Here is a 57,671-nt window from a genome sequence, read left to right as displayed (position 1 = left end):
TCTTCGTGGAGTATAATCGACCAAATAACGCCCTTTCTCAAACATAGTAAAATCCACACAGAGTCTCGCCGCCTCTTTTATGACCTTCTCAGGCACGTTTTGCTTATCGGTGGTTATGATAACATGGGCTGATGGGCGTTCTTTCATGTGAAGCCAGATATCTTTTGCTTTTGCATTTTGAAGCAGTTCGATGTTGCCCTTTTCATTTTTCCCGAGGCTCACTTTGTACCCCTCTATCCAAAAAGTCTCAACTAAATCACTTGCTTTTACTTTTTTTGTTTGGATATTTTTTGGAAAAAGAAGCTGGATTTTCGCAACATCTTTCGCCTCCCCTACGGTATGGATAAAGAGTTTTATATGCTCTATCTTAGCCAAAAGCGACTCTCTCTCGATATGCAGATATGAGGCTCTCTGCTTGGCTTTTTTGCTTCTTGTAAAGAGTGAATTTGCCATCATTGCAACAGAGGAAAACTCTTTGTGAAGCTCTATTTTGACCTTTGTTCCATCATAGTCATCCACCTCAACCACCCTCTGATATGGCTTGACATGGTGCATATTCGCCAAAAACAGATTTCCAAAATGGTTATATTGAGCCGCTTGTGTTTCTAGCTCCTCTTCATCATCCAGTGCAGCATAAAGATTTTGGAGTTTTTTTAGTTTTTTCTCAAGAAGCGCGATTTTCTGCTTTTTTAGCGAAGAGAGTTTTTCTTGCATCTCCTCTTCATACTCATCATACAAAAACGCTTCAACATCCTCAAGCGGGTACTCTTTTGCCTCATACGGAGCTACGGGAGCGCTCAGAAGTTTTTGCCCTACTCTGACTTCACGAAAAGATGAAAACAAGTCCACATGACGGAGTGCTTCAAGCACTATTTCGTTTTCATCCAGGATAATCACATTTGTATATTTTCCCGTAAATTCGAACTGCAAAAAGCTTTTTTCCTCTTTATAAGCCGATGCGACAGATGTTTCAAAGCGCAAAATCTTATCGCCGCCCACAAGAGAGATATCTAAAATATTTGCGCGGTTAAACCGTTTTGCCAAAAGCACATCAAATGGAGCATTATAAACTTTAGAGCGAGAAAAAGAGGCACATTTGAAGATTTTGGAGTTTGAACGCTGCATCTCAAAGTAGAGTTCATCTTCCCTCTCAAATACAATTTTTACGGTCGTATCGCTCACTCTATAGATAGCAGATATCTTTGTAAATTTTTGAAGATAATTAACGATTTGTTTTAAGTGTGATAGTTTCATAAGTGGATTTTAGCACAATCCAACCCTCTTTAAAAAATATTTTTCAATAGACTTCTTAATCTTATGCCCGTTCATGGTGAGCTTGTCGAACCATGTTGCTTCAATCACCCTTCGACAAGCTCAGGGCGAACGGAGAAAGTACTTATTTTAGGGTTATAAAAGAAGTCTAATATAAATTTTTCACGGCCTAGCTTTTTATCATCGCTTTTTTGGTAAAATCGTTTAAAAACAAAGACTGACTATGAACCTACTATCAAAAACAGCTCCGCTGGAAGAGTCCATCGCAAAGATGCAAAAAGTGCTTGAGGATGTGGGGTGTAAAACCATTTTTTCACAAACAAAGCATCCTCTACAAAACTGTTACTCCCTAAATCTTGCCTCTGAGCAAGCACCGCAGCATATCTACTCCAACGGCAAAGGGATTTCAAGTGAAGCCTCCATAGCTAGTGCGCTTGGTGAATTTATAGAGCGGTTGCAGACAAATAACTTTTTTAGCGATTTTTATCTTCCATCACGTAAACACTACCCTGATGAAGTTGCTTTTAAGTTCGGCGGGAATTTTTTGGATGACGAACTGCTTAGTATTTACGACCCAGAGGGCGAACTTAGCGATGAAGACTTGGTTGATTTCAACAGTGACTATGAGGATAAAATCGCTGCTCTGCCCTTTGAGCGGCTAGAGGATGGCGAAAAAATCTATTTCCCTGTCAATATCTTAAATAACCTATATGTAAGCAATGGTCTAGCGGCAGGAAACACTCCAAAAGAGGCGCAGATTCAAGCACTTAGCGAAATTTACGAACGCTATGCAAAAATCAAAATCATAAAAAACGGTTACGCACTTCCGCATTTTCCGCATGAAGTTCTTGCATCATTTGAGAAAGTTTATGCCGATGTTGAGGCACTAAGAGAGAGGGGTTACATCGTTGATGTGCTTGATGCTTCGCTGGGCGGAGTGTTTCCCGTTACCGCCATCTCACTTATAAACCCAAAAAACGCAACGCTTTTTGTCTCTTTCGGAGCGCATCCTATACTGGAGGTCTCTTTGGAGAGAACCATGACCGAACTTATGCAGGGGCGGGATTTGGATAGTTTGGACGGCTTTGAGACACCGACATTTGATATGAGCATCGTTGCAGATAGTTTCAACTTAGAGTCCCATTTCGTGGACTCCAACGGGAAGCTTGGATTTGGATTTTTAAGCGCAAAAAAGAGTTTTGAATTTGCACCTTGGCAGTATGAGGGAGACTCAAGAGAAAAGGAGTTTGTTTTTTTGGTGAGTATTGCAAAAAAGCTAGAAAAGCAGATATATATAAGAGAGTATGACTATCTCGGGTTTTATGCATGCCAAATCCTCATCCCAAGCCTCTCGGAAGTGTACCCAATGGAAGACCTCATCTATAACAACAAAAACAGCGCCAAAGCTATCCGCGATATGGTTTTAAACTTTAGCGACTATAATGCAGATGAGATTTTAGATGCCATAGAGTCTCTTGATGCCTCACTTGATGTAGGAAAATATATAGGAGTTATTTTCAAAGAGCCTTTTACCATGGCGGAGTTCAAAGCACAGATATATCTTCTTTTAGATGAGCGAGAACTTGCAACAGAGCTTCTCGAACTTGGAACAAACAAGCTTGGACGCGTAATTGCAGAGCTTGTGCGCATGGAAGATGAGGAGCTTGATTTTCTTGAATACAAAGAGGGACTTTATGCCATTTTCACACAAAGCACCGTTACAAAAGCGGTCGCTGTTTTGGCAGGCGAGGAGTTTTTAGTAGATATAACACTCCATAACAACTACACTAACATGTTAGCGATGTACGACCGACTTGGTACTAAAAAAGAGAAGATAGTGCGATGAGCTATGAAGAGTGGTTTGAACAACACGCCCAAAAACATCTAAAGATAGTAGAAAAACTTGTAGCAAAGGGTTTTACGCAAGAGCAGATTATCGACTACTTTACGTATGAAAACATGGCAAAAGAGGAGATTGATTTTTGTCCGCTCTACAAAGAGGGCAAAAAATGCCACAATATGCAAGAGCTAAACTGCTATCTTTGCGGATGCCCAAACTTCAGATTTGACGACAACGGACTTGGCATATACAACGGCATGAAGATACTAAGCCGTTGCGACATCCATAACGGTTCAACTATCGGATACGGCGGCGCAGTACATCAAGACTGCTCCAAATGCACTGTCCCGCATCACAAAGCATATATAAACAAAAATTTCAACCTTGATTGGAAAAAAATGATGAAAGGGTGTAAAATACCTTCTTAACGCAAAAAAGGAGTATGTAATGTTTGAAGAGTTTAAAAAGTTTCTTATCAAGGGAAACATGGTCGATATGGCTGTTGGTTTTATCTTTGGTGCGGCGTTTGCTACGCTTGTACAGTCGCTTGTAAAAAACATCATTATGCCGCCGGTAGGTATGCTTCTTGGAAGGGTTGATTTTTCAAACCTCTTTTTGGCACTTGACGGTAACAGCTACAACACACTTGCCGACCTTGAAAAAGCAGGAGCGCCGGCAATCAAAATCGGGGTTTTTGTCAACGACATTATCTCTTTTTTAATTTTGGGAACAGTTATGTTCATGCTTGTCAAAAGCTATAATACACTTAGAGCAAAAGAAGAAGTTCCGCCCCCGCCGCCGGCAGATAAAATCTGTAGTGAATGTGCCATGAGCATCCCAATAGCCGCAAAGAAATGTCCTTACTGTGGAAACACGCAACTATAACTGCCTTTTTAGGCGGTTATGAAAAAACTTCACCAATGGATGAAGTCTCACTATTAAAAAAACTTAAATAAAACACATGCTTTAAAAGTTCTATAATACCTAAAAGTAAAATCGGATAAAATTTCTCCGATTTAAAAAGTTACCTTCTCTTGAAAATAAGAAAAGGTATGTTGCCAAAATGGCTTATCAAAACTAGAGGGTAACGCTCTCTTAACAAAAAAGGATACGCAATGAAAACATTGATTTTACTAATCACATTAGCTTTAGGTGCACTTGCTGCTGATGAAATCGTAACATACGATACAAACAACGGCACTGTTGAAACAAACAAACCTAACCACCCAAGCCAAGAAATCTACTAAATTTGGCTTTTTTAACACGCTCCTTTTTCGGAGCGGGTTTCCTTTCTGCTTCCACCCATTACTCCTAAACAGATGAAATTATTGCCTTTGGCATAAAATGCCAAAAGTTAAACGCGTGCCTCTTCGCGGCGCTGTAAGTATGCCCACTTAGCATCTACACGCTCTTGCCACTCTTTGATTAGGTATTTATACTCATCTTTAAATAGATGCTTGAAACGTCCTTGTGCTGCTAGATATTCCTCTACAGGAAGTACATTTTTTGGTCTATATGTGATGTTAAACTCTCTTCCGTCAATAATCTCATAGAGAGGGAAAACGAGTGTATCTGTCGCCAAATCTGCTAAATGCATAGTATCTTTAGGGTCAAATTTCCACTCTGTTGTACATGGAGAAACAGCATTAATAAATACAGGACCCTCAACAGCTAAACCGTGCTGAATTTTCTTTACCATATCTTTCCACTTGTTTGGAGAAACTTGTGCAGCATAAGGAATCCCATGCGCTGCCATAATACCCATCATATCTTTTTTGTTTCTCTTCTCACCGTAGCTTTTTTTACCGGCAGGTGAAGTGGTTGCAGAAGAGCCTATAGGAGTAGATGACGATCTCTGACCGCCTGTGTTAGCATATACCTCATTGTCAAGAACAACGTGCATTATGTTGTGTCCGCGCTCCATACATCCAGATATCCACTGGAACCCGATGTCATAAGATGCGCCGTCTCCTGCAAAAGAGACAAACTTAGGGTTACGATCCGGCTGTTTTAGACGCCCTTTTCTTTTTAACACTTTATGCATTGTCTCAGCACCTGCAACCGCTGTTGAGCTGTTTTCAAATCCGATGTGAATCCAAGAAGCATCCCATGAAGTATATGGATAAACCGCTGTACAAACTTCAAGACAACCTGTTGAAGCAGAGAGAATCATATCATCATTTGTTGCATTTAAAATTTCACGAACAATGATAGAGTGTGCACACCCCGGACATAAAAGATTCGCACCCTCAAAACGGTCGGCCGATGTTGAAAACTCTTTTAAATTTTTTATATTTTTCATTTCACTCATGCTCGTCTCCTTATAAATACGCTAGTTTCGGTCCACGAACACCGATAAATTGTTGTAGCGGAGTAGTTACTTTACCAGCATCAACGTTTGCTTGCAGCTCTTTAAAGAGTGCTGTTAAATGGGCTTTTGTCAAGTCACGTCCGCCAAGTCCATAAATATACCCAGAGAGAAGCGCCTTTGTATCTGTGTTGAAAAGTGCTCCGGCAACTTCATTGAAGAGTGCTCCGGCTGCACCGTTTGGAGATGAGCGGTCAAGTGTTGCTATAGCTTTAACATCTTTGAGTGCATCCGCAATCTGCATAAACGGGAAAGGACGGAATACTCTAAGACCTACAACACCGGCTTTAATCCCCCCGGCTCTTGCTTCACGGGCAACCTCGCGTGCAGTCTCAACAGAACTTCCAAGACAAACAACACATACATCCGCATCATCCATGTCGTATTTCTCAACTAGGTTATACTTGCGACCTGTTAGTTTTTCAAACTCTGCAAATGTTGCTTCTATCTTAGGAAACACCTTTGTCATAAGGTCGTTATGCTGACGTGCTTTATGCTCAAAGTGCCAATCTTCTTCAGTCTGTACACCGTGAGTTACAGGATGTTCAAAATCAAGCATATCGTTCATAGGTTTAAACTCACCCACAAAACCATATGCTGCATCATCGCTTAGCGTATGCACACCTTGAGCCGTGTGAGAAGTCATAAAACCATCTTGGTTGACAACCGCCGGAAGTCTAATGTCGTGATCCTCACTTACTTTAAAAGCAATAAGGTTGAGATCATACGCCTCTTGCGGGCAGTAAGCATCAAACTGTATCCAACCGCTGTCACGAACCATATACATATCAGAGTGGTCACCGTTTACATTAAGCGGTGAAGCGAGTGCACGATTTACAAGGTTAAGAACTATAGGAAGTCTCATACCGGACGCTTGATAGAGCGTCTCGGACATAAGTGCAAGACCTTGAGAAGAGGTAGCAGTTGCAACACGCCCGCCTGCAGCAGCCGCACCGATACATGCACTCATTGCTGCATGCTCAGACTCAACCATAACAAACTCACCCTCTACGTAACCATCGGCAGTAAACTGTGCGTAACCCTCAACAATAGGTGTTGATGGTGTAATCGGGTACGCTGCAACAACATCTACCTGCGCTTGTCTAAGCGCTTGAGCAGCCGCGCGGTTTCCATCCCATACTTCAATATCTTTTAATTCCATTTTTTCAAATGCCATTACGCTTCCCCTTCATCTTTTTTAGGCCAATTAGCAATTTCTGTCTCTCCATCTGCTTGTTCCGGGAACATTAGAAGTGATTTTGGGTTCGTTGGACAAACTTCCACACAAATTCCGCACCCTTTGCAGTGATCCATATCAATACCAATCAATTTTTTATCTCTTGAAACTATTGATACATCCGGACAATAGACCCAGCAAAACTGACAATCAATACAGTAGTCTTTGTTAAATACCGGCTTAATCAATCTCCAATCAGCTACACTTGCAGTATAAGAACTGTTTTGTGAGTATGCGCGATCCTCTTGTCTTGTTCCGGCAATATCATCTATCTTTCCATTGAATGTGCGAAGCATAGCCCCAATTTCAAACTCATCCCAACCTTTTTTTGTCATCATCAGCTCCTTACTTCACTTCATCGTATGCACGCTGAATAGCAAGCATATTGGCATCGATAATTTTTTGCGGCAGTTTTCCAAGAACTCTTTTCATACTCTCTTTGAAAAACTCGATATCATACATTCCGGAAATTTTCATAAATGCGCCAAGCATAGGAGTGTTTGGTATCGCACGACCGATAGTTTCATTTGCAATTGTGATACAATCAACAGTATAAACCTCCTTCCCTTCAAGTTTTGGCTGTGCTTTTTTTAGCTCCTCCGTACTCATGTGGGTTGTGATGATATACTTTGTACTCTCTTTGTGGTTGATGGTCACATCTGTTGTTATCGCTAATGCAGGGTCAATAACAAAGACATAGTCAGGTCTCATATATTTTTCGTGATTCATAATCACTTGATCATCTACACGGTTATAAGCCGTCATCGCAGCCCCTCGTTTTGCAGATCCGTAAAATGCAAACGCTTGAACATGCTTACCTGTTGTAGAAATAACATCAGCCAAACCTTTAGCACCCGTAACAGCGCCTTGTCCAGCACGACTATGCCATCTAATCTCTAGCATAAACTCTCCTTTTCTCTTATTAGCCTCTTATTTTAGACTAGTTGCTCTTAAAGATAGCTTGATATGTGTTACTTTTTTACCAACCTATAAGAATGTGTTATTTTTTCTCTTTTGAAGATACTTCATTGCTTCAAATGCATCATTAAATATCATATCCGTAAACTCTTTCAATGACTCATGTGTGCCATAGCCGCTCAAAACTCCGATGGGATTTATCTCTGCATTTTTTGCGGCAATCAAATCAAGTTTCGTATCTCCAATCATCCAAATCTCTTTGCCGACACTCTCTAATTTTTCTAAAGCCCTAAAAATAGGCTCTGCATGAGGTTTTGGATTTTGAACATCCTCTCTTCCTATCAAAACATCAAAATGTTGCATTAACCCAAAATGTTCCATAAGCACTCTTGAATAGTAGCCTGTTTTTGTCGTTACAATCCCTAAAGTAGCAAACTCTTTTGCCAACAAAACTGCCTCTTTTGCGTTTTGCAAAAGCTCGGTTTTTTCTCTTGAAATATCTCTGTAATGCTCTTTATAAGTCGCTATCAAAGCATCTATATGCATGGCATCAATCCCCAAATTTCCATACATGATATCAAGCGGATATCCTATGAGTGCCTTTATATTCGTATCCTTTTGAGAAGGAAGATTGTGTACCGCCAAAGAGTGATGGAACGACTCTAAAATCGCCTCAGTCGAATCAATAAGCGTACCATCTAAATCAAACAAAATTATCAAATCATTTCTCCCATTTTATGTAGTTGTGCCAGATACCGCTTGGGGTCGGTTCAATATTTTTTATACTTTTGTTTACCGCTGTGATAGAGTTTGGGATAAATAAAAAAAGATATGGATTTGCATTCGCTATCATGGCAAACATCTCCCTCCACAGAGTAGAAAGTTCTTTGCTATCAACCATGCTTTGGGACTCTTCTATCATAGCATCCATCTTGGCATCGTGATAGCCGACAAGATTAAATCCACCTTTTTTATCACTTTTGCTATGCCAAAACATATATGGGTCGGGCGTAGGTGAAAGTCCCCATCCAAGAAGTACGCTATCGAACTTATGAGGAAAAACCACCATGTTTAAAAATGCCTGCCACTCCATCACACGAAGCGTTACAACCACTCCTGCTTCTTTGAGCTGATGCTGCAAAATCTGTGCGGCATAGGGTCTAATATCACTTGAATTTGAAGTTGCAATCTCAAAAATCAATGGATTTTTTGCATCATACCCCGCCTCTGAAAGAAGCTCTTTTGCTCTTTGTATGTTTTGCTTTGGCGCTTTGACATTTTCATTAAACGCCGGTGTATTTGGCAAAAATGGACCCGTACATACCTTTGCATGGCTAAAAAAAAGAATGTTAGTTAGCTCTTCTCTGTTGATAGCCAAAGAGAGCGCCTCTCTTACTTTGGGATTTTGAAATTTTTCATTACGCAGGTTAAAACCGAGATACGTGTAGGATTGTGAGATATTTTCGTAAATATTAAATTTTTCAAAAAAACCGCTATTTAGCTGTCTCTCGTACTGCATCGGCTCAATACTTCCAACGTCAAGTACACCGGATTTAAGCATCAAAAAGCGTGTCATAGGGTCTGCAATAACATGGAATGAGATAGTATCAATCTTAGCACGCCCTTCAAAATAGCCATCAAATGCTTCAAGTAAAATATTTTTTGAGTGCTCCAACTGTGCTAGTTTATATGCACCCGTGCCGATAGGTTTTGTGTTGAAAGATGAGTTCATAAGGTTTTGTTCGTTTTTTAGCAGATGTTCCGGCAAAATTCCCATCATCCAAATCTCAAGTGCTTTAAAATAAGGCTCTTTATATCTTACCCTAACCGTGAGTGCATCAACTGCTTCTACACTGCTCACAAACCTAAAATTTGCACTGTAAGGTGAGCTTATCTTTGGTGAAATAAGCACGTTGTAGGTAAAAATAACATCATTGGCACTCAATTTTTCGCCATCATGCCACTTGACATTTTCATGCAGTTTAAAAATAAGTGTTTTATCATCTTCAAAGTAAAAACTCTTTGCCAAATCACCGACAATTGCCGACAAATCCTTGTCATACTTTACAAGCCCATTAAACAAAAAGCCCGATATCTCTGCCGAACTTGAATCGGTTGCCAGAATGGGATTTAATCTTGATGGGTTAGTTGAAGTTGCAAGATGAAGCGTTGAGGCTACAAGGTGCAGTGATAAAAACAGAAATAGGAAATAGCGCAAAATTACTCTTTTTTTGAGCAGATTATAACAAAGTTATGACAAGGAAAATTTTAAAGGAGAAGTTGCCGGCGCAAAAAAGCACCAGCAAAGAAGTTCTTGAAACGATTAACGCTTAGAGAACTGGCGAGAACGACGAGCTTTACGCTTACCTGGCTTCTTACGCTCAACAACACGTGAATCACGAGTCATCATACCTTCAGGTTTTAGTATAGCTTTTAACTCCGGGTTAAATCTAACTAATGCACGAGAAATACCGTGGCGAAGAGCGTCAGCTTGACCGCCAAAACCACCGCCTAGTACAGTAGCTACGATATTTACGGAAGTATCTTGTTTAGTTAGAGCAAGAGGCTGTTTTACACGAAGTTTTTTTGCTTCAAGTCCGCCGAGCCATGCATCTAACGAAAGACCGTTGATACTCATGCTGCCATTGCCTGGAGTTAACCATACTTTTGCTATTGACGACTTACGGCGTCCAGTTGCATATACTTTTTTCATATAGTTCGTCCTTACTTAGCTAATTGTGCAGTGTGAGGATGCTCAGCACCTGCATAAATTTTTAATTTTTTAATCATTTTAGCGCCAAGCTTTGTTTTAGGAAGCATACCGCGAGTAGCTAGTTTGTAAAGCTTCTCAGGATTTTTTTCTAAAAGCTCAGTCATCTTAGTGCTTTTTGTACTACCAAAATAACCGGAATAAGAGAAATACTCTTTGTTTGCTATTTTGCCAAGACCGTTGAACTTTGCTTTAGAAGCGTTAACAACTACTACATAGTCACCACAGTCGATATTTGGAGTAAAACATGGTTTGTTTTTACCGCGAAGTATTGTTGCCACTTCAGTGATAATACGACCGAAAGTTTTACCTTCAGCATCAATCAAAACCCATTTTTGATTGATTTGTTCAGGAGTAGCAATTTTCGTAAATTTCATTCTTGAACCTTTCAAGTAATTTTCTTAACATTACATCCCGAGCAAGGGAATGTTTGTTTAATTGTTGGAAGTATATCTTTTTATGCTTATAAAAAACTTAATTTATGGTTTTTTTAAGGTTTGGAGCGGGATTTAGTTCTGTCTTGTGTCGGATGGGATATCATTAAAAACAATGCGTTTAGCATACAAAAAGCGCTGCTTATAATATTTTTTGTCAAAAGCATCATACTGGACACGTTTTGCTCTGTATGATGCGTGGATTATCTGTCCGTTTCCGGCATAGATAGCCACATGCGAAGGTCCTTTTTTATAGGTGCGATAGAAAAGCAAATCCCCCGCCTGCAAGTCTTTAACATCTATCTTTTCTCCGTAACGAGCCTGTTCTTTTGCAGAGTGGGGAAGAACTATGCCAAACTCTCCAAAAACCTGCTGCGTAAACCCTGAACAATCCGTGCGGGCATCGCTAGCGCTGCCAATTCTATAAGAAGTTCCCAAATACTCCTCTGCTTTTGCAAGTAGCTCATAAACAGACGGGGAATACGCTTTTTCACCGATAACATAAGGAACTTCGATTTTCTGTGAAGTACTCACAGATGCAGCAAGATGAGATGTAAGCAGAAGGAAAAAAACTATAAATAAACCCTTCACGCCCCACCCCCTTTATAAATTTATTTTTGTATAAGCTTATTATAGAGTTCAAAAACTTTATTTTAACTTAGAAATTTCTTCTGCTTTGACAATTTTTATACAATTTTGTAGTAAATAGACGATATAACCCTCTGCATTTTCATTTGTTATCTCTCTTATAGCGTTTACATAAAAGCTTACTTGCCGTAGATGTTCATCGGCAAAAGAGAGCGAACTTTTATAGTCGATAACTCTATATCCCTTTTCACTTTTGACCAAAAGGTCGATGTAACGAAGAGTATTTTTGTAGCGAAGGGCTTTTTCTCTGTAGCACTCGCCTTGAGTCAGCTCAAGAAATACGCTGTTTTCAAGAAGCATCGCAACTCTTTTTTGAATCTCTTCAATTTCCGCTTCCTGTAAAAAAGCACCGTATTTGTTGTTTGTCATATCTTTTGCAATGTCAATATTTTTTGTCTCAAATGTCGGGAGCATCTCAAGCATATAGTGCATCGCTATGCCAAAGTTGATGGACTCAAAATCCTCTTCATGCGCCGTCTCAATCGCCAAAATATCGCTTTGTGTCCCATAGTAAAGTTCTTTGTATGCAAGAGGGCGGAAGAGTTTCGGCGTTTTTGGGGCTTGAGTCTTGCATGTAAGCACGCCATGCTTTTGTGCTTCAAGCTCAAGTATGCCAAACATCGAATCTTTTGTTTTAGCAACAATGATAAGATTTTCTTTTGCTCTTGTAAATGCAACATAAAGCGCATTAAGGCTGTCTTCGTACGCAAGAGTTTTCTCTTTTTGCAGCGCGGCAGCGTACTGTGCATCTACCGTATCTCTGCCTTTAATGCGAAGATAGATGTTTTTGAGAGTTATGCCCTCATACTCATAGATGATTGCATCACGTACACTTGGAGCTTTTGTAAGCCTGTCCATGACTATAACATGTTCATACTCTAGCCCTTTGGATTTGTGGACAGTAAGCACACGCACGCCCTCCAACTCCGATGCGGCCGCGCTTGTGTCCATACGTTCATACTCAAAAAGAAGTGCCTCTATGTCGCCGTATCTCGCCGCCTCGTTTAAAAATCTCATAAGATTAAAATTGCCCTCAAAAAGCTTGAACTCATCTATAGCTTCTTTTATGATATCCAAGAGTGTATTTTTGTTTAAATCTACTCTTTTAATTGAGCGTTTTTGCCGTGAGATAAGTGCAAAAAAGTTCTCTTTGTATATCTCCTCGCCAAAATATTGGTACTTAAGATACTCTATAACGGCTTTGACGCCCTTTTGGTTGATAAGCTTAGTCGTTGTTTCCGTAACAACTTCAATATTTTGCGCATGAAGTGCCTCTTGCACGGCTATCCCATCACCGTTTGTAGCGCATAAGACGGCTATTTCATTGACATCTGCACCGCTTTGGAGCAGCCTTTTCACCTGAGAGACAACCTCCTGCAACACCTCATCGTTTTGCACAACTTCAACAAATCCGCCGTTCATGCCCTCTTTTACAAGCTGCGGCGTGTAGTTTTTTATCTTGTGCTCAAAGACACTGTTTACAAAAGCAACAACCTCTTTTTGCGAACGGTAGTTGGTCAAAAGCTTCTTTACCTCTGTGCCGTTTTCCTCTCTCACCACATCAAAAAGTGCGCTCACTCCGCCACGAAATCTGTATATAGACTGCTTCACATCCCCCACAAAAAAGAAGCTGCCGTTGTCAAAAATCCCCTTGCCTGAGGTTATCTCGTTTATGAGCGGTTTGAGTATCTCATACTGCAATATGCTTGTGTCTTGAAATTCATCAAGCAACATATGCTCTATCTGCGCATCAAGTCTAAAATAGAGAAAATCACTATCGTTAATGCGGTTTAAAATCTCATAGACAAGGTAGGTAACATCACTAAATCCAAGCTCGCTGTCATCTTTGTAGAGTGCTTTTTTACTCTTGATATAGATGGTGACAAGCTCTTTTAAAGCATAAAAAAAGTTCTGCTCTTTGGCTCTGTTTTGAGCTTTGATGGCATCTTTTATCTTTAGTAGCAGTACGTCCATCTCCGGAGTATAGCATTTTGCAAATGTAGTATAATTCAGACTCTCCCTCTCAAGCCATTTTTTACTTACAATATCCTCAAAACTCTCAGCCTCGACTGACCTGATAGCCGTGGAAGATGCTGCGCTGTTTGCCAAAACTATCTTTTTCAGCTCCGCCGTCAAAGAGAGTGCCTCTTGTTCATAGCGCTCGCTGTTTTGCTTTGCAAACTCAATCCCACCAATCTCTGCAAACTTGATATAAAGCTCATCTAAAAGTTCAAAAATATCGGTTATACGCTTTTGTGAGAAGAGCGAAAGGCTAAGGAGTGTCTCTTTCTTTTGTGCAACACGCACCTCTTTTAAAAAGCGAGAGAGAAGCTTGAGTTCATGCTGAGAAGCAAAGGTTGAGAAGTCGGGCATCAACGAGGCATAGAGCGAAAATTTGCGTAAAATTTGCGTAAAAAAACTGTCAATCGTCATGATTTTTGTATGTGCATTTAAAAACTCGCCTAAAACTCTTTGACGATTTGCAAGCAGAAATTCACGGGAAAGTTCGGTAACCTTAACTATCTCATCCAACTCTCCTCTCTCTTGCAGCTCCTCAAGAGTAGTGACAATCCTCTCTTGCATCTCGTTTGCGGCTTTGTTGGTAAATGTAAGAGCAAGTATCTTCGAGGGTTGCGCACCTTTAAAAAGCAGACTAAGATAACGCACGACAAGCATAAAAGTCTTCCCGCTTCCTGCACTTGCTTCATAAGCTAGGTTATTTATGAACATAAAAAAGTTCTCCGATGTAAGTAAGAGATAGTATAACTTTCTCACTATGCTATTTTTATAAGATATAATACAACAAAAACGGCACTCTATGGAACCTGAATTAATCGTCAAATCTATTATGGGATTGATTGCGCTGTTGGCGCTTTTAATCTTTCTTCTTTTTTACAATCCAAATAAAAGCAAAAAAAAGGCTGTTACTCCTGTGCAGCCCACAGAAGAGACAAAAAGCTCAAAAGAGGTTGAAGAGACCAGCTTTAAAGTTCTTGTAGCGATGATAAAAAACAAAAAATCAGATGCAAAAAAGCTTGAGTATGCGCTTGGTATGATTTTAAAACATCACGGCAAAGTGCATAAAAAGATGGGTTTAAGAGCGCATCCTGAGTTTGCAATTTATGAAAATATTATTTTTACTTTATGCAGACATCCGCATACAAACAAAGACTTGATTGTCAATTTTGACAGAGAACTTTTAAAGCTAAACCCAGACTATAAACAAGAGATTAACGACGCCATCACAAAAGGGCTAAACTCCAGAGGCATCTAAAACTCCAATGTCTCCGTTACTTTGCCTTGTACCGTGTGAATATCCCTTGCTTTGAGCTCTTCCAATGTTTCCATCTCCATAACACCTACGGCTATAACGGCAATACCGACCGTGTCTGTTATGAGTCGCAATGCGGAGAGTGATTGGGTGTTTTGTGTCAGGAAGTAGCTGCTCTCGCCCTTGATGTATGCAGGACGCAAATCTTGCAGATATTGATAATCTCTACTCTCTCCGATAAACTCAAATACGCCGATATCGATACCAAATTTTCTAAAGAGTGCGATGTAGTCTCGTATGAGTTTTGAGTCTTGATGCACCAATCTATCGGGTAGTTCAATGATAATTTTGAACGGGAGCGTTGAGACATTGGCACGTAAAAGCTCACTTAACTCATCATAGGTTTTTGGGTCTTCAAGGTACTCATGCGGCAGCCTTAGGGCGTAGGTAGAAGCGCTAAGCACTGTGTTTGAGCGTTTAAAGAGCATGGAGATGACTTTTTGGTAGATACTTACACTCAATCCCGCTTGAATCGCAGGAGCCATAAACTGGGCATAGCTGTAAGAGGTGTTTTTGTCCAAATCAAGATGAATGCTTAGTACACGATGGGAGAGTTTTTTCATCTTTGTATCTATAACACTCCATGAGACAAAATGAAATCTGTTTTTCTCTAAAGCATTGTTGATAATTAGCTTCCAAGCCTCTTTGCCCATCACTTCTACCGCACTGTCTGCTTTTTCCATATGGATATTTTTGCGGTTGAATTTCGCTTGCGCAAGAGCGTTGTCGGAGCGGGCAAAGAGTTCTGGGATACTGTTTGTATATTTGTATTCATAAAGTCCTATAGAGGTAAAAGTCTCTTGCGTGTCGAGTTCTGAAGCTTCGATGGCAACTTTGCAGGCTTGCTGTATGTGATTTGCCAATTCTATGGCGTTATCACTGGAGCACTCAGGCAGAAGGAGCGAGAACTCTGTTCCGTTGAGCCTCGCAACAATCGCATCTTTACTCTCTTTTACCTGCTCCGTAAAAATGGTTGCAATAGCACTAAAAAGTTTGTTCACTCTGTGTCTGCCGATTTTTTCGTTTGCCTCCACAACACCGCTGAGTGCGACAATCATATTTACACCGCCCTCATAAGAGGAGTCCACTTTGAGGTAAGACGGGAGTTTGTCGAGGAGATATTTTCTGTTTTTCAGTTGTGTATCTTTGTCGATGTACTCAAGCTCTTTGAGTACTTTTAACTCTTCATTTCCTTTATCAAACATCGCTTTTACTTTAGAAACCATGTTGTTCATACCAAGAACGACATCTTTAAACTCCTTCGTATAAGGGAGATTGTCTTGAATGATAAACTCATTTCTTATAATAGCGGCCGCCTGTTTTTGTACCTCTTTGAGCGGTTTTAGGATGGCATGGAGCAAAAGATGTAAAATACCCAGAGCGGCGGTAGCGATAAGTGCAAAAGAGGCAAGCAAGTCGATTAATATGGCGTAAAGCTGCTTGTAAGCATAAGTCGCATCGCTTTGAACGTTAAGGATGCCGACTTGACGCCATCCCGCCGAAACATTTGCATGCGCAACGGGAGCTTCCAGGTTGGTTAGAAAGACAAACCACTTTGGAACTCCACTCAAATCACTCTCCGTTTTTCTATCGTAAATGATTTTGTCATCAATATCAACAAGAGCAATATGGCGATAATTTCCGCTGTCAAAATTTGCGTTTATCATCGTGGACATCATAGAGATATCGCCATTAGCACTTCCAAGCGAGAGACTTAGCGAGGTTGCCGTGTTTTTGGCATCATCGTAGAGGCGCTCCTGCACCCCTTTGTTTGCGCTTTGGAAGTTCAATACAAGAACGGTTGTTAATATAATAAGTAAAAAGAGTGATAGCATCAAAGCAATCTGTTTAAAGAGTGTCATATTTTTTTCCTTTGCATGTTGAGCTTTAGCTCATCCCATTTTTTATGTGATTTCTCATTCTTTTTTCCAACTTCATCAAGTATATCGCCGTTGAAGTTGTAAATCGGCGTTAGGTCTGTTCTTTGTGAGGCAGGAAATATTTTGCGGTTATTGTTATCTAAAATAAGCGGTTCGCTCTTTGGTGTCTCAAAGTATGTTAGAACCATGTGCGGTTCTTTAAACTGGGTAGAGCGTACATAAGTAAAAAAGAGTTTTTTATAGTCAACGTTGAGGTACTTGAGTGCAAAATATTTGCTGATGACATAATCCTCACAATCGCCCATATCGTTGCCTAAAAATTCCCACGGCGTAGCCCAGTAATCTTTTTGTCCATATACTTTCATATCTGAACCGTAGCGTACTTCATTGAAAAAGTTGTTGACCGCCTCAAGCTTCTCTAAATCGCTTTTGTCTTTGACGCCATCGAGTGTCTCTTGGAGAAAAAAAAACCTTTTTTTTGCAAAGACCTTATGTTTCTCGGCTATTGCATCAAGCAACTCTCTATTGGTATAAGGCTCATCCGATGAGGTTGCGCTTGCAAAAAACAGTGCTGAGAATATAAGTACTTTTAATGGAACCATGGAGTGATTATAACAAAAAAAACATCCTGTTTTATTGCTGTCGTATCTGTTTTAAAAGATACGCCGCCTATAAACAAAACCCCTTTCATACTTTTCTCCTAAATGCTCTTAAAAGATAGAAAATAATAAGTGCCTCAAGAACAAAAAAGAGATAGTAGATAAGATAAACCTGCTCCTCTTTTGTGTGTATCTCAAAATAGACATCTAAAATCTTGTAGAAAATATAGGAGATAAACATACCCACAAGATACCCCTTTTGTTTTGCCAAATCCAGCAGCGAGAGGAGCGCTCTGCGAGATATAAAAATAGTTTCCGCACGGATAAGGTATGTTCCGAATGTAAAGACGAGCTGATAACCAAAATAGACAATTATCGCAGTTGTATAGCTGTATGAAAAGAGCAAAAAATAGCAAATCATGCCAAGTGCTAAAAGCTCCACAAAGAGTGAAATTTTGTAAAACCACTCTAGGGTCATTATTTTGCCGTAAAGCTTTGCTAGGTAAATTGTACCAAGAGCCAGTGCGATACCGCCTAGACTATAAACTGAAGGCTCTAAGGGGGTATAGACGGTAAAGACAACCCCCATCGACAACCCAAACAGCAGTGAGTTTATCAGTTTATAGTATATAAAACTGCGAAGATCTATTTTTAGCATTTTTAAAATCTCGCCTTTAGTCCTGCCATAATGGTTGTTGTAAAGTTTAGAGGATAAATAGCATCATCTTCTATCCAAAGAGCATTTTTACGGTTGAAAAGATTGTTTATTTTAGCAAAAAACTCCATTTTCTCTACACTATAAGCTGCAGATACGTCAGTGCTTATAAACTCCTCTTGTTTTTGCGAAAAGTTGTTTGCAAAATCATTAAACGCATACGCCTCAGAACGATATGTTTGTGTTAGTCCAAGCGTAATGTTTGAAGTCGGCATATAGTTAAGCGTGGCTTTTATAGTGTGTTCTGATACCCCAGGGAGGTCATTACCACTGTAATCTTCACCGTTTTCTACTTCTTTGTCTATCTTTGCTTTTACAAAGTTGTAGTTTATAACGGCACTGACATCTTGAGTTATAAGCCACTTATCATAAACATCTATGCCCCATTTATGAGAATCATCAATGTTCGTGTTTTTTGAACTTACGCTGTAGTAGTAAATCTCATCTTTTAAGTCGGCATAAAAGAGTGAGATTTTTAGCTTGTTGTTTTTGTCAAACCTGTTATACCCAATCGTTAGAGTGTCGCTTTTTGTCGGGTTTATAAAACCGTTAAATGTAACTACTCCAAACCAATCTTTGTTGAAAAAGCGGTCAATATCGGGCGCTTCGTAGCCATGAGCATAGTTTGCAAAAAGGGAGTTTTTCTTATCTAGCACCCTATTGTACCCAAGCTCTGCACCAAAGAGTGAGTTATCTTGCTTTAGTGACTGCAAAATATCACTATAGCGATATCCAACTCTCTCGCCTCGTACACCTGCTTTAAAAGAGTTGCTCCCCTTCACATAACCTGTCATTAAAAACAGTGCGGTATTTTCTTTATCGGTTTTATTTTCTATAGACCAAGTTGTCGGATAGGACTCTCTCGTACCGTCAAACAAATCAGCGCCGGCAGTTAGACTAAAGCCGCCATTTGCTACTTCAAGCGCTATTTTTGCCGAGTTGTAAATATAGTCGCTAACAGAGCCATATGTCACAAAATTTGACTTTTTTAGCTCTTGTGCGTAGTCGGCGACTAGCTCAGTGGAGCTGCTTAGAGAGTATCTTACCCCTAGATTAAATGCGTCCGTGTCATACTTTTGTCTGCTTGCAGTGCCTGAGCCCTGCTGTTTTGGATTTTGCTCATACTCGCTCTTTGTCAAGACTCCGCCATAGGTGATGTCGGCTCTTGCACTCAAAACTCCCGCTTTTAGCTCAAGCTCTTGGCTTGCAAAATATTTAACTTCCAAGCCGCCGGTTGCAAGCGAGTTCTCATCTTTGTTGCCGTCCGCATCTATGGTTCTTGCGCCGTCGCTGTCTTGAAGCTCCCCGTTTGCCGTTATCGCAAATTTCTCGGTTGTGTGCGATATAAAAGTATTTGCCCCTTTCATACCGTATGTTCCGCCGTAAAATGCCATCTCTTTATCGTTATTTGATTTGGTAGTGATATTTATAACACCTGCATTTGCTCCATCCCCGCCAAGAACTATTCCGCCGGATTTTATAATCTCTATTTTCTCGATGGAAGATGGCTGTATCGATGCTAAGAGTTGAGAAACTATGTCTATATTGTTGAGTTTTCTGCCATTGAGCGTTATAACGATATTTTGGTATCCGTTTTCCATACCATAGCCGTGAATGTCAAGCTTTTGTGAAAAGGAGTTGCCAAAAGACGGCATAGCAAAGAGCGAAGTCTGTTGGTTTAAAAACTCATAGAGATTTGAAACCTTTGCCCTTTGGATGTCCGATGCAGTGTAAATCTCAACGGCATCGCTGCTTTTTAGCTCATCCGTTTTTATGGCAGTAGATGTTATCAGTATTGGTTTTAGCTCAATCTCTTGAGCGACTAGAGTGGTGAAAAGCGTCGCTAAAAAAAGCGAAATGTTTATTTTTTTGTGCATAGATGCCCTTAGTAATATTTTATTATCTGATGTTACGCACCAAAACGAACTCGTCCGTTTTTGTGGCAGCTGCTTAAGTCCCTACAACCCCCTAAAGGGCACCTCTAAAGCTATTAAAAACAAGTTTTTCGAGAATTATGTGTTTACAAAAAATATTAATTAGACGGCGGAGAGTTGTTTTTTATGCGAAGCGGTTTGCCGCTAAGAGTGGAGACGCTTTGAGAGAGTGCGGAGATTTTGGTTTGCGAGACACAGGCTTGAATAGCGGCAAGTGTAAAATAGCCTTTTCCAAATCCTTTAGGTAGTCTCACATCGTCTCCATTTACAGTTTATGACATTATATCTTATTGCTGCCTTTTATTAAAACCTGATGTTCCTTTTTTGATTGGAGCGTGAGTGTCGTGGGTGTATGGTTTTAGGTAGGGCGGGACAACTCTTCCTTGAAGTTTCATCATATCTTGCAGCATTGTTTTTGCTACAAATTCCTGAGATAGCTTTTTTACTTCACAAAGGTATGCAAAGAGAAGCTCTCCCAATCTTTGAAGCGAAATCTGCCATGTTGCATCTGTTTGTGCATATATCCAAATACCAAAATCATAAAAATTTTCAAAGACGCTTCCATCTTGCCAGATAAGTTTAACGCTCTCTTTGAAGTTGCCGCTGTTGTAGGTTAAGTCCCAAAACCTTGAAAATCGCTTCATTACCCCAATCTCTTCAAACGAGAGCTTGGAAGTCTGCAAAACATCATAGGGCGGTATGTCACTATAGACCATGCCATGCTCTATGTCATGACGGTTGATATAAGTTCCTGAGAGCTTTTTGAGTATGCCGATTTGTATCTCGCAACTGCTTAGACTTACCAACTCATCAAGATTTTTGCCAAAACTCTCCAAAGTCTCACCCGGCAGCCCGACGATTAGGTCAAGATGGATATGCGCATGTGTCTCATTCTCTAAAAAGCGGATGTTCTCTTTGATTTTGTCAAGCTTAAGCGGTCTTGAGATATTGGCGGCAATCTCTGGATTGAGCGTCTGTATCCCTATCTCAAGCTGCAATGCACCCTCACCAAAGAGTTTCATTTTTGTTTTTAGCGACTCTGGAAAATGATCCGGTACAACCTCAAAATGGGCAAAATAGGGAGAGGGTTTTGCCAAAAAAAAGTCAAGCAGCCTGTTGGCGGTTTTTATGTTAAGGTTGAAAGTTCTATCTATAAACTTGAAGTTCCTAGCCCCTCGCTGCCAAAGAAGCTCAAACTCTTCCAAGAGTATATCAAGGTCAAACGCACGCACACGTTCGTCCATAGAAGAGAGACAAAACTCACACTCAAAAGGGCATCCGCGAGATGCTTCGACATAGATATAGCGGTTTTTGATATCATCGTCTGTGTAGTAGCGATAGGGAAGTGCTATATTTTTGAGCGATGGCATGCTCATTTTGATGATTCTCTCTTTTGGTGCATTATGAGAGAGGATTTTTTTGCAGAGTTTATAAAATACTTCGTCCCCCTCGCCTTGGATGATAAAATCAGCGGCATCGAGATTTACACGAAAAGGTTCATGTGAAACTTCAGGACCGCCCAAAACTATAACTGTTTGCGGTGATACTTTTTTGATGATGTGCAAAAGTTCATGGACTTGTGAGACGTTCCAGATATAGACCCCGATACCGATGATTTGGGGTTTGTGTTGCAGGAGTTTTTGCGCTATGCTTTGAATGGCATCATTGATGCTAAACTCCGCAATCATCGCATCTTGTTGCAACTCTCGCAAATTGGCGTAAAGATAGCGCAGGGCGATAGAAGTGTGTGTAAATCTTGAATTAAGCGTTGTAAGAATGATTTTTTTCATAAAGTGAAGTTTAACATATTATCCAAGCCAAAAGGGGGAAGGGCTGGATAATTAAAATAATTTATAGGTAATAAATCTCTCCTATGAAAGGGGTTGAACATAATCGAGATATGTAATGATAGTCACTCTGAGTTAATGCTCAGTAAATAGTTTTAAGATTTTGACTATTTTATGACAAAATCTACTTTTTAGCATACTCTTCTACCATTGCATCAAGTTGATGGAAGAGCGTATCGGAAGATTGCTCCATTGCACCAAAGTTTTTAGCAATGATTTTTGGATGGTCACCTTTTAGCACTGTGTTGTTTTTTACAAATTCAAGATTTTTTAGCACCATATCATGAACACTTGCATGTACACTGTCCATCTCTTTAAAACTCTTCATATGTCCAAACTTCTGTGCTCCTGCGCCTAGATACCATTTACCCATACGGCAGTTTTTATGATCTACAAACTCTTTGCTTGCGTGAGAGTTAAGTACCGCAGAGTAGGCATTTGATTTGAAGATGATGTGATCTACTTTGACTAGGGTTGTAAAGAGGCGGTTGTTTATAGCTATGGCAGCCTCTGATGATTTTTCCGCATAAGAGTTCAGTTCTGCAAAAGTCTGCTGAAACTCTCTGATAACATTGCTGGACTCTTGCGCAATATCGGAGATGCTATCAGAGCTTGTACGCATCTCACTTGCCTCTTGCTGTAGGGATTTGATATTGATTTCTATCTCATGGGTTGCCTTTTGGGTGCGCTCTGCAAGCTTGCGTACTTCATCGGCAACTACGGCAAATCCACGCCCATGCTCTCCTGCACGTGCCGCTTCAATAGCAGCATTGAGAGCAAGGAGATTGGTCTGGTCAGCGATATCTTTGATAAGATTTACAACATTTGAGATTTCACGTGAACGTTCTTCAAGATGGATGATAACTTCATGCGAATCGGAGATAGACTCCATAAGCGTGGAGAGTTTTTGGCTTATTGCATCAACATCTTCTATGCTTTGCGAGGAGAGATCGGCTGTTTTGTGTGAAGCTTGCGCTATCTCATCTGAACCTGCTTGCGAGAGAATAATATCTTTTTGCACAATCCCAAGTCCCCCGCCTACACCGCCGCCAAGTTGTGAAAGCTCATCAGAGAGAGTACCTTTGATTCGTGTTTCATACCCCATAGCTATAGAGGAGACAGCAAGCTTAAGTCTCTCGGACGTTACGCGAAAGATGCCATGGAGACCTTGCGGATTGGTGCTTCTGTATGTTTTACCGTTTGCTGCACTCTCTATGGATGTCTGCACGTCACGCATAAATGCTTCAAACTGGTCAAGCGCATCATTGATACTCCATGCAAATGCCGCCTCTTTTGAGTTGTCATTGGGTATGCCCGTTATACGCCCGCTTAACTTTCCATCCGCCGCGTCTTTGAGAACTTTAACAATCTCATCGTGTATCTGTTCATGGCGTTGTTTGTTTTTATTGATCTTGAAGAGAGATAATAAGCTCATCGTAAGAGACTCCTTTGTCATGTAAAATATCTGTTAAAACTTTAAATGATGCGTCAACTCCGCTGCTTTTCTCAACTGAGAGCATCTTTTGGTAGAGCGGGATAATGATTTGGAGTGCTTTTGGATTTGGTCGGCGTCTAACCGAGTAGTAGTCCACAATGTTGCCGCGTTCATCAAGCGTTGCCGTGATGTTGGCATAAACCCAGTAGTCATTGCCACCTTTAGTTTTGTTAAGTACATAGGCAAAAACTTCCTCTTTTTTGGGGATAGTCTCCCAAAGGTAGCGAAAAACCGCTTTTGGCATATCCGGATGCCTTATGATGCTATGCGCCTTGCCTAGCAGCTCCTCTTCGGAGTACTCCGCCATATCCATAAAAATTTGATTGCAGTAAGTGATGCGACCTCTTAGGTCTGTTTTTGAGACAATAAAATCTTCCTCTTTCATCTCTTTGAGCATAATAACAACCCCTTCACATAAGCTATTGTGATAAAAAAGTACATTATAGCGACTTTTTTCTGTTAAAGTAAAGGGTAGCTGAGTTATGATACCGTATGTCATTTCTTTTAGCAACTTTTTACTTTTTTTACTTTTCAGTCATCGGAGTTTATATCATTTTTCTGCCAAAAGTGCTCTCTATGGCGGGATATGTTCCAAGCGACATAGGTATCATCTTTGCGGCGGCTCCGCTTGTGCGTTTTTTAGTTCCTTTTGCTTTTATCAATGGACTTAAAATCAATGTAAAAAGCTTCAATGCCTCGCTTCTTATTATGTGTTTGAGTGCGCTCTCGTTTTACTTTTCGCTTGATAGTTTCTACAAACTGCTTCTCTCTAACATATCACTTGGCATCGGGCTTAGCATTGTACTTCCATACATCGAACTTATCTCACTGAACTATCTTGGCAAAGAGCGTTACGGGAAGATTCGGCTTTTTGGTTCGGTCGGATTTATCTTGGTTGCGCTTGTTTTAGTAAAGTTTCTTAGTTCACCCTCCGTTGCACTTCTTTATCTTTTGATTTTAGTGCTTATCACCGCATTTTTTGGCTTTGTGATTGCCAAAAAAGCAGATACTCTTTTGGAAAAGCAGAGCGAACATACTAACGACATTGACCTTTTGGCAGATTGGAAATTGTGGCTGGGGCTTACACTTATGCAGGTAAGTTTTGGTTCTTTTTATAACTTTTTTACCATCTATACAACCGACCACGGCGTAAGCTTGGATATGACGATTTATCTCTGGAGCTTTGGTGTCATAGTAGAGATTTTTATGCTCTATTTTCAGGGTGCGCTTTTGAGCAAAAATCTGCTTCTTATCCTTCAAATAACTACTTTTGTAACGGCGCTGCGCTGGTTTTTGGTTTTTGCATTTCCGGATGTCACAGCTCTTTTGTTCCTATCTCAAGCACTTCATGCGCTTAGTTTTGCACTTTTTCACTCAGCGGCAATCAGTTATCTTTTTTATCTGTACAAACACAAATCTTTAGCGCAACAACTTTTTTCCGGCATCACGTACGGTTTTGGAGCGTTTGCAGGGGCATTAATCGCAGGGTATGTTTACGAACTCTACCCAAGCTACCTTTTTTTAAGTTCGATGCTTATCGCACTTACGGCAACTTGGTTTTTAGCTCTTTGGGGGAGAGGAGTTAGTAATCCGCAATAAGATTAAATGTGAATTTTGTATCTGTTGAGGTTTTTCCCGTAAGTGCCGGTTTGTTTGTATAGTCAATATAGTACGCTACTCCGGCTGAAAATATATCAGACAGCCTTGTCGATAAACCGGTTTTTGAGTATGCGAAGTAGTTCTCTATATCTGAAAACTCTGATCTGTAGTTAAGAGTTTGATGGAACTTGAGATTTTCCAGCAGTTGCATATTGTAAACACCTTGAACTCTGTATGCGGCGTATGTTCTATCTGTGCTGCCAAAAATCTTATCTTTAGCATAGAGCAGATTTCCATCAAGCGTTAAGTCTTGAAAATCTGTTTTGATGGTTACATATTTTGCACCCGGACCCGTGTAGAACTGGTAGTCAAAACCTGAAAACTTATCATCTTTATATCCCATAAGATAATCCAGCGAGAGCCTTTGTGAGAGTTTATAGTCATAAACCAACTCACCTAAGAATCTGTTTGTGTTTTCTACATCATTATCTTCTCCATACTGCCAAAGCATAGAAATTTCAAGTGTGTGCAAATCCCATTTGCCGCTTAGTTTGGCATCGATATTGAACGCTTCGGTGTCGGAATTTCCTGAGTTAAGCATATAGCCCGCCTCTGCGCGAGCTTTATAAGTTAGCTCCTCTTTGGGCAGAGCGCTCTCAAGCTCTTTGAGATTTGCATTGAGACGTGCAATCTTTTGTTTGGTCTCTTTGATCTCAGCTTTGACATCTTGTATATATTGCTCCGCCATAAGCGAGAAGGCAACAAGTGAAAGTGCGACTATTTTTTTCATTATTTTTTAATCCTTTTTAAGATGTATATTCATTTGTGGGAACGGGATAGATATACCGTTGGCGTCAAATGCCAGTTTTGCTTTTTCAATCATGTCAAAATGAACATTCCAATACTCCTCAGTCTTTACCCAGACGCGAACTTCCAGATTGACGCTGTTATCTGCAAGGGCTGCAACTGCTACAAAAGGAGCAGGGTCTTGAAGCACCCTCTCATCCTCTTTGATGAGTTGCCAAAGTACCTCTTTTGCAAGCTTCAAATCATCGCCGTAGTCGATGCCAAAGGTAAGCGTAACTCTTCGTGTCGGCTTGTTGGAGTAGTTGATGATGTTGGAAGCGATAACCGAAGAGTTTGGAACCATAATAGTCTTGTTGTCAGGTGTCGCCATAATGGTGGAGAAAAGGTTAATCTCCTCAATAGTCCCAGAAACACCCGCCGTATCGACAAAATCCCCGACTTTAAACGGTCTAAAAATGATGATAAGCACCGCTGCACCGATATTTGAGAGTGAATCTTTGAGTGCAAGACCAATCGCCAAAGAAGCAGCCCCAAAAATCGCCAAAAAGGATGCTATGTTGATACCAAGCGTACTAAGAGATGCCAAAACGACAACAATGAGCAGTACAAAGTAGAGTACATTTGCAAGGAAATTGACAAGCGTGAGATCAACATGGGCTTTAATCATCAGATTTTTGATAAGCGCTGCACCTTTTTTGGCAACCGTTTTTCCTATAAAAAAGATAGCGAGTGCGAGAACAATTTTAACTCCATACTCACTCACATAAAGCATTGCCGGGTCTGTATATTTTGAAAAATCCATTATTTCTCCTATCGTCTTTGAGGCGTAATTATAGTCAAAGGGAGCTATAAAAGTGCTTTATCATACAGAAGCTTCGGTAGCGTAAAATAATTTCTGTAAATTCCAGAGTTTAGTGTATTTATGTATTTTATAAATTTGATATTTGGCAAACAAGACATTTATCTAAACTCACCCTCTAAATCATACTTTTTATCATAAAGCAATTCCTCTTTATTCATTTTCTCTCTATCCATATCGTGAATCACTAGAGAATCGAATATGGCTTTCATATCTTGTTTGAACTGTGTTTGCATAGCTTGAGGGGTAATGGAACTACTTTTTGTATCTCTGTCGTTCTTAGTTCCGCTGTGGGTATAGGTGTAGCTGTAAGCAAGATGAATATTTTTGGCTCCACCTTGATTATCAAAGTAAGTACAATTTGTTTGATAGCTTTTTGTACCTACACCAAGAGCAATATTTGAAGATTCAACTCTTGTACCGCATTTTAGTCCTCCGATAAAATCAACATATTGTTTCACATAATTCACGCCTCTTTCAGCGTTGTTCTTTTTCTCCCAATCAGACATTTTAAAGTTTTTAATTCGTTCCTCCATTTGATTACTTTTATTTTTGTATAGTAAATAATCACTTGCTATCTCGTCTTGTGGGATAATTCTTACCGTAATCCTCATATCCTCGCTCATCATGTTGGGGAGGTGACGCCATATACTCAACCAATCTCTTACTCCAATATCTGTAGGCAAGTCAAATGTTTTCCATGGAACAGAAGGTACCGAATTAGGTGTTTGTAATGAAATGTTTGGACTTGATAATTTCGTATAAGATTCTAACTTATAAACTTTTACACTTGAACACCCGATTAAAAATAATACACTTAGCATAAATATTATATTTCTCATTCTTTATACCCCGTCACATCTTTTAATTCTGGATAATCAGTAGGCTTATAACTACTGTGTGGTGAAGTTGGTGTTACTAATTTGAAAGTATTAAAGAGGTTGATTCTATCAACCAGTGAAGCCTCTCCATTAACTCCTCTATTTCCTCCCAATCCCTCACCCACAAAGTCATCAGGTTTAGTAAATGCTCCTTTATATGTATAGCCCAAACCTGGATTATTTTTAGTTCCTTCAATTGCCATTTTCAACTCATTCCCATTCACAGGCGAACCAAATGAAACATAGGTAGGCAGTTCGTAAATAGGCTTACCATTCGCATCAACCTTGCCTGTATAAAAATACTCCTGTGGCATAAACTTAGCTCCCGTATTATCACTACTATTGATATAGTTGATTCCGCTTTTTAGAAGCAGGTTGCTTTGAGAGTGGTTTGTAATATTTACTCCTGCTGTCCCTCTTGCGGTTGTTACATCTACATTAAATTCTCCATATTGTTTTGCTATACTTGTGGTACCGCCTACCGTATCTACTGCTGATTCTAGCAAGTCGGCTACTATTCCTCTACTTGGGTTGTAAAACACGGTTGCTTCTACAGGTTTTGTTTTATCGGTTTGATATTGTCCTATCATTCCTGTCTGTTCTAGTACATTTATTATTGCCAGTCCTTTATCATTCATGATTCCGTTTCCTCCGTTTTGGTAAGTGGCATTCTCTTTAGTTATTGTCACTGGTTCTTTTGAGATATAAAGACCTTGTACCTGCGATTGTTCCTCCTTGCTCATCTGCTTATATGCAGTACTTTGCTCTATTGGTATAAATTTATCTGAGTCTTGTTGATACAGCGGTGCATTTGAACTAACTACTTGCAATGCCTCTTGTACTGAATCTTTATTACCTGAGAGAATCGGTATCTCTCCCAACACTCCGCCATTGTTTCCATTTGATGGAAGTACGCCTAATGTAGCGTATGCAGCTATATTATCCCATAATGTACCGGCGACTGCTTCGACTTTATTATCACTAATAGCACTTGGTAAAGTATCTGCTATAGTTTTCATATTTTTATCCATATCTTTATAATCTTGCTTTATCTCTTCTCTCCCCTCTTGTGTAAGCAATCTATGGTCAAGCGTAGCATCTACTTTCACTCCGTAGTTTGTGTTTATCATGGTTTTAGAGATGTTGGAAGTATCTCTGTTTAGGCTTGTTGTATCATCTGAGTTTTCTTTGTCTGTTACGGTTACTTGACCTTCACCTAGAGTTGCTAGTGTTTTTGCTCTTTGGTAGCCCATAGAGTTTGCAAATGCCAAGCTGCTTGAGTTTACTTTAGTTGTAGAATCATCGTTTGGTTGTGGGTCTTTTGCATCAGGTGTGAATCCTATATTTGTTCCTACATTAAAGCTATTTCCTGATGTGTAGGTAGAATCTGTTGAGTTAGAGAATGTTAGGGTTTTTGTTTTTAGGTTTAGGTCTTCATTATCAATGAAGTTACCGTTTTTATCAAACTCTCCTGCTGCTAGAAGTGAGCCTTTTAGGTTTGTGTTGTTTTCTGTGGTTACGGTTACTTTATCTCCTGTTACGCTTGAAAGTACTGTTTGTTTTACTTTTACTCTTCCTGTGTTTGCTCCAACTGAAGCGTTGGCACTTGTTACACTTCCTTCACTGGTTCCGAATCCTGCACTTACATTAAACCCGTTTGAGTTTGAGTTAGTTACATTTCTCTTTGATTCTATGTTTAGGTTGTTTCCTACGGTTAGGTTTAGACTCAATTTTATTGCCTTTTACTATTCTTCACTTAATGGCTTATCTAAAATAGATTTCTTAATATATAAATCAATTTTCCAATAATTTGGATAAAGCTTACACCAACCATCAGAATAACACTCTTTTAAAGGATATTTAGCATCTTCTACTGTATGTTTATGTCCAAAATGGTCTATATGTTTAATATAATTATTTCCTTGTTTTTCATATATAAAAAGATTGTTATCATCTTGATAATTATATCTTTTACCATTATGTTTTACTGTCCAAATATCTTTTTTAGGAATTTCTATATCATCTCTTCCATTTTTTGTTTTTTCATAATATTTTTTATCATATTTGTACTCTACTTTATTAAATGAAGCTCCATAATCCTTGGGATTACCTCCAAGAGATTTACTATTTTTATACTCTGGTTTTAAAAACCATCTAACAGTCATATATGTTCCAGCACTAATTGACTGAGCTCCCAAGAGAGGAGTATCAAATAGTGGAGCACAAGCTGTTAAAAAAAATATTACTATAACTGATAATAAATACTTCATTGTTTTACTCCTTATTATTCTTGAGCTTTATAATTTTCTGTTCCATGCCCTAGTTTATTCCAAGTTGTAGGATTAAAAATATTTAGTGGATAAGATACATAATCACCGTCATTTTTTCTTATATCTTTTTCTTTATCTTTTATTATAAATATTTTACTAATTTCTTCATTACTCATTGGAGCACCATAACTTTTATATACATGCCCATTATCTTTAGAGCTTAAAGCTCCTTGTTTTGTTACAAGATTTCCTTGGGAGTGCATATATACATTTAAATCTGTATTATTATTTAGATACTCTTGTACTTGCTTACTAATTCCTGTTTGCATTCCTATACTATCTCCCCATTTATCAACTCCTGCTTCTATTAAATCTCCTAATATTCCTCTTGTCGGATTATAAGGGTTCACATATGTTTTATCTTCTCCTATTATATTTTTCCCACCTTGCATTGCATCGGCTTCAGAGTTAAGTATTCCATTTAGATATACATCTTTACTATTTTCATCTCCTTGTAATTTATGTAAATTATCATTTGTGCCAAACCAAATAGGTACATTTCCTAAAACACCACCACTATTTTCATTTGAAGGTAAGATATCTAATGTTCCGTGTGCTATCCAATCCCAAATTGTTCCTATTGTTGATTCTATTGGATTATCACTTTCTGCATTTGGTAATGTTTTTCCAACAATAGCCATATTTTTACCAATATCCTCATACTCCTGTTTAATCTCTTCTCTCCCATCTTCAGTAAGCAATCTATGATCAAGCGTAGCATCTACTTTCACTCCGTAGTTTGTGTTTATCATGGTTTTAGAGATGTTGGAAGTATCTCTGTTTAGGCTTGTTGTATCGTCTGAGTTTTCTTTATCTTGTATATCTATATTTCCTTTCCCTAATGTTGCTAAGGTTTTATTCCTTTGGTATCCTAGTGAGTTTGAGAATGCTAGGTTTGTTGAGTTTATTTTTGTAGTAGAATCATCTTTTGGTTGTGGGTCTTTTACATCTGATGAGAATCCTATATTTGTTCCTACATTAAAGCTATTTCCTGATGTGTAGGTAGAATCTGTTGAGTTAGAGAATGTTAGGGTTTTTGTTTTTAGGTTTAGGTCTTCATTATCTATGAAGTTACCGTTTTTATCAAACTCTCCTGCTGCTAGAAGTGAGCCTTTTAGGTTTGTGTTGTTTTCTGTGGTTACGGTTACTTTATCTCCTGTTACGCTTGAAAGTACTGTTTGTTTTACTTTTACTCTTCCTGTGTTTGCTCCAACTGAAGCGTTGGCACTTGTTACACTTCCTTCACTGGTTCCGAATCCTGCACTTACATTAAACCCGTTTGAGTTTGAGTTAGTTACATTTCTCTTTGATTCTATGTTTAGGTTGTTTCCTACGGTTAGGTTTAGAGTATCTTTTGCATTGACATTTGCGCCTTCAAATGCAGCATCGTTACTTGTGTTGATGTTTATGTTGTTTGCTTGGAGTTGCGAGTTGTTATAAGCTACGCTATGGGCATCGGAGTGTTGCTCACCGTATCCTAAACTAACGCTTGTTCCGCTTGCTGCTCCATACATTGTCATAGAGACTGAACCTGAGATCTCTTTGGTGTCTGAGGTTGAGTTTGTTGTATCTTCGCTTGCTTTTACACTCAGGTTTTTAGTCTCTATATTTATAGTATCTTGCGCTATAACATTTGAACCGCTTACTTTTACATTTGTATCTATTGATTTGTCAGTTTGGATGTTTATGTTGTTTGCAACAAGGTTTGAAGCTACACTTTGTGTTGCTTGATTGTTTGATGTAGTTTTAGAACCTTCTAGGTCTAAAGACAGCCCTGCTGAGAATCCAAAGGTTGCCGAACTCGCTGCGGCTGTTGCGGCTTGTTTGGCTATTGCCGCTGTTTTACTTGTCAAGTCTGCTGTTGCGGCCGCTATAGCCGCCAAGTAATATCTCTCATCATCTTTTGCATTATCGAGTATCTCTTGTATTTCTTCTATATCTTGGGCATCTACTCCTACTTCTTTATTACGCAAGTCTTGTTTTAACTGGCTCAGAGCTCCTTCAAGTTTTTTTACTTCTGTTTTATGGTTTGAGTAATCTTCTTTTACCTTTTTTAGCTGTTTGGCAGAGGCGGCGGCTGCTTTTACTGCGCTTGCAATCTCTACATATTCGTTTTGCACGGTTATGCTAACCTCTGCACCGGCATGTTTGTTTTTCTCATCAACATTTTTCGTATCTACTGCTTCTTCAATGCTCACATCACCTGTTTTTGCTACCAAAGCAATAGAGTCTTTTGCGTTTAAGTTTGAGCCTTTTACATGTATATCCTCGCTTGAATCGACTGAGATGCTTCCACTGTTTGATACAAGATTTGAAGAGATGTTTTTAACGGCGTTTGAGCTTACTTCATCTTTATCATAAGTTGCCGATGCAACATTTATTTTGAGTTTTGAACCTCCAGCAGAATCTTTGTCTGTTGAATTTTTAAGAACATCTACTTGCTGAGCTAGCGCACTCTTTGCCATATCAACTATGTTTGTCAGCTTTACTTCAACTTTTTGATTTAGTTTTGAGGCTTGGTTTTGTTCCTGTGCCGAGAGTATCTCTACGGAGTTTATATCACTTTTGATATTTATATCGTTTTGTGCCTCTATATTTGAGCCTATAACTTTTGTGCTACCTGTATCTGCTGTGAAGTTATTTCCTGCAACAATATTTGACTCTTTAATTTTTGTATCGTAGTTTTTATTTTTATTTATTTCACTTGTGTAAATAGCTCCTGCATCAATGCCTACCAAGTTCAATACTCCTAGTGGGTTAAAGCTTGTTTTTTTACTAAAACTCTCTTTTTGCCGTAGCTCTTCACCGGCTGCGATAAGCAGTTTATCAAAGGCTTCAAGTTGAACATCTGCTGCACTGCTTATATCTGATGCTATGATGTTTATATCTTTACCGGATTTTAGGATTACATTTAATGCCTCTGTTTGAAGTTGTGCTTCTTTTAGATTGAGATTATCAAGCCTATCCATTGAAACACTTTTTTTCAATCCGCCCCAAGATGATTTAGAAGTCTGGTGCAGTTCTCCTTCTTTATACTCTTTGGCTACAACATTGATATTACCTTTGGCATCGACTATGATGTTTTCATCAGCTTTTAGTTTTGCGGCTTCTAAGGTTACATCTTTATCGCTGTTTATTAAGATGCTTTTTGCATTTAAATTACTTTGAACAACACTCTCTTTATATGTCATATCTCTTTTAGATTTGGATGAGCCAAAGTTTCCTTTTTTATATGTTTGTACATCTTTATAGTCTATATTATTTGCTGCCAAGATATCTATCTCTCTGTTTGCATTTAGAACAATACTATCTTTGGCAGTTATACTTGATGCTTTTACTTGTATGTCAGAGCCACTTTGTAGGCTAATAGAATCTGCATTTAGTTGTGAAGCTATATGTTTGGTGTTGTCTGTTTTAGTAAAGCTTCTTCCCGCTGAGAAGTCTGCTTTATCAACAAGTTCTTTTGAGCTTAATTCTATGTCTCCATTCTCGGTTAGAAGGTTTATATTTCCGTTTGTTGCGCTGATGTTTGCAGCACTGTTTTTGATGTTATCTTTTGCTTTTATAAAAATGTCGCCATCGCTTGAGACTATCTTACTCTCACCACCGACTTTAGTTGATATAACTTCATACCTATTTCCATTAGCATCATTTTTTACTACGGTTGTCTCAGTGCTTGTCTCATTTATAACGCTTGCATCAGTGGATTCTATGTTAACTCTCTTGCCTGAGATAGTTGAGCCGTTTGAGTTGGTTATATCTTCTTTAGCTTTTATGTTTGTAGCCCCCGCAGCCGTTATGAGGCTTGCAATATTTTCAATAGATGTTTCAGAATTTACAGTCGTATCTTTATTTGAGGAGATGACCCCTTGTTCATTTTTTATACTTTTTGCAGAGATGTTTAAGTTACCCTCTGCTGTTAATTCTCCTGAGTTTACAATAGAATTTTTTACATTTAATTCAAATTCATTGCCAGCAGATATAACTGAACCACTGGAAGTTTTAGAGCTCTTGGCTAGATATACCACAGGCACAAGAACCTCCTCTCCGTTAACTATTTTAGTCTCCATCCATACTATATCTTTATCTATACTCGCCAACTGTTCATCAGTAGGCGCTTTACCTAGTTTTAAATCAACATTTTGTGATACTTCGACTGCATTATCCATCAACGATATATATGTTGTCTCTTTGTGTACCTTGCCGCCTAAGCGCTTGAGGCTATCTTTTACCAACTTAGTTTCATACATTGCATCACCAAGTCTTTTAGATATAGCGTCACCGTTATAGCCCATCTTGTTTAAAAAGTATTCACTGCCTATAAAATTAGATATATCGGTATATAAAGGGTTTGATTCTATCAAATACTCATGCTTAGTGCTTTTTACAAATAAGCCATAAGGGTTTGTCGGTGTAATATAGTCCTCTTTATCTATGTATCTGGTACTATTTTTGGCAGTGATTATATCTGTAAATATATCGTTTTGAGTCACAGCTGTATGAGCAGTCACATTTTCTAAGTTTGTGATATCACCAATGATATTATTTCCGGCCGATATGGTTGCATCCAAAGAACCTACCTCTCCGGTTACTACGGTTGTTGGCGATCCGTAATTCTCCCATCTGAAACTTGGATTAGAATGCTTGCTGCTATAACATGCGGAATAGCAGTTGTATATTTGAATCTCTGTCGTTTTCGTACTATATAGCTTTTCACTTTCATTTGAAATATTTGTTACTGCTAAACTCATGTCATTTTGTGCTGAAACATCACCTAGGTAGTTAAGCAAATGATTAGAATATATGCTTAAATTATTTGCAGAGGCAATAGAAGAAAATTTATCCGGAGCTATTGAAAATTTCTCATTTTTGTTTATGTATGTGTGTATTGATTCTCTCATGTATTCACTCAACGCTATCTTGTTATATGCTAACTCTATGCTTTGAATTTCCACTGTCTTTTCTGTTGTATCGGTAATATTTTTAAGAGTATCCGCAAATATAGCAATATTCCCTTTTTGGGTTTGGATAATACCTTTGTAGTTTTGTACCTCATTAATATTATGCAATGATTCATCTTTAGACAAAAGCATGTTCTCAACAGCATATAATCGAGCATTGTCTATGCCTGATACTTTAGTAGTATCTGTTTTGTTGAGTAGCAGGTTATCGACATGTATATTCATATTTTGTGAGCTATATATGGTGTTGTAGTTTAAAAGATCAGTGGCATAAACCTTCATATCGTTTAAAGATACAATTGCCGCCGTATTTACAATGTCTCCGTTTATATTTAGAGTTAAATTTTTTTGAGATTGTAAAAGTTTGTTGTTTACTAAATCACCATTTATGGTTTTTACACTCAAATCACCATTGGCTTGCAAATCAGTATTGTTGATTAAAGATTTTGTTTCTATATTCATTAAGTTATCAGAACTTAGCAAAACACCGCTTAGCTCCAAATTTTGATTATGCGCAAATATGCTTAGGTTATTTTTAGCAGTAAGCTTTGAGTCGCTTTTTATTTCTAAAAAATCATTTGCACTTATATACACATTGCCAGAACTGCTTAAATTTGTATTGCTTACAAGTATGTCCGATGCGTATATAGACAAATCTTTATATGATTCTGCCGTTGCGTTCACAGCATTGATGGTGTTTGATTTTATATTTATGTTGCCATTTGAGAGTACTCTTTTAAAAGTTAATTGACCATCCAAACTAATAATAATGTTATCTTTTGCCATTATCTCGGCAGGCAGATTTACACCGACACCCTCGCTCGTCCCGACAAGTCTTATTTTGTCCGCATATATGCCACCTAAAGCCGTAGAGTCTAAAGAAAAAATATCATTATTTGTCATAGTTATTGGAGTTATTGTGCCATCTGTAGATATATCATTGGTGCCTGTTATGATATTTACATCTTTTGCATATAGTTTAGAATTAAACTTTAGCGCTTTGGCATATAAATCAATTTTATCAACATTATCAATATTAAAATTCTCATCGCCTATTTCAATAATACCTTGGGTAATTTTGTAGCTTTTTAATTGATTCGCAGTAAATTGAGGTACACCTGTAGTAAGAGTAACTTTTGGAGTGTTTATAAATCCGCCGCCTTTTACAAAAATACCATTAGGATTCGCAACTATTACACTAGCCATACTCCCAGCTACTTCCGTATAGCCGGCCAATATGGATTTATTTAAACCGGTTACTTCATTTAAAATTCTATCGGCACTATTTGCATTTGCTAAGTTAGTATTGCCATAGATTACCCCTCCGAGCTGCGTTGTTACCTGTAGTTGATTAGAGTTGTTTAGTATAAGCCCTTGCTTTTCAACATTGTAATTTAAAAACTTATTGTGTGAAAGACCTGACGTATCCGGTTTTACAATGTTTATAATAGGCACACCGTTTCTTGCTGTTTCAAGATTTGCCTGATATTTTGCAGCTGATGCACTATCGACTACTACTGATTCCATTGCTGATAATTGCATAGGAAAAATCAATACAATTGAAATTTCAATAGACACAATTTGTTTAAATATATTTTTTGCTATTTTCATAAAAATATAATACAATAAAATTAATTAGAAATTATAAGAATAAGAAAATCCTATAAAATTATCGCTCTTTATTTTTGTTTCTGGCGTATTGTGTAACTTTTTGTTATAGTGTATTTCCGCTAAGTTGTTTAAATAAGCAATTTTAAGTCCGACAGAACTACCAATTATAGCTCCGCCTTCTACAACGCTAGTTGCTTTTATGTAACCATAATCAAGACCCAGATAAGGTGAAAATGATATATTTAAAATATTTTTTGTAACTTGAAAGTCATTCCTTATATAGCCACCCTTAAAGCCATTAATGCCGCCATCCTTAAACCCTCTAACACTATAGGGTCCCCCAATTGACAACTGTTCCGTGGCATACACGTCATAACCTGTGGATTGCGCATGTAGTGCCATATTTATCTTAGGTTGCAAGTCATGCTGAAAGTATTTTGTATAGCTAAAATCTAGCGTATATTTTGTAAAGTCTATGTTACTGCTTAAACTTTTATGCACCAACAACTCACTGCTAAAATAAGAGTCTTCCCCATAATAAATATAATAAAATCCAAAACTAAAAGTAGTTAAATTATAACTCTGCAACTCAATAAGAGTGTCACTTAGATAGTTTTTATTGTCTTTTCTGTTAAGTTTAGCTATAAAATTAAGCGAATATTTTTTAGAGTTATAAAGCATATACTCATCAGACAATGTAAAAATATCGCTTGAACCTTCACTAAGCAGAGTACTATCGAATTGGTCGTAAATTGTCTGTTTATATTTAAATGTTGACAAAGATATGGTAAAGTAGTTTTTAAAATAGGGCAGCGAATAAGATAGTGATGTCGCTAAAATATTGTCGCTAGTTTTAAAAACATTATCCGTTGTGTTGATGGATACACTGATAATATCGTTTATGCCAAACAGGTTTTCATAGCTCAGATAGACAGCAACTTGATTTTTGCCTGTTGCGCTACTGCCATAGTTATTTACACTTACATAACCATTATAATCACTATATCCGGTCTCTTTTGATATAAGTACATCGGTATAGCCGACTTCATCGCTTGGCTTTAAGTCCAATTTTACCACTTGAGAACGCAGTCTTTCAAGCTGTTTAATGCCAGTCTCTAAATCTTGCAAATTTAAAATATTTTCTTCCAAATCGTCATATATGTTTGAAATATACAAATCTCTGTTTTTTACTTTTTTTATTTTCCCCTCAAGCAGAGATATATCTATAATCCCATCCGATAAATCTTGTAATTTTAAATAGGCTCTGCTTGTAATGAAGCCTCTGGAGATGTATATATTGGAAATTTCTTTGGTAAAATTATTTAAATCTTCTATTGTATTGCATTTATTTACATAATGTTTTTTTATTTCTTCTAACTCTTTAGCCTCTAAAATATCAGATTTATCAATCATTATATCATTGATGAAAATACATTTTTTTTTATCTTCGGACTCTTTCATTTCAAGTTTATCTGGTTTAATTTTATCAATGTAATCTTTGGTTTTTTGTTGGTTTTTCTCAAAATGACGTTTTTGGTCATTTTCTAAAACTCTGTTTTGAAGAGAGTTTTGTTGATACAGGCTATTTATCTCATCTTGAGTAAGTGCGAGCAGAGTGTGGGTACAAAATAATAACAACAAGACAAGTTTCATATAATTTTACTTTAAATGATAAATTTTGTTAGAATACTTTGGAAATATTTAAAAATTACTTAAGGACACCTTAACTTTTATAAAATTTCGTTTTACCCTTAAGCCTCTCTGATACTCTGTATCTCTTGTATGATTAGATGGTATATCTCTTGATTGGGGGAGTTTATGCTGTTGATTAGTTCTTTGTATTTGAGATAAGTTTGCCACACTTTTTTTGCCTGCTCAATTTTGCCTTTTTTACGTAGCTCAAAACTTACAGAAGCGTTGATAAGTCCTTTTAACAGCTTCACCTCGTCGCTTTGCTCAAATCTTCTAGGAAACCAAATAGCTTCTAAATCTTCATGGGCTTCATAAAAATTTTCATTTTTGAGGTTTTTTAAAAATGAATCGAGATATTTTTTATACTCACTCATCAAAAACCGTCATATTTTCCCTCCAGTATCCTCTGCCGCCTCTAAGGGAGATGCAGTGGTGCAAAGGAAACCTTTTTTTGTACTCACCAAGTCTGTTAAGCGTTGTTTTACCTGTATCGCAGTAAAAAACAAAAACACTCCCCTCAGGCTCTTTTGCTAGTTCGTAAGGGTTGTAGAGTGTGGTGTTTGCGCCGTTGATGGGGGAGAGAATGGTGTCGATGAGCAACACTTTGATGCCCTTGGCTTCAAGGGCTTTTTTGTTCTCTAAAAACTCTCTTTGCGTCCACTCATTGCTAAACATCTCTATGCCCTCTTTGAACTAAAAAGTACGATAAGAGCCGTCAAAAATGCGCCTAAAAAGACGATGCTGTAGCCTGTGGGCAAATCATAAAAGTAGGAGATGACAATCGCAGAGATACTAAAAAACCATCCGAAAAAAAAGCTCCCAAGCAAAGGTTTTTTAAACTTTAGCGAGAGGGAGACAAACGGCGGAGCTATAAGAAGTACAAAAACCACAAAAACACCTGCAAGAGAAACGGAAGAGGTAACGGTAATGGCAAGAAGAGAGAAGAAGAGAAGTTCTTTGAAAAAACCGCTCAGTTTAGGATATAAAAAATACAAAGCAAGGGCAATAAATGAGTAAATAACCCCGCTTTTCATCACTTCGCTAGGAGGTGTGAAAAGTATATCGCTTGCCAAAAGTGATTTAAAATGTTCCATTCCCTCTGCCGAGTGGGAGAGTACCATCATAATCCCGCTTGCCCCCAAAACGTAAAGTATCCCGATAAACGCTTCAAGATGGAGTTTTCTTGTCGAAGCATATGCGATTAAAAGCGCGCTTAGCAGTGCAAAACCGAGTGTCAAAAGATAAAAATACTCTTCATGAAAATAGCCAAGGCTGATAGATGAACCAAGAGCTGCAAACTGTGCGATGGCAAGGTCTGTAAAGATAATGCCCCGCTTTAGTATCTCCATCCCAAAATAGGAGTGGAGCATCACGAGGATAACAACAAGAGCTATGGGAACAAGGAGAATATCTGTCATTTGATGGCGCTCGTGAGGTGGTCAAAGAGTGCACCGAGGTTGTCAATGTTCTCAAGCGCTTCTATGTCATGGGGCATTAAAATAATCTTTATACCCGTTTTTTGGCTGATAAAATCGGCTGTTTTTGTGGAGTGATAGACATCATGCAAAATGCAGCAAGGATTTTCCTTTTGTATCAACTCTATGGTGCTCACGGTGTGTTTGGATGATGGCGGAATGCCGGGGAGAGGCTCAATCGTGCCGATATTTACAACTCCGTACGCTTTGTTGAAGTAGGCAAGGTTGTCATGAAACTGAATCACTTTTCGTCCCTTTTTATCGCTCATCTTCTGCTCCCATATACGCATCTTCTCTTGCCACATTGTAGCAAAAGTAGCATAGTTTTTCTCATACACCTCTTTATCAACCGTATCTATGGAGATCAAAAACTCTTTTATAACTTTTGCAAGATGCAAGATATTTTGCGGGTCAAGATGAAAGTGCGGGTTGCCATCTGGGTGGATGTCTCCATCTTTTCTGTCAACACTGCTTGGTTTATTTATGAGCTCCACATGGTGCGAGAGGTTGAGAAAAGTTTTAGCCGAAGGTGCGATTTTCGGGTTTCCTGCACGACCCAGAAGCGGGGGCAGCCAGCCAATCTCCAGCTGTCCGCCGTTCATGATAAGCGCATCGGCATTTCTCACTTTTGTGATGAGCGAGGGGCGTGGGATAATAAAGTGCGGATCCCAGTTGCCCTGCGCCAAAACCGTTGTTGTTATATGCTCTCCGCCAATGGTTTTGGTAAGCGCCCCTATATAAGGGTAGCTAACCGCAATATCTAGGTGCGCAAGGAGCGTTATGGGCAAAAACGTTAAAAATGTAAGCAGTTTTTTCATGGTTAAAAACTATGTGCCGCATGCGCACCGATAGAGATATTTGCTTGAAGGATGACGGTGTCTAGCTTCTCTCTTTGCCCATCTTCATTAAACAATGACTCATCGTGGCTGTACTGAAGTCTAAATCTTGCAAATTCGCTTGTGTGGTACTCTACCATCGCCGTGTATTTGTTAAGACCGCTTGGCTGCTCTACACTCGCACCATTTTTTATAACATCATTTTTTAGTATAGTATCGTATCTCGCACCCATTCTCCAGTTTTTATCATGCGTGTAAATAAGCTGTGAGTAGAGACCGCTCTGTTTTTTTAGCATAGATGGAGATACAAAATTGCCTAAATCATCATTTGCATATTGCGTTCCCTCTAGCTCTCTTTGGAGATATTCGCTCTGCCACTTGATAGAGCTATATGAATCAAGCTGATGCAATACTACAAAATCAGCTCCATAAAGTTTAGCATCACCTGCAAATGCATGTGCCTCCTCTTCTTCCTCGCTATGGTCTATGCGAGAATCACCCTGTGCATAAGAGAAACCGCCCAAAATAGTTGTATTTCCTATATCGTGTGATGCTTTTATGTAACCCACAACCATAGAAGCACCATCACCTCCCTCAACATGTGCCGGATCTGCTGTAAGGTTTATGTTTGTCAGTTCTATCTCATCCTTTCCAAACATCTGCTCATTTTCTCCTTGAAGTATCTCTAAACCTGCCATCAAGTAAAACGGTGTCGGAGCTGTCCACTGAAGTTGAGCACCCACTTCGTTTAAGCCGTGCATTCCTAAAAATGCCTCATAGACAAGCGGCATATCTGCAAAATCCCAAGCGTGGTGGTGCTGTTCGTTAAGGTAGCCGAAGTTGGAGTTAAACTTTCCGCCCTTTACTCTTGTGCCGCGCCCTAGTGCATTTGAGGTAAAGAAAAGTTCCTCAATCTCAACACCGTTCTCTGAGAAGTGAAATACACCATCCATCGTAAAAAACGGGTCAACGCTGCTTGAGAGAACAAGTTCTGCATAGTTGAGGTTAAAGCCATTTTCTGCGTTATAAGTCGCATGGTTGTCACCATCATGTGAGTGAGAGCCTAGAAGTCCGTGAGCAACCCCGGGAACTTCCAAATGCCCTACTTCGCTATCTTTGATATTTCTATCCACATAAGAGGCATCCAAAATCAAAGAGATGTCAGGGATAAATTTTGACTGGTCAAATGTTCTTTTTTCAGCAGGAAGTACTTCTGCACCATAAACTAAAGCTGCGCAAACCACGCTTGATAATAATATTTTTTTCATAATTTTCTATCCTAAGGAATAATATTTTTTTGTTTTTATAATGATTGTTTTGTGGGTTTTAGGAGAGTGCGGGAGGGGCGCGGTTTTGGTTGGATTTTGTCTCGACATGAAAGTATGTAACGGGTGCGGTGTGTGCTATGGCTTCAAAATGAGAGAGTTCTACATTTTGAATAAACGAGACGGCGTCTGCACTTACAATGTTGCTGTTTACGGTACAGATTAGACATGTAGAGCCGTCGTTATGCTCTATATGCTTAACTTCATGGATAGCCGCAAAGCTTGTGACAATAGCAAAGAGAATAGAGAGCAATATATTAAATTTCATCAGTGGGATTTTACCATAATTTTATTTTATGTTATCATTAGAAACTATCCTTATCAAAGGCAGGAGTTGCCATGTTTCATACCAAAAGTGCGCAAGAGACGCTGCAGCATTTGGAGTGCAGCAGTGAGGGACTTAGCGCCGATGAGGTGCTAAAACGTACACAACGTTATGGGAAAAATGTCCTGCCGCAAGCAAAAAAGCGTGGCGTGGCTACCATATTTACAGAACAGTTTAAAGGTCCTATCGTCTATATTCTATTTATCGCATCAACTGTTTCGTTTTTGATTGGGGAGTATAGCGATGCAGGATTTATTTTGGCGGCACTTCTTTTAAATGCGGTGGTTGGAACGTATCAGGAGTATGTTGCAGAAGAGAAGGCGGATGCTTTAAAAAAGGCGATAAAGACATTTGTTTATGTCCTAAGAGACGGGCGCAGGGTGGAGATACCCAGTGAAGATGTAACAGTAGGGGATGTGGTTTTTTTTGAGTCCGGCGTAAAAGTTCCTTCCGATATACGTCTGCTTGAGGCAAATGAACTTCAAGTCAATGAGTCGCTTCTTACGGGAGAATCACTTGAAGTAGGCAAAAGATATGACTATATCTCTACAAATGCCAACGAGCCAATCGCAGAGAGAAAAAATATGCTCTACGGCGGTTCTTTGGTTACAAAGGGCAGAGCCATAGGCGTTGTTACGGCGGTGGCACAGATGACGGAGGTGGGCAAAATCGCCTCTCTTTTGGCGCATGAAAAAACAGCACAACCGCCTTTGACGGCAAGAATGGAGAAATTTTCTCTTAATATCGCAAAGATAATCGGCGGTGTCGCACTTTTCATCATTATGCTTGGTCTCTCGCATGAGATGCCGCTCAAAGAGATTTTCTTTCTCACGGTCGCACTCTCTGTCTCAGCTATTCCAGAGGGGCTTCCGGTAGCTATCACCGTGGCACTGAGTGTTGCAAGTGCGGCGATGAGCAAGCGAAATGTTATAGTGCGCAAGCTCTCTGCCATTGAGGGGCTTGGCTCTTGCACGCTTATCGCAAGTGACAAAACCGGAACGATGACGCAAAACCGTCTTAGCGTTGCTTCCATCGTTACACCGCAAAAAAGCTACAATCCTGATGAATATATCAGTGAACACTTGCTTCTTGGCGCAAAACTCTGCAACGAATCGACATCTCACGAGGAGAACGGAGAGAGAGTTTTTATCGGCGATCAGGTAGATGTAGCTCTTGCACGCTATGTACTTGAACTGGATGAGGAGCTTTTTAAAAGACATGAAAAACAAAAACCCATCGATGCTCTGCCGTATGAACCTATAAACAAATACTCCGCAGCGAGCTACCGGATAGACGGAGAAAAGATACATTTTATCAAAGGCTCTCCCGAGATAGTAGTGGGCATGTGCGGCATGGGTGAAGATGATGCAAAAGCGGTTCTTGCGCAGGTTGACGAATGGGCGGCAAAAGGGTTTAGAAACATTGCCCTTGCCTACAAAGTGAGCGATGAGAGCGGTATTGCCAAAGAGGGGTATGGCTACATAGGATTTGCCGCTATCGCCGACCCGCTTCGAGAGGGCGTTAAAGAGGCGGTGCTTAAAGCACAAGAGGCGGGAATCAGTGTCGCTATAGTAACGGGAGACCATCCAAACACCGCATTTTTCATCGCAAAAGAGCTTGGTATCGCTCAAAGTGAAGATGAGGTAATCGACGGTTTGGAGATTTCACGCTGGATGGAGCGTGGAGAGCATAAAGAAGAACTTGCAAACAAGCGTGTTTTTGCCCGTGTTTCGCCTGAACAAAAACAGCTCATTATCAAGGCGTTTCAAGGACTTGGACACTATGTGGCGGTAACGGGAGACGGTGTCAACGATGCACCCGCACTAAAATTTGCCAACATTGGTATCGCTATGGGAAAAAGCGGCACGGATGTAGCACGTGAATCAAGCGACCTTATACTTACAGATGATGCTTTTGGCTCTATCGTAAATGGCATAGAAGAGGGACGCGTGGCGTATGACAATATCCGCAAAGTGATTCATCTGCTCCTATCCACCGGAGTTGCCGAGATTGTGCTTGTTGTACTCTCTATACTCTTTTTTATCCCGATACCTCTTTTGCCTGTGCAGATACTCTGGCTCAACATAGTTGCAAACGGCGTACAAGATATGGCGCTTGCCGCCGAAGGGGCAGAGCCGGGGGTGTTAAAACGCAAACCGCGCGACCCAAAAGAGCCGATATTTAACCAAACAATGATGAGCAGAGTTGTCATAGGTGGTCTGTATATGGGTTTATCTGCATTTGCACTCTTTTACACACTGCTTGAGTTTGGATACAGTGAGGATGCAGCGAGAAACAGCACCCTGCTTCTGATGATACTTTTTGAAAATGTCCATACGTTCAACTCCCGCAGCGAAAATATCTCAATTTTTAAAATCGACCACACCAAAAATATGCTTTTGTGGCTTTCCGTCGCAGTCGCTCAAAGCATTCATCTAGTTGCAATGTACAACCCTTTTATGCAATCGCTTCTTGGCATACAACCCGTCGGGGTACAGATGTGGGGAGCGTTGCTTCTTATGGCTCTTACATTGGTTGCGGTCATGGAAGCAGAGAAATTTTTTAGGAAGAGATTTTCAACCCATTAGGAGTTTGGATAATAAAATCGCCAACCTCACAGAAGAGGCGGCGATTGAGGGCTAGTTACTTCTAGGACCTCTGTTGGCTCTGTTTTCTTGCATCTGCTTATTTTGTCCCTCAAGCAGTTCTATCTTGGTCACTTTGCCATCACCATCCGCATCAAGAGATTTAAAATCGGGCGCATTTCCGACATTTCTCATCATTCTTTGGTTTTGGTTCTGTCTATCTTTTAACCTCTCTTCTCTGACTTTGGTATGCTCATCCTCAGTTATAAAGCCGTCTTTATTGATATCAAACACTTCAAAAGGTATTGGACCTCTACTAGGCATTTCAGCCGCACAAAGATTCGATACCGACACTACCGCTGCAACAAAACTCAAGCCTATGAACTTAGTAAACTTTTTCATTTTACACCTCTTTGTTAATATAAGAACATTGTAGCAAATATATGTGAAATTATTGTGAAATTTCTATTCTTGCTATCGTTCTTTAGAAAGTCTATCTAAAAGCCTAAAAAGCTCTTCACTTGCATTTTCTGCTGCTTTAAAATTTTGGATAATTTTCTCTGCTTCATCACAAATACCGCTTTTTATACATTTGACTGATTCTATAATATTTTGATGCACCAGACTATGCGGGGATTCAAGCATCTTATAGCTTTGCGTGTGTCCGAAACGCTCTTTTCCGATGCCGCCGTCATACCATTTTCCAAGACGGCATGTGTGATGATCTACGAAATGGGCATCCTTGTCTTGATGTAACATCGCTTTATAGGCATTGGTCTTGAACAAAAGATGATCCAGTTTTATCAATCCTATAAATGTCGTATCCAAAACATGATCGGTTGAAAGGGCTATTTTCTCCCCTTGTACCGCAAATTCCTGCAACGAATTTTCAAATTTGTGCGTCAACTGTTCAGATTCATCGGCAATACTCATCATGGATTCCGATGTTTCTTGAATGCTGGCAGATTCTTGCTTTAATGTATTGATTGTGATTTCAACCTCTCTGGTCGCTTTTTGTGTTCTCTCTGCCAGTTTACGTACCTCATCGGCAACGACTGCAAAGCCACGACCGTGTTCGCCCGCACGAGCAGCCTCAATAGCCGCATTCAGTGCCAGCAAATTTGTCTGATCGGCAATATCGTTAATCAAGCTCATTAGCCCGGAAACATCACTGATACCGCCGCTAAGTCGTTGCACTCCGTCATGCGAGCGGTTAATGGACTCCATTAATTTGGAGAGATTGCCGGATATGTCAGAGAGACTATGGCGTGAGTCGGAAGAGGAAGATTTTGAATACTGCTGCATTTCAATCAGCGAGTTGACACTTTGGGCAAAATCACCTTGTATAACAGGAAGATTGTTCATACATCCGAGCAAGAGAAGTTCTGTCAACTCCTCCCCTAACGCCGATTCTTTCATTCGCTCCTCTTCACCTCGGTGAATTTGTTGCAAATCCAAATTTTCACGCTCCAGCTTCGTCAATCGCTCTTGTAAGTCATCTCGCTGGGCTTCCAATTTTCTTATTTCTTGAGACATTTCATTGATTTTACTACGACCAAACATACATAATCCTTTCTTTGCTGCAATTGAATCAGAGGATACACTTGTTGCACAATGTGATAATTATGCAATAACCCAATTGGTTATTTAACAAAACATACTAACTCTTTAATTCTTAAAAGTTGTTTTGCTACTGATTAAAAGCGGTAGTTATCGGCTAAATACTTTCCGATTTCCCTTCCAACTCACTGACAACCTGACGCATCTTAAAGAGCGAATCAGGGTTGAGCGAGATGGAGTCTATGCCGTTTTGTACCAAAAACTCCGTTATTTCAGGGTAGTCTGAGGGGGCTTGTCCACAGATGCCTATGTATTTGCCTCTTGTTTTGCATGCCTCTATCGCCATTTGCAGCATTCTCTTTACTGCTTCGTTTCTCTCGTCAAATATATGGGCGATTTTTGCACTCTCTCTGTCAACTCCTAGAGTAAGTTGCGTCAGATCGTTTGAGCCGATGGAGTAGCCGTCAAACACCTCTAAAAACTTATCGGCTAAGATGACATTTGCCGGAATTTCACACATTGCATAGATTTCAAGCCCTTTTTCGCCCTGAACAAGCCCTTTTTCTCTCATGACGGCTATCACTTTTTTGCCCTCCTCGGGTGTACGGACAAATGGAATCATGATTTTCATATTGTCAAGCCCCATCTCTTCACGCACCCGCTTTAACGCTTCACACTCCCACTCAAAGGCTTCACGGTAGCTCTCATCATAGTAGCGGCTAGCACCCCGAAAACCTATCATCGGGTTCTCCTCTTGTGCCTCATAATCAAATCCGCCTCGCATCCCACGGTACTCGTTGCTTTTAAAATCACTCGTTCGTATAATGACGGGTTTTGGATAAAAAGCCGCCGCAATCATTCCTACACCCTCGCTGATTTTTTGGAGAAAAAACTCTTTTGTGTCACTATATGGGGTCATAAAAGAGCGGATTTGCTCTTCGTCTTGCACACTTTTACCTTTGCGCATGTCTATAAGTGCCATAGGGTGTGCGTTGATGGAGTTGTTCATGATAAACTCCATTCGGGCAAGCCCAACTCCGTCATTTGGCATTTGTGCGAAACCAAAAGCCTCTGCGGGATTGCCGACATTGACAAAGAGTTTGGTTTTTGTGGGTTGAAGTTGGCTCATATCTATGGTTTTGATGGCGTACTCAAGCTCTCCCTCATACACGTGCCCCTCATCACCATCGGCACAACTTACCGTCACTTTTTGTCCATCTTGTAAAATTGCTGTTGCGTCAACACACCCAACCACGGCAGGAACACCTATCTCTCGTGCCACGATTGCCGCATGGCATGTACGGCTTCCACGGTTGGTTACAACTGCCGCCGCTTTTTTCATAACAGGCTCCCAGTCGGGGTTTGTCGTATCTGCCACCAAGACGTTTCCCTCTTTAAAGCGGGCAAATTCGGAGGTATCGTTGATGATGCAAACTTCTCCGCTTCCTATTTTCTCGCCAATCGCACGTCCGGATGTGAGTATCTTTGCCCCTTTTGCGCTTAGTGAATATTTTTGGCTTGTGATGCTTTTGTTCTGTTTGCTCATAACCGTCTCAGGTCTTGCCTGAACGATGTAAAGTTTGCCGTCATTTCCGTCTTTTGCCCACTCGATGTCCATAGGTCGCCCATAATGCTCTTCAATAGCAACCGCCTGTTTGGCAAGCGTCACTGCCTCATCATCAGTGATGGAAAATCGGTTTTGCTCCTCTTGCGTTGTTTGGATGTTGAGCGTTCGTGAGGCGGCGTCATAGAGCATCTTCTCTTTTTTGCTTCCCAAAGAGCGTTTTAAAATAGTGGTTATGCCATTTTTAAGTGTCGGTTTAAAGAGAAAAAATTCATCGGCATTTACTCGCCCGCTTACCACGTTTTCGCCAAGCCCCCAGATGGAGTTGATGAGGATGAGATTTTCAGAACCGCTCTCTGTGTCTATGGTAAACATAATCCCGCTAGAAGAGATGTCGCTTCGCACCATCTTCTGCACGCCCACAGAGAGAGCAACTTTGAAATGGTCAAACCCACGGCTTGTACGGTAGCTGATGGCACGGTCGGTAAAGAGTGAAGCAAAACACTTTAAGACACACGCCAAAAGCTCCTTATCGCTGCTTACATTTAAAAAAGTCTCCTGCTGCCCTGCAAAAGAGGCATCGGGCAAATCTTCGGCAGTTCCTGAAGAGCGAACCGCTACATCGATATTTTGCGAGCCATACTCATTTGATAGAGTTTTGTATGCTTCAAGGAGTTCGTCTGCCAAAACTTTTGGAAGGTGTGCGTTTAAGATAAGCGTGCGGACTTCAAGTCCGCGCTTTTGGAGATTGCCGGTATCGTTTATGTCCAAATCGCTCAGTATATGGGCAATTTTATCTTTAATACCGTTTTGTTCAAGAAGCAGCCAATAAGCATCGCTTGTCGTGGCAAACCCGTTTGGAACAGCTACCCCCTTTGGGGTTAGGTTTTGGTACATCTCCCCAAGCGAAGCGTTTTTGCCGCCGACTATGGAAATATCACCGATACTAAGTTCATTGAAAAAGCGAATATAGCGCATAAAAAACCTTTTGGTCAAAATATACAAATCATACTCCAAAAACTTAAATATCGCTCCTTGCAATAAAAATATGCTAAACTAAAGTAAAAGAAAATTTCTGGCTTGTTGCCATGAGGAGAAAAAAATGAAACGATTTCTAGCAATGCTGCTTCTTGTCTTTCTTGCAGGATGCGGCTCTAAAGAGGTTGTTGTTACAAAAGGGTACTTTTACTTTAGCGGAAATACAAAAGGAGTAGAGATTTCTATTGACAAAGGGCAGAGGTTTGGTGTTGTGGCGGGGCAAACCAACCTCTATACGATTGTCTCCGGAAGTCATACAATCGATGTCTATAGGGGCAATTTAAAAATTATAAGCTATACCTTTGTTATTCACGAAGGTCTTGCCAGAGAGATTGTAGTAGAATGAAAATAAACACGCTCTATATATCGGCGCAAGAGAAAAATGTCGGTGCGCTTTTTGTCTCTATGGGGATGATGGAACTTCTCAAGCGAAACATCGACAAGGTGGCTTTTTTTCGCCCCATCATCACATCCAAAGAGGCAATGGATAGAGATATAGAGTTTATGGTTGAGCGCTATGGGCTTGGTATGAAGTATGAGGAGTGTTATGGATTTGACCTTGATAGCTTGGAGACGCTTCTTGCAGCAGACGGGGTGGATGAGGTTATGGGTACTCTTGTGGCAAAATTTCAAAAGCTTGGGGAGCGTTACGATTTTATCCTCTGCGAGGGGATTGCCCGCTCACTTTTACCGCTTAACCAAAACTATGACCTCAATGCGCTTATCGCTCAAAATTTCGGTGCTTCCATCATCAACATCATCAACGCTAAAGATAGAACGGCGCAAGAGATTTATGAAAATATCACTATCGAAAAAGAGCATCTTCTCTCCCTGAACTCTTTATGTTTTGCGACTTTTATAAGCCGCATCGATGCTCAAAAACAGGCTTTTTTTGAAACACATTTTGGGGGAGCCGAACAAAATATCTACTTTTTAAAAGAACTCGGAGAGCTTGATGTGCCGACACTTGAAGATGTTGTTGAGACGCTTGAAGCCAAAAAGATAGTTTTCTGCCAAAACGACAACGCAAGAGCCATTCGGGGTTTTAAGATTGCCGCATCGGGAGTTGAGAGTTTTTTGGAGCAGATAAAAGAAGATGATTTGGTGATTGTCGATGCAGAGCGTTCAGATATCATCTTGGGGCTTATCGCCTCATTTTACTCAAAAGAACACCCAAAAATCAACGCTGTTCTTTTTGTAAACGGAGCAGAACTTCATCCAAATATCGCAAAGATTATTGGAGGGCTAAAAGAGTACAACATCCCTTTTTTAAACATACAAAGCAATGCTTTTGAGAGCGCAAAAAAATTGCTCCATGTACGCTCAAGACTGCGCCAGAGCAGCGAGAGAAAGATAGCGTTGGCACTGGGTCTTTTTAACGCCAGCATTGACGCCTCCGTGCTTGAAGCAAAGATTCAGACACAAAAAAGCGATGTTGTGACGCCTGTTATGTTTGAGTACAAACTCTTTGAGACGGCACGCAAAAAGAGAAAAAGAGTTGTTTTGCCGGAGAGTTGCGATGAGAGGATTTTGCGGGCGGCTGAGATAGTTTTGCGCCGTGATGTGTGTGATATCATCTTTTTAGGCAAAGAGGATGAGGTACGGGAGCACTCTCAAAAACTGGGGATAGACATCAGCAAAGCAACCATCATAAACCATGAAACATCCGAACTTTTTGAGGAGTTTTGCAACACCTTTTACGAGATGAGAAAAGCCAAAGGACTTACACTTCAAGCCGCCAAAGATGCCATGATACATGTAAACTATTTTGCCACGATGATGGTACATCTGGGGTATGCAGATGCGATGGTAAGCGGAGCGATGCACGCAACGGCGGACACCATCAGACCGGCACTGCAAATCATCAAAACAACACCGGAGACCAAGCTTGTTTCAAGTCTCTTTTTTATGTGTCTTAAGACAAAAGTTTTGGTTTACGGCGATTGTGCGCTCAACCAAAATCCAAACGCAACTGAACTTGCCCAAATCGCCATCTCTTGCGCCCAAACCGCCCAGCTCTTTGGCATAGAGCCAAAAGTTGCTATGCTCTCCTACTCAACAGGAAGCAGCGGCAGCGGGGCAGATGTGGACAAAGTACGAGAAGCAGCGCAAATAGTCAAAACTCTCCAGCCAAATCTTAAAATCGATGGACCGATTCAGTACGATGCAGCCATCGACAAAGAGGTAGCATCCATTAAACTTCCAAACTCCGAGGTGGCGGGGGAGGCAACAGTCTTTATATTTCCAGACCTAAACACAGGAAACAACACCTACAAAGCCGTCCAGCGTTCAAGCGATGCCATAGCCATCGGACCGATTTTGCAGGGACTAAAAAAGCCCGTGAATGATTTAAGTCGCGGGTGCAGTGTCGGGGATATCGTCAATACCATCCTTATCACGGCGATTCAAGCGGGAAACATATGAAAATAGCCGTTATCAACTCAGGAAGCTCTTCCATCAAGTTTAAACTCTTTTTGATGCCAAGCGGCGAGGTTTTGGCACAGATGATTGTTGAAAAAATCGCCGAGCATACATCGAAAATAACGCTCCGTTTCAAAAACGAGACAAAAGAGCTGCATCAACATATCGCCAACCACCATGAGGGGCTGAAGTTTATCAACTCCACGCTCAAAGAGCTGCATATCGTGGAGCATTTTTCATCGCTTGATGCCATTGCGCATAGAGTGGTGCATGGTGGAGACTTTTTCCAAAATGCCACACTTATAGATGGGGCGGCTATCCAAAAGATAAAAGAGTTTATCCCGCTTGCGCCGCTGCACAATCCGTCTAATCTTGAGGGGATTCTGGTAACTCTTAAAAAAGCTCCCAATGTCCCGCAGATAGCCGTTTTTGATACGGCATTTCATGCAACGATGCCAAGGGAGGCGTATCTTTATGCTCTGCCGCTCTCTCTTTATGAAAAGCATAAAATCCGCCGCTACGGTTTTCACGGAACTTCACACGCCTATGTAATGCAAGAAGTCGCAAAAGAGATGGGAAAAAGCCAAAAAGCACTAAACATCATAACGCTTCACCTAGGAGGCGGCTCAAGCGCATGTGCCATCAAAGCGGGCAAAAGCATCGACACATCTATGGGTTTTACCCCGCTTGAAGGGCTGATGATGGGTACAAGAAGCGGAGATATAGACCCCGCAATTATCCTCTATCTTCAAAGAGAGCTAGGTTTTAGCATAGAGCAAGTCGATAAACTTTTAAACAAAGAGAGCGGGCTTTTGGGGGTATGCGGCGAGATAGATGTGCGTGAAATCCAAAAAAAAGATGATGAACACGCACGCACAGCCATAGAGATGATGGCACGAAGAGCAAAAAAATACATAGGCGCATATATCGCTCTTTTAGGAAGAGTTGATGCTATCGCCCTAACAGCAGGTATCGGAGAAAACTCCTCTTTGATGCGAGAAAAGATTCTGCAAGATTTAGAGCTACTGGGCATAGAACTGGACAAAGAGGCAAACAGCCAAAACTCAAAAAAAATCTCAAAACCAAACTCCAAAATAGAAGTTTTCGTTGTCAAAACAGATGAAGAGCTCCAAATGGCAAGAGAGGCATCGGTTCTTGTCGCCAATTCTAAAGGGCACCTCTAAATATAGCTGCCACCTAATTTAACTCCTATAAATAAATTATTTTTTTATATACATATTGCAACTTTAAAACTTAAGGGCACCTCTAAAAATAAAGCCGATTTAGTATAGATATTATCGTAACGGTGTATATTTAATTAATTAGCAATATGCTAAAGTTGTATGTTTTTGATATACTTTCACAAAAATTTCATAAGGAGGACTTGTAGCAATGGTAATAAACGTCAAAAGCGAAACTGGTGGTTTTGAGTTTATTGGCTCAAGAGGTGCTGGTGAAATAATTAGAAAAAAAATGAAAAAAGAGCTAGATAAAAAAGGCGGTTCTGTTACGCTTGATTTTGTAGGTGTTGAACAAGTAACGCAATCTTTTATAGATGAATTCTTTGGAATTTTTATAAGGGCTTTTGGTATTGAATATATCAGAGGGAAAGTAAGACTAGTAAATGAAACAGAAGGCATAAAAGACACTATTAACTTCGTTATTAAATACTCCAAAGAGAAGATTGCTTAAAAGTAATCTTCGTCTTTATCATCAATCATTTCACTCCATAGATAGTTCTTTTTAAAATAATCCATATCATAATTTATATTGGATTCAAAAAACTCAAAAGATACAACAACACCACTCCAAGGATTATCTAATATTATTGTCTCAAAATTACCATTTTCATATCTAACAAGCGTATCATTTGAAATAATTACAAATCTACCTTCCGTCATTTTTAAAATTTCAAACATTGCATATAGCCCATAACCAGCATTTTTTTCTTGTCCATACATTTTCTGTCTTGTTGAAGTGACTCCTTTTTTTAATGCTGCAAAAATAGCTTCTTCTTCACTTTCTATATCACTAAAATTTAACTTCAAGTTATTTAAAAATGCCACTCCCCTATCAGCTACAACAAACTGAACTTTTTTATTAGTTGGATAGTATTGTGCCATTACATAGCCACCTACCTTGGAATGTGAATGGTCGGCTACATTATTCATTAGCTCTAAGAATAAATATTGTAAATAATGCTTCAAATCTGTTTCATCATTTTTGTCCAAACTTTTAAAATTATTGAGCATTATTGATGTTAAATGTGTAGATATCTGCTCTAAACCATTCCTTGTTGATATTATTTCAATTGGAGTATATGTTTGATTTTCTCGATAATCATTTTCTATCATACTTCTCAAATACTGACAGTTTGTATTTATATTTATTTGATGCTCATTTTGATATGCTCTAATCATTGCAACAAATATAGGTTCAATCCAAGTAATATCATTAAAGTCTTTATTGCCCTCACCAAGCAAATACAAATAATGTTCAATATTAGATATTTTAATCTCTTTCATTTAAAAGCCTTTATTTAAGTATTCATCTTTAATTATACCTTAATTGCTTACAATCAATATGATTTTCCCTTACCCGCTATACTATTCATCCCCTTAACCACTCCGTTGCCCGTCAAACAATCTTCTTACCCTCCCACTTTTTAAACGATGGGATTGGGGAGCTTTTTTTGAAAAAAGCCTTTGAAAAAAAAAGTAACATGTAGGTAACTGCTAAAGTAATCGAAAAGGATTGTAAATGATATGTAGTAAAGTGGTGGACAGTGAGGGAATAAAAGAATTATAATATTCTTTAAAAAAATCCACATTATAGGGGTTTATAGTCATTTTTTAACCTTTTAAATAGGTTGCCCACTAGTTGCCCAATGGTTGCCCACTTTCTAAATTTATTATATTTTTTTTCCTCTTAAAATATACGGAAACTTGTATAAAAATAAAGAAGAATAAGGGCATTTGCTATTTTTAACTTATCTTGTAATAAAAGCATTTTGAAAAAATGCTATCTAAAAATATAAACCACTTAATAACCAATCAACATTTTTTTTATTTTTTTTATTTTTTTTTGTGCTAGATGCTTGTTTTGTTTGTTCAAATGTAAATATCTAAAATTTAAAATTACCTTGCTTTAATTGTTCAAATGTATGGCAATTAACAAAACATTTATGCTAGAGGTATTCTTTTTTTTCTTAACATGAAGCTAAAATTTAAACCACTTTTATAATAACCTTTTTGCTAATTAAAGCAAAAAGTCTAAAAGATTTAAACCACAAATATATAAAATATTTAAACATCTTAAAAATATAAATTGTTAGAAATATTTGCCTATTAAAAATTAAAATAATTTATTAACCATTTAAACCATTTCAAAAAATTAACAACCATTTTAATAATAATTTTACTTTACTAATTGCCATATCTATAATTTATAAATTTAGCATAGCAAATAAAAAAATAATAAAATTTTTTTTTTGCTTTTCATCACATCTATACCTAATAAATAATATAGATAATTCCTAATAAAAAAGAAAAAATAAAGAATATATAAAAGTTCCTTGACTAACTTTTAAAGAAGTGCGGACAAAATTAAATAAAAAAATTAACAAAAACTTTTAAGAATAGTTTAAAATACATCTTATAATAAAATTAAATATAAAAAAGGTGTAAAAAATAATATGTATAGTTCCAAAGAATTAAACCATTTTATGAACTTATTTTTAAACTTAAATAAGAAAATAAATTTTGATAATAATAAGTCTAATAAAATTATAGATTATTTGCAAGATATAAAATATATAACTAATGCTAATAAGTTTGATTATAATTTATCAAGTTTAAAAAAAGAATTAGAAAATAATTATAACAAGGTAAGCAATAATAATAAGAAATTTTTTACTTATAACCTTTTAGATAAATATAATAAAAATACTGGGGAAATAATAGAAAATAGTATTATAAAAATTGATGATATAGAAAATTTTAAATATGTTGATGATTTCTATTTAAAGCTAGATGAACCTATCAAAGATTTTAAAGAAATTGAATTAAAAAATTTAAAATATGAAGAAAAGAATAAGGGGCAATTTTTAAATAACCAAGATAAATTATATTCTTATAGAAAATTAGCAAAAGTAAAATATTTAGAATATATCTATAAAGATAAAGAAAAAGTATTTATAACTTTTACATTACCTAGTGAATACCACAAATATAAAAAGATTGGTAATAATTTAGTAGAAAATGAAAATTATAAGGGTGGTAATTTTATAGATAATATTGAAAATGGACTAAAAAGATTAAATGAAATACATGATTATTTTTACAATTTATTAAAAAAGTATGTTGCTAGATTGATAAAAACAAAGAACCCTATTAATGATTTAGAAAATAAAAAAGAAATTGGTTTTATTAAAATACTAGAACCTCATAAGAATTTACAAGGACATTTACATAGTCTTTTTTATATAGATAAAGAATTTTTAGAAATTTTAGATCATGTCTATGAATTAACTATTAAAAAATTTGAACTTATACAAACTAAAAAAGAAATATTGAAAAATGCTAAAAGTAGCACATACCTTAACAAATACCTAATAAAAACTACAAGGGATGAAAATAGATTTTATAATGAATATAAAAGATATTTTAGCAATATAAGATTATTTACAAGTTCTAATTATAAATATACAAACCAAGAAAGAATTAACTTAATGTATAGATACTTAGGAAAACATAGACCACATCTTATAAATGCTTATAAAAAGTCTAATAAACCTTTATATTACTATTTAGAACTATTAGAAAAAAAAGGGTTCTTTGAATTCCTAGAAGGGTCAAAAGAAACTATAAGTGTAGATAGAAAAAAATTAAAAGAAATTTATTATAAAGAAGTAGCACAAGAAAAAGAAAAAATAGAAATATTAAAAAATTTAGAGTGTGAATATGCCTTAAATGGTTTTAATAATATTAAAAAAGTAAATAAAATTATAGATGAAAATGGGCAAGAATATAAAAATAAAGATGATTTAATAAATTATGAAAAAGAAAAAGAAAGACTCCAAAATGCTAAAAAAGATTTAGAACATTTAGAAAATGAAATAATATTTAGAACAATTAAACAAGTTTATAAATGTGTAAATATACAAAAAAATAAACAAATATTAAAAGCATTTTATAAAAATAAAGAAATATTTAATAACCAAGAATGGATTTATAATAAAAATAAACTTAATATATTTAAAAAAATAGTCTTAATTGATTAAAAACATAATAAAAGTGTTTCAAATTGAAACATCTTAAAGAAATATTAAAGAATTATTAAAGTTTTCTTAAAAATACTTGACATTTATAAAATAATACGCTATAATATATACCATAATAAAGCTTAATACTTTATTAAAGAAATAAAATAATAAAAACAACTAAGGAAAAAATAAAATGAAAGACTTTATAAAAATAGAAATAATAGCAAAAGTTGGTGGGTATGACCTTAATAATGATGGAACTTTTCAAGTTCAAAATTTAAGCTTTAAAAATAATGGTGAATTAGTAAAAAATACTATTAAAGTTCATAAAGATATAAAAGAAGATGATTTAAAAAAATTGGTTGGTAAAACTTTAAAATTTGAAAATGTAAAAGAATATAAGCAAGGTTTTAAAAGTTATTACTCAAGTGATTCTATAAAATTATTAAGTGATGTGAATGTTGATTTTGAAATAAATAGGGAAATAACAATAAAAGCTGATAATGTGATAACTATGAAAGATAATAAAAGCACTAGAATACAAAGCATAGTATTAAATGAAACAAGACAAGATTTATTTAATATTACTATAAAAGATAAAATAAATTTAGAAAATTTAAAAGGTAAAACATTAAAAATAAAAGGTGTAAAAGTTGCTAAAACCGATAACGGGACTTTTTATTCTTCTAATGAATTGCCTCAAATCATAGGGTAAAACCTATGAAAAAAATAATAATAATTTTAACAATGATAAGTATAAGTTTAAGTGCTGCAAGTATTGATAGAACATTAAATACAAAAGATAGAGAAATTAAAAATTATGAAAATTTTAATATGATTGATAGAACATTAAATATTAAAGATAGAGAACTAAAAAATTATAAAAATTATCAAATGATAGATAGAACATTAAATATAAAAGATAGAGAACTTAAAAATGATAACTAAAATTAAAAATAATATAGGAAACATAATAATAATTTTAGGTGTTTTAATAATGATTGTTTTAACTATTATAGTAGTTAAAAGTGATGATCATAATTTAAAATTAGAAAAAATAAAAAAAGAATTTATAGCAAAAGGTGTAAAAATAAAATGAATAAGCAAGATATGTTTTATTATGAAGAGCCACTTGCAGATTCCCGCAAACAACCAATAATTTAAGCTAATTTAAATTTTAAAAAGCCTTTTGAAATCATGTAAATGTTATAATTTTTTACCACAAAAATAATACAAAACATCAATCAAATA

At 38.3% G+C, this 57,671-nt stretch carries 51 protein-coding genes (1 of these 51 running past the window's edge); 15 read left to right on the top strand and 36 right to left on the bottom strand.

Annotation, left to right across the window (positions count from 1 at the left end; genetic code table 11):
- Positions 1 to 1,254 carry the 5' portion of an NFACT RNA binding domain-containing protein gene (locus PHY84_RS06855; protein ID WP_299858631.1) on the bottom strand. It extends 75 nt beyond the left edge of the window, so only the first 1,254 of its 1,329 coding nucleotides appear in the window; the start codon lies at positions 1,252 to 1,254; the stop codon falls past the left edge of the window.
- A 241-nt stretch (positions 1,255 to 1,495) separates the two neighbouring features.
- Between PHY84_RS06855 and PHY84_RS06850 the strand changes: the two genes are divergently transcribed.
- The 4 genes from PHY84_RS06850 to PHY84_RS06835 all read left to right on the top strand — a co-directional run bounded on the left by PHY84_RS06850 (position 1,496) and on the right by PHY84_RS06835 (position 4,359).
- A complete protein-coding gene (locus PHY84_RS06850; protein ID WP_299858630.1) occupies positions 1,496 to 3,118 on the top strand; it encodes a YcaO-like family protein in 1,623 nt (540 codons plus the stop codon).
- Positions 3,115 to 3,540 (top strand): hypothetical protein, encoded by a 426-nt coding sequence (locus tag PHY84_RS06845; RefSeq protein ID WP_299858629.1) that lies wholly within the window; start codon positions 3,115 to 3,117, stop codon positions 3,538 to 3,540. Before PHY84_RS06850 ends, PHY84_RS06845 begins: the two co-directional genes overlap by 4 nt.
- A 19-nt stretch (positions 3,541 to 3,559) precedes the next feature.
- A complete protein-coding gene (gene mscL, locus PHY84_RS06840) occupies positions 3,560 to 3,997 on the top strand; it encodes a large conductance mechanosensitive channel protein MscL (RefSeq protein WP_299858628.1) in 438 nt (145 codons plus the stop codon).
- A 230-nt stretch (positions 3,998 to 4,227) separates the two neighbouring features.
- The gene (locus PHY84_RS06835) at positions 4,228 to 4,359 is read left to right on the top strand and encodes a hypothetical protein (RefSeq protein ID WP_299858627.1); all 132 of its coding nucleotides are present in this window, start codon (positions 4,228 to 4,230) and stop codon (positions 4,357 to 4,359) included.
- Positions 4,360 to 4,466: 107 nt separating this feature from the next.
- On the opposite strand, the gene PHY84_RS06830 is transcribed toward PHY84_RS06835, so the two are convergent.
- From PHY84_RS06830 to PHY84_RS06785, 10 genes are all read right to left on the bottom strand, one after another.
- Complete coding sequence (locus PHY84_RS06830) at positions 4,467 to 5,423, bottom strand: thiamine pyrophosphate-dependent enzyme (RefSeq protein ID WP_299858626.1); 957 nt, start codon at positions 5,421 to 5,423, stop codon at positions 4,467 to 4,469.
- 10 nt (positions 5,424 to 5,433) lie between these two features.
- Positions 5,434 to 6,657, bottom strand: a complete 1,224-nt coding sequence (locus PHY84_RS06825; protein WP_299858625.1) for a 2-oxoacid:ferredoxin oxidoreductase subunit alpha — start codon at positions 6,655 to 6,657, stop codon at positions 5,434 to 5,436.
- Positions 6,657 to 7,052, bottom strand: a complete 396-nt coding sequence (locus PHY84_RS06820) for a 4Fe-4S binding protein (protein WP_299858624.1) — start codon at positions 7,050 to 7,052, stop codon at positions 6,657 to 6,659. The genes PHY84_RS06825 and PHY84_RS06820 overlap by 1 nt, the downstream gene beginning before the upstream one ends.
- A gap of 10 nt (positions 7,053 to 7,062) precedes the next feature.
- Positions 7,063 to 7,620 (bottom strand): pyruvate flavodoxin oxidoreductase subunit gamma, encoded by a 558-nt coding sequence (locus PHY84_RS06815; protein WP_299858623.1) that lies wholly within the window; start codon positions 7,618 to 7,620, stop codon positions 7,063 to 7,065.
- A gap of 84 nt (positions 7,621 to 7,704) precedes the next feature.
- On the bottom strand, positions 7,705 to 8,355 hold the full coding sequence (locus tag PHY84_RS06810) for an HAD family hydrolase (protein WP_299858622.1): 651 nt from the start codon (positions 8,353 to 8,355) through the stop codon (positions 7,705 to 7,707).
- A gap of 1 nt (position 8,356) precedes the next feature.
- A complete protein-coding gene (locus PHY84_RS06805; protein WP_299858621.1) occupies positions 8,357 to 9,853 on the bottom strand; it encodes a peptide-binding protein in 1,497 nt (498 codons plus the stop codon).
- 105 nt (positions 9,854 to 9,958) lie between these two features.
- Positions 9,959 to 10,348, bottom strand: coding sequence for a 30S ribosomal protein S9 (gene rpsI / locus PHY84_RS06800; RefSeq protein WP_299858620.1), 390 nt, complete (start codon positions 10,346 to 10,348; stop codon positions 9,959 to 9,961).
- Between the two features lie 11 nt (positions 10,349 to 10,359).
- On the bottom strand, positions 10,360 to 10,782 hold the full coding sequence (gene rplM / locus PHY84_RS06795; protein WP_299858619.1) for a 50S ribosomal protein L13: 423 nt from the start codon (positions 10,780 to 10,782) through the stop codon (positions 10,360 to 10,362).
- Between the two features lie 132 nt (positions 10,783 to 10,914).
- Positions 10,915 to 11,430 (bottom strand): C40 family peptidase, encoded by a 516-nt coding sequence (locus PHY84_RS06790; protein WP_299858618.1) that lies wholly within the window; start codon positions 11,428 to 11,430, stop codon positions 10,915 to 10,917.
- Positions 11,431 to 11,487: 57 nt separating this feature from the next.
- On the bottom strand, positions 11,488 to 14,217 hold the full coding sequence (locus PHY84_RS06785; RefSeq protein WP_299858616.1) for a RecB-like helicase: 2,730 nt from the start codon (positions 14,215 to 14,217) through the stop codon (positions 11,488 to 11,490).
- Positions 14,218 to 14,305: 88 nt separating this feature from the next.
- On the opposite strand from PHY84_RS06785, the gene PHY84_RS06780 reads away from it, so the two are divergent.
- The gene (locus tag PHY84_RS06780; protein WP_299858615.1) at positions 14,306 to 14,761 is read left to right on the top strand and encodes a hypothetical protein; all 456 of its coding nucleotides are present in this window, start codon (positions 14,306 to 14,308) and stop codon (positions 14,759 to 14,761) included.
- On the opposite strand, the gene PHY84_RS06775 is transcribed toward PHY84_RS06780, so the two are convergent.
- The 8 genes from PHY84_RS06775 to PHY84_RS06740 form a co-directional block, all read right to left on the bottom strand.
- Positions 14,758 to 16,680, bottom strand: coding sequence for a LapD/MoxY N-terminal periplasmic domain-containing protein (locus tag PHY84_RS06775; protein WP_299858614.1), 1,923 nt, complete (start codon positions 16,678 to 16,680; stop codon positions 14,758 to 14,760). The two genes, PHY84_RS06780 and PHY84_RS06775, sit on opposite strands and share 4 nt — an antisense overlap.
- Complete coding sequence (locus PHY84_RS06770; RefSeq protein WP_299858613.1) at positions 16,677 to 17,300, bottom strand: transglutaminase-like cysteine peptidase; 624 nt, start codon at positions 17,298 to 17,300, stop codon at positions 16,677 to 16,679. The genes PHY84_RS06775 and PHY84_RS06770 overlap by 4 nt, the downstream gene beginning before the upstream one ends.
- A gap of 85 nt (positions 17,301 to 17,385) precedes the next feature.
- Positions 17,386 to 17,955: a hypothetical protein gene (locus PHY84_RS06765; protein WP_299858612.1), complete on the bottom strand. Its 570-nt coding sequence runs from the start codon at positions 17,953 to 17,955 to the stop codon at positions 17,386 to 17,388.
- 2 nt (positions 17,956 to 17,957) lie between these two features.
- Positions 17,958 to 19,889, bottom strand: a complete 1,932-nt coding sequence (locus tag PHY84_RS06760) for a TonB-dependent receptor (protein ID WP_299858611.1) — start codon at positions 19,887 to 19,889, stop codon at positions 17,958 to 17,960.
- A 155-nt stretch (positions 19,890 to 20,044) separates the two neighbouring features.
- The gene (locus PHY84_RS06755; RefSeq protein WP_299858610.1) at positions 20,045 to 20,200 is read right to left on the bottom strand and encodes a hypothetical protein; all 156 of its coding nucleotides are present in this window, start codon (positions 20,198 to 20,200) and stop codon (positions 20,045 to 20,047) included.
- Between the two features lie 33 nt (positions 20,201 to 20,233).
- Positions 20,234 to 21,736: a B12-binding domain-containing radical SAM protein gene (locus tag PHY84_RS06750; RefSeq protein ID WP_299858609.1), complete on the bottom strand. Its 1,503-nt coding sequence runs from the start codon at positions 21,734 to 21,736 to the stop codon at positions 20,234 to 20,236.
- 181 nt (positions 21,737 to 21,917) lie between these two features.
- On the bottom strand, positions 21,918 to 23,228 hold the full coding sequence (locus PHY84_RS06745; protein ID WP_299858608.1) for a methyl-accepting chemotaxis protein: 1,311 nt from the start codon (positions 23,226 to 23,228) through the stop codon (positions 21,918 to 21,920).
- Positions 23,197 to 23,685: a PAS domain-containing protein gene (locus PHY84_RS06740; RefSeq protein ID WP_299858607.1), complete on the bottom strand. Its 489-nt coding sequence runs from the start codon at positions 23,683 to 23,685 to the stop codon at positions 23,197 to 23,199. The genes PHY84_RS06745 and PHY84_RS06740 overlap by 32 nt, the downstream gene beginning before the upstream one ends.
- A gap of 95 nt (positions 23,686 to 23,780) precedes the next feature.
- Between PHY84_RS06740 and PHY84_RS06735 the strand changes: the two genes are divergently transcribed.
- Entirely contained in the window at positions 23,781 to 24,887 is a 1,107-nt protein-coding gene (locus tag PHY84_RS06735; protein ID WP_299858606.1) for an MFS transporter, read from the top strand.
- On the opposite strand, the gene PHY84_RS06730 is transcribed toward PHY84_RS06735, so the two are convergent.
- The 13 genes from PHY84_RS06730 to PHY84_RS06670 all read right to left on the bottom strand — a co-directional run bounded on the left by PHY84_RS06730 (position 24,871) and on the right by PHY84_RS06670 (position 41,932).
- Positions 24,871 to 25,677 carry a DUF481 domain-containing protein gene (locus PHY84_RS06730; protein ID WP_299858605.1) on the bottom strand — a complete coding sequence of 269 codons (807 nt, stop codon included), beginning with the start codon at positions 25,675 to 25,677 and terminating at the stop codon, positions 24,871 to 24,873. The genes PHY84_RS06735 and PHY84_RS06730 overlap by 17 nt on opposite strands.
- Positions 25,678 to 25,683: 6 nt before the next feature.
- Positions 25,684 to 26,496 (bottom strand): mechanosensitive ion channel domain-containing protein, encoded by an 813-nt coding sequence (locus PHY84_RS06725; protein ID WP_299858604.1) that lies wholly within the window; start codon positions 26,494 to 26,496, stop codon positions 25,684 to 25,686.
- A gap of 158 nt (positions 26,497 to 26,654) precedes the next feature.
- The gene (locus PHY84_RS06720) at positions 26,655 to 27,395 is read right to left on the bottom strand and encodes a hypothetical protein (RefSeq protein ID WP_299858603.1); all 741 of its coding nucleotides are present in this window, start codon (positions 27,393 to 27,395) and stop codon (positions 26,655 to 26,657) included.
- Entirely contained in the window at positions 27,392 to 29,164 is a 1,773-nt protein-coding gene (locus tag PHY84_RS06715) for a hypothetical protein (protein ID WP_299858602.1), read from the bottom strand. The genes PHY84_RS06720 and PHY84_RS06715 overlap by 4 nt, the downstream gene beginning before the upstream one ends.
- Before the next feature lie 15 nt (positions 29,165 to 29,179).
- Positions 29,180 to 29,704 carry a hypothetical protein gene (locus tag PHY84_RS06710; RefSeq protein WP_299858601.1) on the bottom strand — a complete coding sequence of 175 codons (525 nt, stop codon included), beginning with the start codon at positions 29,702 to 29,704 and terminating at the stop codon, positions 29,180 to 29,182.
- A gap of 14 nt (positions 29,705 to 29,718) precedes the next feature.
- The gene (locus PHY84_RS06705; protein WP_299858600.1) at positions 29,719 to 36,252 is read right to left on the bottom strand and encodes a hemagglutinin repeat-containing protein; all 6,534 of its coding nucleotides are present in this window, start codon (positions 36,250 to 36,252) and stop codon (positions 29,719 to 29,721) included.
- A gap of 108 nt (positions 36,253 to 36,360) precedes the next feature.
- Positions 36,361 to 37,989 carry a ShlB/FhaC/HecB family hemolysin secretion/activation protein gene (locus PHY84_RS06700; RefSeq protein ID WP_299858599.1) on the bottom strand — a complete coding sequence of 543 codons (1,629 nt, stop codon included), beginning with the start codon at positions 37,987 to 37,989 and terminating at the stop codon, positions 36,361 to 36,363.
- A gap of 98 nt (positions 37,990 to 38,087) precedes the next feature.
- Complete coding sequence (locus PHY84_RS06695; protein WP_299858598.1) at positions 38,088 to 38,402, bottom strand: DUF309 domain-containing protein; 315 nt, start codon at positions 38,400 to 38,402, stop codon at positions 38,088 to 38,090.
- A complete protein-coding gene (locus PHY84_RS06690; protein ID WP_299858597.1) occupies positions 38,395 to 38,703 on the bottom strand; it encodes a hypothetical protein in 309 nt (102 codons plus the stop codon). The genes PHY84_RS06695 and PHY84_RS06690 overlap by 8 nt, the downstream gene beginning before the upstream one ends.
- 2 nt (positions 38,704 to 38,705) lie before the next feature.
- Positions 38,706 to 39,446 (bottom strand): metal ABC transporter permease, encoded by a 741-nt coding sequence (locus PHY84_RS06685; protein WP_299858595.1) that lies wholly within the window; start codon positions 39,444 to 39,446, stop codon positions 38,706 to 38,708.
- On the bottom strand, positions 39,443 to 40,321 hold the full coding sequence (locus PHY84_RS06680; protein ID WP_299858594.1) for a zinc ABC transporter substrate-binding protein: 879 nt from the start codon (positions 40,319 to 40,321) through the stop codon (positions 39,443 to 39,445). The genes PHY84_RS06685 and PHY84_RS06680 overlap by 4 nt, the downstream gene beginning before the upstream one ends.
- A 2-nt stretch (positions 40,322 to 40,323) precedes the next feature.
- Positions 40,324 to 41,607, bottom strand: coding sequence for a hypothetical protein (locus tag PHY84_RS06675; protein WP_299858593.1), 1,284 nt, complete (start codon positions 41,605 to 41,607; stop codon positions 40,324 to 40,326).
- Positions 41,608 to 41,665: 58 nt separating this feature from the next.
- A complete protein-coding gene (locus tag PHY84_RS06670) occupies positions 41,666 to 41,932 on the bottom strand; it encodes a hypothetical protein (protein ID WP_299858592.1) in 267 nt (88 codons plus the stop codon).
- A 71-nt stretch (positions 41,933 to 42,003) separates the two neighbouring features.
- On the opposite strand from PHY84_RS06670, the gene PHY84_RS06665 reads away from it, so the two are divergent.
- On the top strand, positions 42,004 to 44,577 hold the full coding sequence (locus tag PHY84_RS06665) for an HAD-IC family P-type ATPase (protein ID WP_299858591.1): 2,574 nt from the start codon (positions 42,004 to 42,006) through the stop codon (positions 44,575 to 44,577).
- A 51-nt stretch (positions 44,578 to 44,628) separates the two neighbouring features.
- Here PHY84_RS06665 and PHY84_RS06660 read toward each other — a convergent pair whose 3' ends face one another.
- The 3 genes from PHY84_RS06660 to ppsA form a co-directional block, all read right to left on the bottom strand.
- Positions 44,629 to 44,976 carry a hypothetical protein gene (locus PHY84_RS06660; RefSeq protein WP_299858590.1) on the bottom strand — a complete coding sequence of 116 codons (348 nt, stop codon included), beginning with the start codon at positions 44,974 to 44,976 and terminating at the stop codon, positions 44,629 to 44,631.
- Positions 44,977 to 45,048: 72 nt separating this feature from the next.
- On the bottom strand, positions 45,049 to 46,137 hold the full coding sequence (locus PHY84_RS06655) for a methyl-accepting chemotaxis protein (RefSeq protein WP_299858589.1): 1,089 nt from the start codon (positions 46,135 to 46,137) through the stop codon (positions 45,049 to 45,051).
- Positions 46,138 to 46,291: 154 nt separating this feature from the next.
- The gene (gene ppsA / locus PHY84_RS06650; RefSeq protein WP_299858588.1) at positions 46,292 to 48,676 is read right to left on the bottom strand and encodes a phosphoenolpyruvate synthase; all 2,385 of its coding nucleotides are present in this window, start codon (positions 48,674 to 48,676) and stop codon (positions 46,292 to 46,294) included.
- A gap of 124 nt (positions 48,677 to 48,800) precedes the next feature.
- Here ppsA and PHY84_RS06645 point away from each other — a divergent pair, with 124 nt between their 5' ends.
- The 4 genes from PHY84_RS06645 (at position 48,801) to PHY84_RS06630 (ending at position 52,849) form a co-directional block, all read left to right on the top strand.
- The gene (locus tag PHY84_RS06645) at positions 48,801 to 49,082 is read left to right on the top strand and encodes a hypothetical protein (protein ID WP_299858587.1); all 282 of its coding nucleotides are present in this window, start codon (positions 48,801 to 48,803) and stop codon (positions 49,080 to 49,082) included.
- Complete coding sequence (pta, locus tag PHY84_RS06640) at positions 49,079 to 51,160, top strand: phosphate acetyltransferase (protein WP_299858586.1); 2,082 nt, start codon at positions 49,079 to 49,081, stop codon at positions 51,158 to 51,160. The genes PHY84_RS06645 and pta overlap by 4 nt, the downstream gene beginning before the upstream one ends.
- Positions 51,157 to 52,341, top strand: coding sequence for an acetate kinase (locus tag PHY84_RS06635; protein ID WP_299858585.1), 1,185 nt, complete (start codon positions 51,157 to 51,159; stop codon positions 52,339 to 52,341). Before pta ends, PHY84_RS06635 begins: the two co-directional genes overlap by 4 nt.
- Before the next feature lie 208 nt (positions 52,342 to 52,549).
- Positions 52,550 to 52,849 (top strand): STAS-like domain-containing protein, encoded by a 300-nt coding sequence (locus PHY84_RS06630; protein ID WP_299858584.1) that lies wholly within the window; start codon positions 52,550 to 52,552, stop codon positions 52,847 to 52,849.
- On the opposite strand, the gene PHY84_RS06625 is transcribed toward PHY84_RS06630, so the two are convergent.
- On the bottom strand, positions 52,846 to 53,682 hold the full coding sequence (locus PHY84_RS06625) for a hypothetical protein (protein ID WP_299858583.1): 837 nt from the start codon (positions 53,680 to 53,682) through the stop codon (positions 52,846 to 52,848). The two genes, PHY84_RS06630 and PHY84_RS06625, sit on opposite strands and share 4 nt — an antisense overlap.
- Before the next feature lie 1,169 nt (positions 53,683 to 54,851).
- Between PHY84_RS06625 and PHY84_RS06620 the strand changes: the two genes are divergently transcribed.
- The 4 genes from PHY84_RS06620 (at position 54,852) to PHY84_RS06605 (ending at position 57,519) form a co-directional block, all read left to right on the top strand.
- Positions 54,852 to 56,438, top strand: coding sequence for a hypothetical protein (locus PHY84_RS06620; protein ID WP_299858582.1), 1,587 nt, complete (start codon positions 54,852 to 54,854; stop codon positions 56,436 to 56,438).
- A gap of 175 nt (positions 56,439 to 56,613) precedes the next feature.
- A complete protein-coding gene (locus PHY84_RS06615; protein ID WP_299858581.1) occupies positions 56,614 to 57,135 on the top strand; it encodes a hypothetical protein in 522 nt (173 codons plus the stop codon).
- Positions 57,136 to 57,140: 5 nt separating this feature from the next.
- Positions 57,141 to 57,368: a hypothetical protein gene (locus PHY84_RS06610; RefSeq protein WP_299858580.1), complete on the top strand. Its 228-nt coding sequence runs from the start codon at positions 57,141 to 57,143 to the stop codon at positions 57,366 to 57,368.
- A complete protein-coding gene (locus PHY84_RS06605) occupies positions 57,358 to 57,519 on the top strand; it encodes a hypothetical protein (RefSeq protein WP_299858579.1) in 162 nt (53 codons plus the stop codon). The genes PHY84_RS06610 and PHY84_RS06605 overlap by 11 nt, the downstream gene beginning before the upstream one ends.
- The last annotated feature ends 152 nt before the right edge of the window (positions 57,520 to 57,671 follow it).

Source organism: Sulfurimonas sp., assembly GCF_028694605.1.
Taxonomy (GTDB): Bacteria; Campylobacterota; Campylobacteria; order Campylobacterales; family Sulfurimonadaceae; genus Sulfurimonas.
This window is presented reverse-complemented; position numbering and strand designations above follow the sequence as displayed.

Excerpts from the sequence above, each read along its gene's own strand:
- PHY84_RS06850 (WP_299858630.1), top strand. The coding sequence starts at position 1,496 with ATGAACCTACTATCAAAAACAGCTCCGCTGGAAGAGTCCATCGCAAAG.
- PHY84_RS06845 (WP_299858629.1), top strand. The coding sequence starts at position 3,115 with ATGAGCTATGAAGAGTGGTTTGAACAACACGCCCAAAAACATCTAAAG.
- mscL (WP_299858628.1), top strand. The coding sequence starts at position 3,560 with ATGTTTGAAGAGTTTAAAAAGTTTCTTATCAAGGGAAACATGGTCGAT.
- PHY84_RS06835 (WP_299858627.1), top strand. The coding sequence starts at position 4,228 with ATGAAAACATTGATTTTACTAATCACATTAGCTTTAGGTGCACTTGCT.
- PHY84_RS06830 (WP_299858626.1), bottom strand. The coding sequence starts at position 5,423 with ATGAGTGAAATGAAAAATATAAAAAATTTAAAAGAGTTTTCAACATCG.
- PHY84_RS06825 (WP_299858625.1), bottom strand. The coding sequence starts at position 6,657 with ATGGCATTTGAAAAAATGGAATTAAAAGATATTGAAGTATGGGATGGA.
- PHY84_RS06820 (WP_299858624.1), bottom strand. The coding sequence starts at position 7,052 with ATGACAAAAAAAGGTTGGGATGAGTTTGAAATTGGGGCTATGCTTCGC.
- PHY84_RS06815 (WP_299858623.1), bottom strand. The coding sequence starts at position 7,620 with ATGCTAGAGATTAGATGGCATAGTCGTGCTGGACAAGGCGCTGTTACG.
- rpsI (WP_299858620.1), bottom strand. The coding sequence starts at position 10,348 with ATGAAAAAAGTATATGCAACTGGACGCCGTAAGTCGTCAATAGCAAAA.
- rplM (WP_299858619.1), bottom strand. The coding sequence starts at position 10,782 with ATGAAATTTACGAAAATTGCTACTCCTGAACAAATCAATCAAAAATGG.
- PHY84_RS06785 (WP_299858616.1), bottom strand. The coding sequence starts at position 14,217 with ATGTTCATAAATAACCTAGCTTATGAAGCAAGTGCAGGAAGCGGGAAG.
- PHY84_RS06780 (WP_299858615.1), top strand. The coding sequence starts at position 14,306 with ATGGAACCTGAATTAATCGTCAAATCTATTATGGGATTGATTGCGCTG.
- PHY84_RS06775 (WP_299858614.1), bottom strand. The coding sequence starts at position 16,680 with ATGACACTCTTTAAACAGATTGCTTTGATGCTATCACTCTTTTTACTT.
- PHY84_RS06770 (WP_299858613.1), bottom strand. The coding sequence starts at position 17,300 with ATGGTTCCATTAAAAGTACTTATATTCTCAGCACTGTTTTTTGCAAGC.
- PHY84_RS06765 (WP_299858612.1), bottom strand. The coding sequence starts at position 17,955 with ATGCTAAAAATAGATCTTCGCAGTTTTATATACTATAAACTGATAAAC.
- PHY84_RS06760 (WP_299858611.1), bottom strand. The coding sequence starts at position 19,889 with ATGCACAAAAAAATAAACATTTCGCTTTTTTTAGCGACGCTTTTCACC.
- PHY84_RS06750 (WP_299858609.1), bottom strand. The coding sequence starts at position 21,736 with ATGAAAAAAATCATTCTTACAACGCTTAATTCAAGATTTACACACACT.
- PHY84_RS06745 (WP_299858608.1), bottom strand. The coding sequence starts at position 23,228 with ATGAGCTTATTATCTCTCTTCAAGATCAATAAAAACAAACAACGCCAT.
- PHY84_RS06740 (WP_299858607.1), bottom strand. The coding sequence starts at position 23,685 with ATGCTCAAAGAGATGAAAGAGGAAGATTTTATTGTCTCAAAAACAGAC.
- PHY84_RS06735 (WP_299858606.1), top strand. The coding sequence starts at position 23,781 with ATGTCATTTCTTTTAGCAACTTTTTACTTTTTTTACTTTTCAGTCATC.
- PHY84_RS06730 (WP_299858605.1), bottom strand. The coding sequence starts at position 25,677 with ATGAAAAAAATAGTCGCACTTTCACTTGTTGCCTTCTCGCTTATGGCG.
- PHY84_RS06725 (WP_299858604.1), bottom strand. The coding sequence starts at position 26,496 with ATGGATTTTTCAAAATATACAGACCCGGCAATGCTTTATGTGAGTGAG.
- PHY84_RS06720 (WP_299858603.1), bottom strand. The coding sequence starts at position 27,395 with ATGAGAAATATAATATTTATGCTAAGTGTATTATTTTTAATCGGGTGT.
- PHY84_RS06710 (WP_299858601.1), bottom strand. The coding sequence starts at position 29,704 with ATGAAGTATTTATTATCAGTTATAGTAATATTTTTTTTAACAGCTTGT.
- PHY84_RS06705 (WP_299858600.1), bottom strand. The coding sequence starts at position 36,252 with ATGGAATCAGTAGTAGTCGATAGTGCATCAGCTGCAAAATATCAGGCA.
- PHY84_RS06700 (WP_299858599.1), bottom strand. The coding sequence starts at position 37,989 with ATGAAACTTGTCTTGTTGTTATTATTTTGTACCCACACTCTGCTCGCA.
- PHY84_RS06695 (WP_299858598.1), bottom strand. The coding sequence starts at position 38,402 with ATGAGTGAGTATAAAAAATATCTCGATTCATTTTTAAAAAACCTCAAA.
- PHY84_RS06690 (WP_299858597.1), bottom strand. The coding sequence starts at position 38,703 with ATGTTTAGCAATGAGTGGACGCAAAGAGAGTTTTTAGAGAACAAAAAA.
- PHY84_RS06685 (WP_299858595.1), bottom strand. The coding sequence starts at position 39,446 with ATGACAGATATTCTCCTTGTTCCCATAGCTCTTGTTGTTATCCTCGTG.
- PHY84_RS06680 (WP_299858594.1), bottom strand. The coding sequence starts at position 40,321 with ATGAAAAAACTGCTTACATTTTTAACGTTTTTGCCCATAACGCTCCTT.
- PHY84_RS06675 (WP_299858593.1), bottom strand. The coding sequence starts at position 41,607 with ATGAAAAAAATATTATTATCAAGCGTGGTTTGCGCAGCTTTAGTTTAT.
- PHY84_RS06670 (WP_299858592.1), bottom strand. The coding sequence starts at position 41,932 with ATGAAATTTAATATATTGCTCTCTATTCTCTTTGCTATTGTCACAAGC.
- PHY84_RS06665 (WP_299858591.1), top strand. The coding sequence starts at position 42,004 with ATGTTTCATACCAAAAGTGCGCAAGAGACGCTGCAGCATTTGGAGTGC.
- PHY84_RS06660 (WP_299858590.1), bottom strand. The coding sequence starts at position 44,976 with ATGAAAAAGTTTACTAAGTTCATAGGCTTGAGTTTTGTTGCAGCGGTA.
- PHY84_RS06655 (WP_299858589.1), bottom strand. The coding sequence starts at position 46,137 with ATGTTTGGTCGTAGTAAAATCAATGAAATGTCTCAAGAAATAAGAAAA.
- ppsA (WP_299858588.1), bottom strand. The coding sequence starts at position 48,676 with ATGCGCTATATTCGCTTTTTCAATGAACTTAGTATCGGTGATATTTCC.
- PHY84_RS06645 (WP_299858587.1), top strand. The coding sequence starts at position 48,801 with ATGAAACGATTTCTAGCAATGCTGCTTCTTGTCTTTCTTGCAGGATGC.
- pta (WP_299858586.1), top strand. The coding sequence starts at position 49,079 with ATGAAAATAAACACGCTCTATATATCGGCGCAAGAGAAAAATGTCGGT.
- PHY84_RS06635 (WP_299858585.1), top strand. The coding sequence starts at position 51,157 with ATGAAAATAGCCGTTATCAACTCAGGAAGCTCTTCCATCAAGTTTAAA.
- PHY84_RS06630 (WP_299858584.1), top strand. The coding sequence starts at position 52,550 with ATGGTAATAAACGTCAAAAGCGAAACTGGTGGTTTTGAGTTTATTGGC.
- PHY84_RS06625 (WP_299858583.1), bottom strand. The coding sequence starts at position 53,682 with ATGAAAGAGATTAAAATATCTAATATTGAACATTATTTGTATTTGCTT.
- PHY84_RS06620 (WP_299858582.1), top strand. The coding sequence starts at position 54,852 with ATGTATAGTTCCAAAGAATTAAACCATTTTATGAACTTATTTTTAAAC.
- PHY84_RS06615 (WP_299858581.1), top strand. The coding sequence starts at position 56,614 with ATGAAAGACTTTATAAAAATAGAAATAATAGCAAAAGTTGGTGGGTAT.
- PHY84_RS06610 (WP_299858580.1), top strand. The coding sequence starts at position 57,141 with ATGAAAAAAATAATAATAATTTTAACAATGATAAGTATAAGTTTAAGT.
- PHY84_RS06605 (WP_299858579.1), top strand. The coding sequence starts at position 57,358 with ATGATAACTAAAATTAAAAATAATATAGGAAACATAATAATAATTTTA.